Here is a 57,671-nt window from a genome sequence, read left to right as displayed (position 1 = left end):
ACCTACGCCTCCTTCATGAATATTTTTTCAAATAAATCATAAAAAAACCGTCCTTAAGGACGGTTTTTCTTATTGAACACCTTTCATTAAACGCTGAATTTTTGGCGAAATCATTAGCACAATTACACCTAAAATGACCGACACTCCGCCCAATGCAGCAAAATAAACAACTTGCGAAATGTTTTCATAGTATTGAACAAGCTGAGCATTGATTGCCTGCGCCGCTGCGCTTGTTAGGAACCATAAACTCATCGTCTGAGCAGAAAACGCTGCAGGTGCTAGTTTTGTTGTAGTTGATAGCCCTACTGGTGATAAACAAAGCTCTCCAACTACAACTAAGAAGAAGCTTAGCACTAGCCATAGGGGGCTCGCTAACGTTTCATTTCCATGAATGCTAGCTGGGATAACCATGACAAGGAAAGAAAGCCCTGCAAATAAAAGTCCTAACGAAAACTTCTTTGGTGTAGAAGGCTGTCTGTTTCCTAATTTTACCCAAACCGCTGCAAAAACTGGCGCAAATATAATAATGAATAGCGGATTTAACGATTGGAACCAGCCAACTGGAATTTTAAAACCACCATACGTTAGCTGCGTATGATCTTTTGCATATGTTGCTAAAATTGTTGATCCCTGCTCTTGAATCGCCCAGAACATTACTCCAGAGATAAAAAGAGGAATGTACGCTAATACGCGTGAACGCTCATCAGCTGTTGTCTTGGGGCTCTTATACATAACAACAAAGTAAATAATAGGAATAACAATCGCTAAAATACTTACAAATAAAATAACGCCTTCAACAGTTAAAATGCCCGCTAAAGAAGTCAGTACAATAAAGATTGCCAGTACAACTACAGCAAGTGCAATGGTACCAAAAACTTTTTTGCGTTCTTCTGGTTTTAAAGGGTTTGGAACTTGTCTGCCTGCACGACCTAGGTTTTTGCCTCGTGTAGCCATAAATACGATTAGACCTAAAAGCATTCCTACTGCCGCGATTCCAAAACCTAAGTGGTAGTTATACTTTTCACCTACTGTTGAAACAACTAGCGGCGCGATAAATGCTCCAGCATTTACACCCATATAGAAGATACTAAATCCAGCATCTCGACGGTTATCAGTAGGGCTATACATATCGCCCACAACGCTTGAAACGTTTGGTTTTAATAAACCTGTTCCGATGATAATTAAGAACATTGAAATAAACAGCGCGGTTACACCTGCTGGCAACGCAAGGACTAAATGTCCCAACATAATAAATATACCACCGTAAAACACCGTATTAGACGTACCTAAAATGCGGTCTGCAATCCAACCACCAATAATTCCAGACATATAAACAAGGGAACCATAAATAGAAAAGATCGCTAAAGCGGTTCCTTGTTCCATTCCTAATCCACCGTTTGCAATTGTATCGTACATGTACAATACAAGTAGCGCACGCATTCCATAGTATGAAAAACGCTCCCAGAATTCTGTAAAGAACAAGGTAAATAACCCTTTAGGATGTCCGAAGAATCCTTTTTGAGGAACTGTTTCATACACTTTTTCTCTCTCTACCGACATATTCCTTAACCTCTCTTTCAACCGTAAACCACCATAGACAAAACTGTCAAAAAATTATGATGATATAAAAAAATAGAAACAAGAAAATTTTATTCTTATAAAATGATTCTGTCAATATCAGAATTTTACAATGAGTGCATAAAATACGGTTTTTCATTATAAAATTGTACCTATAAAAAGCTTTAAATCAAGATTTCTTTTCTTGAAATATCTTTTTGAAATTTTTTTTATACAAAACCCTTGATTACAAAGCATCTGATTATCTACTTTTCATACAACCAGATAATATTTTTCTTTTTGGAAATTTTTCTCTATATTAAAAAAGAAACTTTATTATTTTTTCATTATGCTTCCCTCAATCGAAAATATACTTTTTCAGAATAATAAAAACCTCTTTAAAAATATCTGTTTTGTTATAGTAGATACTTATTTTCCCCCTATGTATTACCTTTAATATAAGTCATCCTCATTTTTTTATCTCTTTTTTCACCGTACCTACAATTTTACGTATTCACCGTTTACCATTTGTCCTTTGTGAAGAGGAAACACACCTTCTTCTTTATTGTATACAATCGTTCCTCTATTAATGGTAGTTAAAATAACGCTATTAAATACCGTTCCTTCATATATACTGTGCTTATGTTTGAAAACCATTCCTTCTTTTGTCACTTTTTCAGTTTGATCCAGATCAACGATAACCAAATCCGCATCGGATCCCAGCAGGATGCTTCCTTTTTTAGGGTATAAACCGAATCGTTTAGCTGGATTCGTTGATACAAGCTTTGAAATGTGAGAAAGAGAAATCCCTCTAGTGATGGCTCCCTCACTAATCATTGCTTGCAAAGAGTACTGACCGCCTGATATTCCACCCCAAACTTTAAATAAATCATTCTGATGAGCTGTTTTCAACTCAATTGGACAAGGAGAATGATCCGAAGAAATCATATCTATTTCCTCTGATTGAATACAAGCCCATAATTTTTCTTTTTGACTCCTGCTGCGAAGAGGAGGTGCACACTTAGCCGTTACCCCAATTTCTTCAAAGTCTTCCTCTGTAAAAAGTAAATAATGCGGACAAGTTTCCAGCGTAACGTTCCTTCCATTCTTCTTTGCTTCCGTAATAAGCTGCACTGCTTCATAGCTGCTAATGTGTACGAAATGAAGCGGACATCCCGTTTCTTCACCGTACTCAAGCGCTTGCTTTACTGCGTTTACTTCTGCTACAACCGGTCGCGTTTCTAAATAATCTTTAATAGCAGTTTGCTTTTGCTTCTGTTTAGCCTGTTCAAGCTTTTGTATTAAGTCATTTCTTTCAGCATGCAGGGCAAGCACTTTATTTAGTTTTGCAATCTTTTTCATTCCTTCGTATAATGTGAGGTCATCTGAGAAATCAAATTCAGAACCGGCTTCTGACATAAATGCTTTAAAACCTATTACACCCGAATGAGCCATTTTGGCTAATTCTTCTTTATTACCAGGAACCAACCCTCCCCATAGACCATAATCTACTACTGACTTTTGATCAGCCAGCTTTTTCTTTTCCCACAGCGCTGCTTCTGTTACGGTAGGAGGAACGCCGTTTAAAGGCATATCAAAATATGTAGTGCAGCCTCCTGCGGCCATAGATGCTGAACCGTAATCAAACCCTTCCCAATGGTCTCGGCTCGGTTCATCAAAATGCACGTGAATATCAATCATTCCAGGCAGAACATATTTGCCTTTAGCATTTACGTATTTTTTTGCTGGTATGCTAACACCTTGCGCTATTTCTACAATCTTTCCTTTTTTAATCCCTATATCCGCCTTTACTATGTCGTCTTCTAATACGACCGAACCATCCCGAATAATTAAATCGTACATGTTATCAAACTCCCCTTTATTTAACTACTCCATCTTCTTATTAAACGAAGCAGTCTGCTATTGTTCTATCATGCACTGTTTCCTTCAAAAAGTCTTTCTCCTTGTAAAGAAACCTGACATATAGACTAGATACTACGCTAGTAAATATAACTGAATTATCTGATTTTTACATTCGCCATTTTGTCTAAACTTTTCTTTTTCATTTGGTCACTTTCACTAACTAAAAAGAGATTGAGACATAACCAAATCAACAGCTAGAAGCAACTATATACATGAAATCTACGTTCACCCTAAACATAAAAAAACCAAACAAGTTTGATTCCTCATCAGGAATCAAACTCGTTCGGATCTTCCTTCAGCTAATTTTGTCACAGCCTCTTTTAACTCTTTTTCACTTTTTGTGACATTGGCAACCTTACTGTAAATGTACTTCCTTTTTCTTGTTCACTTTCTACGTCAATTTTCCCTTTATGTGTTTCTACGATCCATTTAGCGATTGCTAAGCCTAGCCCATGACCTCCCATTTGACGAGATCGCGATTTGTCAGCACGATAAAAGCGGTCAAAGATTCGATCCTTTTCATCTGGATGGATCCCAACGCCCGTATCACGTACTTTTAATATACATTCACTTCCATGCTGAACTACTTGAATGTTGACATTTCCATGAGGAGTCGTATATTTAATCGCATTATCTAACAAAATGTAAATCAGCTGAGTTAGACGCTCTTGATCTCCAGTTACCACTAATTTTTCCGGTGTATCCAGCTGCAAATCAATATGTTTAGAAATCGCTAGGGTTTCAACGGATTCCATTACCTTTTGCACCGCATCTGTAATATCAAAGGGCATCATTGCTTTTTCTACTTTATTAGAGTCTGAGCGTGCAAGCGTAAGCAAATCACTGACGAGACTCGTCATCCGCTTTACTTCAGCTTTCATATTATTGATTAATTTTTTAGAAAAAGGATCTTCTGTTACTTCCTCCTGCATTTCTAAAGCGTTGATAGAAGAAAGCATAACGCTAAGCGGCGTTCTTAACTCATGGGATGCATCCGCCACAAACTCTTTTTGCTTTTGAAAAGCTGTTTCAATTGGAACCATAGCCCGTTTTGACATTAAGCGGCTGATATAAATGGCTACTCCTACAAACAGTACGGTAAGGCTTAACATAATAATAAGGAGCCACTTTAACAGCTGATAAAGAAATGAAACGTCTTTTCCAATATAAAGCATCCCTAAAAATTGACCTTTATAAAAAATAGGTTCACCCGCCATCATCAAATCAATATCTATTTTGCCTTCCCCGTTTTGCCCTTTTACTCCTTCAATATGTTCGAAACTAGGGCGTGGGGCTTTTATTCGTTCTTTCCGCACTTCATTCTCAATAGGGATCCAGCCATCAATTAAATTTAATAAGTTAGAGCGAAGCCGCTCGCTCGCTTCGTTTCCCATAATAAGGTCCCCTTCAGGACTGATTACATAATAAAAAAACTGATCTTCACCGGCTACGACAATGTTTTTGTACTCTTCTTTTGACTGTTGATTCGAGCTGTTTATCGCTTGTTTAATTAAGATGCTTTGGACAATTCGGGACTCTTGCTTTAGCATGCTATTTAAGTTTTGCTGCTGACTGTTGGATACAACCACATATACCAATGCATAAACAATAAACACGAATAATAGCAAAAACAGCATTAGTAATGCGCTATATCGGAATGTTAAACGATTTTGCGTCTGGCTGAATAAATCTTGCTTTACTTTTTGTTTTACTTTCTGTTTAGCTCTTGTAAGGAGTTTAGCTTTCAATTTTGTAGCCTACTCCGCGAATGCTTTGAATAAGATCCTGTTTGTTAAATTTCTCTAGTTTTTTTCGCAAAAGTTTAACCGTCGCATCAATCGTTTTAATGGAAACATCTGATTCATATCCCCATACCCGGTCTAAAATAATATCTCGAGAAAGAACCTGTCCTTTGTTTTTCACTAAAAAATCTAGGAGTTGAAATTCACGAGGACTTAATTGAATAAACTCCTCGTCAAACTGTACGGTTTGACTTGCTCTTTTTAATATCATGCTGGCAATCTCTACTTCTTCTTCTAAAATCGGTGCATAATTACGACGAGACAAAGCACGAAGCCTTGCAAGCAGCTCGTCAATTTCAAATGGCTTAATAACGTAATCATCCGCTCCTGCATCTAAGCCTTGTATACGATCTTGAACCGCATCTTTTGCTGTTAACATAAGAATAGCTCCGGCGTATCCTTCTTTTCTTAGACGTTTACATACATCAATTCCGTCGCCATTGGGCATCATCCAGTCAAGAATTAACACATCATAATGCGCTTCAGATGCATAATCATATGCATCATTCCCTTCCGTCACCCATTCGACGTTATAGCCTCCTTTTTTCTTTAGCATATAACTAACTAATTCACCTAGCTGCAAATCATCTTCTGCTAGCAGTACATTCATTCCGCGTAACTCCTTCCTTCGATACATTTCGCTGCATCCTTTTGTTTACTTTATTATACAAAAAGAATCAGCAGAAACAAGCTGCCTCTACTGATCTCTTTTCACTTTAAATTCCCTTAGCTATACTCAGCACGGGCGCAAACCGCTGTCCAGCAGTTCGCGCCTTTTGTACTCTTTATGAATGCCTAACGATTTGATTTGAATATGAAGGATTTGATCCATTAACAGTTTCTGTGACCTTTACAACACGCCGACATATCTCAGCTCGTACACCTCTGTGCTTCAATTGTTCGACGATTTTTTCTAACTTACTATAAGACGCTGTTTGTTTCATATCCATCCCCTCATTTCGTTAAGGTATTATTTATGAATCAAGTTTGTTTGTAATATCATATTTTTTCTTTAGCTTTTGTAACCATGTTGGATACTCTGTTTGGTATTTTTGATCAAGCAGCGTTTGCTTGATTTTTGCTTTACTATTTTCATATGTTGCTTTTTGCGCTTCTTTTTTGCCTGTTACTTTAATAATGTGATAACCGTATTCTGTTTTAACTGGATCACTTACTTCATTTACCTTCATTGAAAATGCTTTGTTGGCAAAAGCTTCGACCATATCACCTTTTTTGAAATATCCAAGGTCTCCGCCATTTGATTTAGAAGCTGTATCTGTTGAGTATTCTTTTGCTAACTTCGCAAAATCTTCTCCTTTATCAAGCTTTGCCTTTACTTCTTTCGCTGTTTTTTCATCTGCTACTAAGATATGACTAGCTTTCACCTGTGCTTCTGTAGCTAGTGAATCTTTATTTTGATCAAAATACGATTTCATTTCACTATCTTTAATATTAATAGTCGACTCGACCATTTTTTTTGCCTCAATATTCGTCTTTAAATCTTTTTTCAGCTCTGACAATTTTACACCGCTAGATGCTAATGCTTGATTTAATGCATCTTCTCCCCCGTACTGACTTTTAAGGTTTTCTAATTCAGCATTAATTTCTTTATCGGTTACTTTAATATTTTGTTTAGCTGCTTCTTTTGAAATAACTTTTTGTTCAATCAGTGAATCAAGGACACTTGATCCTCCTTGAGCAAGAAGAGCATCGTACAGCTGATCTTTTGTGATTTTTTCATCACCAACGGTAGCAACCACCTTTGATTTATTCATTGCTACGGCACCAATAGCTACTGCAGCAATAATCACAACGGCTGCAATAATCATAATTATTTTGTTTTTAGACATCGTTAAACTCCTTTTCCATTTCTCATTACTTACCTAAACTTAAACTTTTGCGCCTTGGTAACGGTTTAAGCTCAATTAAAGGTCTTGCAATAGTAGATACGTATTTACTCGACAACAACCACGCCACTCCACAAGCTCCAATTAGAAGAATACTGTATCCTTGTACACTTTCTATCCAGTCTCCAAAAGAAGATAGGCGGATATATTTAATCAGAAACCCATGTAGCACATATACATAAAAGGTTTGAGCACCTCGAGATGTAAAGGACATCGTTTGTGTAGGGATCAAAGCTAGAAAGGAAATCGTCATTGCTAAGCTGATGCTATAAAATAGCATACGAATGGTCATTCCCTCTAATTGATTTACACCTAAAGAGGCATAAGATTTTGAACCAAATAACCACTCTTTCTCAAAATCCGGTGCTATATACTGGATCCATAGAGCAATAATCAGCAAAGTGCCTCCAGCTACTTTTTTGCAAGAAACAGACGTCAACTTTTTAAAATGTTCTTTTTTCATATAAAATCCTGCTAAGAAGAAGGGAAAGAACACAAAGGTTCTAGAAAGGCTTAACGTTGTTTCCAGCGGTTCACATAAGCCAATCATAATTCCTAAAACTGCCGCAACGGCTAAAGGATATTTGATTTTTGTAAAAATGAACAACATGGCGTTCCAACAAAATAAACTCAATAAAAACCATAGCGACCAAGCTGGCTGAAACACTGAAACTTCAAATGTGGATTCATCATACAGTTTATAGTCGTATACCGCATAGATAAGTTGAAAAATAATATAAGGAAGTAATACTTTCTTCGCCATCTTCCACATATATCCTTTTTTTCGGTATCCCTTTGCAAAATAGCCGCTTATTAAAATAAATGCTGGCATATGAAAAGTATAAATAAATATGTAGAGTGTTCGTAACCACTGTTCATCATTAATGAAGGGAGTTAACAAATGGCCAAACACTACCAGTACAATTAAGATAAATTTCACGTTATCAAAATACGCATCCCGCTTAGCCATTTGACTTCCTCCTTTCTTTTACGTTCTATGGATTTGTACAACGTGCTGCTGCGAATATCTTTTCTTTACATCCCTTACTATACATAGTGAAAATGAAAAAACAGTGAAAACTTTTCTTTTTTCTATTTTTAAATAAGGCGCCTCTAAATAAGTTTGACAAATGGCGCCTCTTTCTCTACTATATAGATACGCACCCTATCCAATTCAATTTCGCTTGTTGCGGGACACTTAACCAGTACGGATGGATAGGGTGTTTTTGTATGCAAAAAAAGCAGAAGACCTAGGTCTTCTGCTTTTTATTTTGCTATAGGCTGACTTTCGTTTTTTTTGTTTCCTTTTTTATTTTTCAAATAATAAAACAAGTAACAAAAAAGGACAAATGGGATACCGCAGTATAATGCGATACGCTGACTCTCATCAAAAGCCAGTCCTACACAAGCAGCAAAGCATAAAACAAACGCTAAAATAGGTACAATAGGATATAAAGGAGCTTTGTAAACAAGCTTCGATACATCATTTCCTTCTTTAATATAGCGTCTTCTGAACATAAAGTGAGAAGCCGCAATAGCCATCCATACAGCTACAACCGCAAATCCAGAAATAGAAACTAATACTAAGTAAACAGTTGTTGGTGCAACTACGCTTGACAGCAAGGACAGACATGCCACTCCCATGCTGATAAGTAACGAATTAAATGGAACTCCTTTAGACGTTACTTTCCCTAACCAAGTGCTGACCATTTTTTGATCGGATAATGACCAGAGCATTCTCGAACATGCGTATAATCCTGCATTAGCGTTTGATAATAAAGCTGTTAAAATAACCAAGTTCATAATATCTGCTGCGTAAGGAATACCTATTTGATCGAATACCGTTACAAAAGGACTTTCTAACACTCCTGCTTGTTTCCATGAAATCAATCCAGATAGTACAAACATGGCGCCAATAAAAAAGAAGAACGTACGCCAAATGATATTTTTAATTGCGCGAGGTATATTCTTTTCCGGATCCTCTGTTTCTCCTGCTGTAATACCAATTAATTCTGTTCCCGAAAAAGCAAAGCTAACGGAAACCATCGTAATTAATACAGGCATAAGTCCATTTGGAAATAAACCGCCCTCCCCTGTAAAATGAGAAAGCATCGGCGCTTTTTCATGACCGCTAAGAGGAATGAATCCAAACATCGCTGCTGCGCCCAAAATAATAAATACAATAATCGTTAATACTTTAATACTTGAAAACCAAAATTCTGTTTCGCCGAAAAAACGTACAGATGTTGCATTTAAACCAAATAATAAAAGGGCAAACAGCGCGCTCCATATCCAAACCGAAACGTCAGGAAACCATCTTTGCATAAGCAATCCAGACGCTGTAAACTCCGAACCGACAGATACCACCCAAGTCAGCCAGTAGAGCCAGCCAACCGCAAAACCAGTTCCCGGCCCGATAAACTTTGTAGCGTATACTTGAAATGATCCTGACACAGGCATTGCTACGCTTAGTTCCCCTAGACATATCATGACTAAATACATAATTAATCCACCGATTAAATAAGCAAGGAGCGTTCCCCCAGGACCTGCTGCACTAATTGTATAGCCTGAATTAAGAAACAACCCCGTACCGATCACACCACCAAGGGAAATCATAAATAAATGACGGCTTTTCATTTTTCTTTGTAACTGATTTATAGATGTTGTATTCTCACCCATTATGTATCTCCTTTTTTATAGTAAACCCATCAAAAAACTTGGTTTATTTACATATTCTCTACAGTCTCTTCTCTGCAGGAGTAGGATCTATTTCTTCGATATGTACGAATTTTGTATATTGTATACAATATACACTTCTTAAATCTTTTTACGATTATATCATTTTTCAGATTTTTTACAACAATGAATAGTAAAAAATATTTCAATAATTCTATTTTTTATATCCTAACTAAGATTAAATGAAGTGATATGATATGATTATTTTTACACCTGTACGTTCTTTCACGCTATTTTTATACTTTTTCATCACCATGACATGAAGAGAAAGAACGGCTGATGCGATATTTATTTTAGGGGGGAAACAATGAACAAGGGGCCTATGATTTATCATTCATTAAAAGATCATGTATATAACTACATAGCAAGTCAAATTCAAGACGGTACACTGCTGCCTAACGACAAAATAAATGAAGCCAGTATTTGTTCTCAGCTGAATGTCAGCCGAACGCCTGTGAGAGAAGCGCTTATTAAACTGGCTTCAGACAATCTATTAGAATACAGACCGCGCAGAGGGTTTACTGTAAAGGAAATTGACACACCAAAAAAACTAGAAGTATTTGAAATCGTCGGTGCTTTAGATGGTCTTGCAGCTGCGCTGTCGATTGATCACTTAACGGAAGAAGATTTTACGAAGATGGATGAGCTTATTAAAAAAATCGATGTTTCGATTGAATTAGAAAATTATCAGGATTATCAAAAATATCAAACGTATTTTCATCGAGTCTATTTGAACCGATGCGGTAATGTGACCTTAAAAAAACAGCTTATATCTTTACAAGATGGATTCATCAGACAAACGTACTTTAGCAATGACAATAAAGAGCTATACGCCATTTTACATGTGATGAATGAACATCACCGCTATATTCTGAAACTTCTGAAGCAGAAAAAAAAGGCGGATGTTCAGCTTTACCTTCAAAATGTCCACTGGAACATTGAATATCCAGAAATGATTTGATCAAAGAGCTCGAGACATAACTAAATCAATTCAATCAACAGCTAGAAGCAACGAAATACATGAAACTTACGTTTATCATACCAATAAAAAAAATCCGAACGAAGTTGATTCTTCATTAAGAATCTCAATTCATTGTTCGGATTTTTCTTTAACTAAAATACTTTTGTCCCAGCCTCTTTTATTTTGCTATAGCAGAACGCTGTTTTTCTTCTTTTACGTACCAAATGAATTTCCCTGTATATCCGTAAATAATCGCCAAAATAATAGAGACAAAACTGAGCCACATAAACGGCAGATAAGCGAATGTAGAAATTCCAAGCGTTGTAGCTAGAAATACACCGTTATCCGTCCATGGAACCATTCCAGAAGTTAAGGTTCCTCCTACTTCTGAGTTACGGGCAAGCACCAGACGCTGTATTCTTAACTTATCATAACTTTTCTCCATAATTTTCGGTGTTAAAATTAATGAAACATACATCGCACAACCAAATATATTCCCTAATAACCCAACGAAAATAGTAGAAGCCGTAACGTTTCCTGAATTGACAAGAATTTTTTCAAATTTAGATAGCAGGACTTCTAAGACGCCGAGCTCATCTAATAACCCGCCAAATCCTAGTCCAAAAATAATGACAATAATAGAACCGACCATGCTTAAAATTCCGCCACGATTTAAAAGCTCACTTAAAAATGTGTTGTCGGTATTAATTTTAAACCCTTCATAAGCTGTATTAAATGCGCTAGCCACATCCATATGTTGAAAGACAACTGCCCATATAATTCCTAATAATGAACCAATCGCAATTGCTGGAAGAGAAGGTTTCTTTAATGCTAAAAGGACAATGACAGCCAAAGCCGGAATCAGCATCCACCCGCTGATATGGAATGTATCCAACAGCGAAGATTTTAATTCTTCTACCCGTCCAGCATCAAAATCTTTTCCCCCATACATAAATCCTGTTACCGTAAATAATACTGCCGTAATGAGGTAAGCAGGAATATCCAACACTAACATTGCTTTTACGTGATCAATAACATTCACTCGAGCCATTGACGCAGATAAAATGGTACTGTCAGAAAGAGGAGAAAGCTTGTCTCCAAAATAAGCTCCTGAGATCACGGCTCCAGCTACTAAAGGAAGCGGCATACCTAGGCCTTGTCCGATTCCCATCATCGCGATTCCGGCTGTACCAACCGTTCCCCAAGATGTTCCTGTTGAAATCGAGGTAATAGAGCAAATGATAAGTGTAGCAAGTAAAAAGAATGTTGGATTAATAAACTCTAATCCAAAATAAATAAGAGAAGGAACAACTCCTCCGGCAATCCATGTTCCAATTAACGTACCGACGGCTAATAAAATTAAAATAGCTTCTAAGCCGTTTGATATTCCTCTTGTAATGGCCCCTTGCAGGTGATTATACGTATACCCAAGTCGTACTCCTAGCGCCATAACAATAAACCATGAAATAAATAAAGCGAGCTGAATAGGTAAATCAAAAACAGTTGCAAATGAAATAACAACAGCTAAAAATAAAGCAAGCACAATCATTATTTCCCACATAGATGGTAAACGGGTTGTGTTCAAACTAGCTCCTCCTAAACTGGTATGTAGATTCTGGAATGTGGTATCGTTTAAGAGCAAAACGTCCTTATTTTTTAATTGTTCCTCTTACTGCTCCAACGTATGTATTTCTATGAGTGCTTAAACAATAAACTGCATCTTTTTAAGAACATAAAATAAGGATACTCGCATAAACAATAAGCCATTTTTCTTTTATCCAGTGGTCATAATACCATAAGAGTATGCTTTCTTACAAGACTCGTTATAAAGCGCTTTCTGTTTGTTTATACATTTTAATATATAAATATATTTTCATTTATTTTATTCAACGAAAAGAGGAAAGTAACATGAAAGAATATGCAACGTTTGCGGGAGGGTGCTTTTGGTGCATGGTCGCTCCTTTTGATCATCTTACAGGAATCCTCAGTATCCGCTCGGGCTACGCTAGAGATGAACAAATCAGTTCTGAAGCTTCTGCTCTTGTAAAAAAGGAAAACGAGTACGTAGAGGCCGTGCAAATTGTATGGGATTCTTCTCACATTACGTTTGAAGAGCTGCTTAACCTGTATTGGCAGCAAATTGACCCTACGGATTCCGCCGGACAGTTTTCAGACCGCGGACCGTCGTATCGAGCCATTATTTTTTACCATAACGAAAAGCAAAAAGAAGCGGCTCTCGATTCTAAAAGAAAGCTCGTCCAAAGCGGACGTTTTAAGAACCCTATCGTCACATCTATTTTACCTTTTTCTTCTTTTTACGAAGCAGAAGAGCAGCAGCAGGATTATTATCGAAAAAACGCATTTCACTATAAATTATACAAAGAAGGCTCGGGTCGAACTGATTTTTTGACACAGCATTGGCCAAAGGACCGCTCCTATCTAAAAAAGGTCCTAACGCCCATGCAATATTTTGTTACGCAGGAAAACGGAACCGAACCTCCTTTTACGAATTTATATTGGAATAACAAAAAACAAGGAATTTACGTTGACCTTCTAACGGGAGAAGCACTGTTCAAAACATCAGATCAGCTTCCTTCTCATACAGGCTGGCCCATTTTTAAGCGCCCTATCTTATACGGAAACATAAAAAGAGTGCCGGCGCAGCATTCAACAGCGCTAAAAAGCAAAGAAGGAAATAACTATCTGGGTCTACTTTTAACAGAAGAAAACAGCGAATACTATCAAGTAAATTCCGCGGCTCTGCGCTTTATTCCAAAAGAGAAGCTTAAAGAAGAAGGGTATGAAGACTTTTTAATTTTGTTTTGATACTTATACTTTTTTAAAAGGATAAAAATAAGCCGTGACTTGATTGGCATAGTGCACAATTAAATTGCGATTGTCCGCCGGACGTAAAAAAGCCTGAGTAATAGAATCATCTCTTATTTCACACTCCCCTTTTTGCAGCTCCCAAGGATCATGATAAAGGTCTCCTCTGTAGACATTTCCTTGATGAGTGGTAAATAAGCAGTAGCGCTCTGTAAGCCAATGAGCTAATTCTCCTTCTCTACTGCGATAGGACGGAGAAATACCTCTATATGTAAGCTTTACTCGCTCTTTTTGTGAGTCTCTATGCGTTCGAACTGACTGAAAAGAAATATGGTTCTGAGTTTTGTTGAATGTCATAGCAGCGTGGTAATAAGGCAAATGAAAAAACTGACGAGCAATCCATACCCCTAGTGGATTGCTTGCGTCTAAACTAAAAAAATAAACGCCTTTTTCCCCTTTATATGTAACATATGTACGCACATTCAGCTCATATAGCTGTGAAAAGATAGGAACTGCGGGCGTTCCTTTAAATCGAATGTCTGTCATCGTAAAAGGCACAAGTGCAATCCATCCTTGACCATCATAGGTGTCAGGCTCTAGCTGACTAGGCAATAAAGAAGCCAAAAATGCCGGATCTACAGGCCAATGAATAAACAGTAAATCTTTCCACGTTTGTTTCATTATCCAATTATTTTTCACTTCTTGGTCCCTCCTTTTTCTAGATGTTCTTTCCCATTAATTCAGCAGCTGCCGATTTCCCTGACAAATATGCGCTCTCTAACCGTGAGTGATTTGTTTCGTCTTCCCTTCTTAAAAAAGCATCTCCTGCCACCAGTAGCGACGGCATAATTTTAGCAAAGGGCTGATGAAGAACTTGTTTAACCTCTGCATAGCGCCATTTCTTTAACTGAATGCTTTTAATATGATTTGCACCTATCCATTCTTTTATTTCATTTTTTATCGCCCGCAGCAGCTCATGTTCATGTTCATCAAAATGTTTTTCTGACCAGTCTTTATTCATATATATGCTAAGAACGGGCGTCTTTGATATTCCTTTTTGCTCATGATTAACGATTCTTTGGATTGTGCTAGAAGGATTCGTGATTTGACCATGATCACCATACATCATCTCTGTGTAAAGCTCCACGATAGCAACCAAGCTGGGATTAAATTTCAGTGTATTAAGAATTGATTGGTCCGTTTGCAGCTTACTATTATTAAGTACCTCAACAACCTGAGGAGATGGAGCTGTAAGAATGATATCAGTCGCTTCAAAAATCTCATTTTCTTCTGTATACAGCTGATACCTTCCGTTTTGAAAATCAATGGCTTGAACTTTTCGATTCACGTATACGCGTAGATCTTCAGCTAAATATTTAGCTAGCGCATTCATCCCATTCATACTTTGATACCGAGGGTGATGGTCACCAAACCACTTCTTAACCTTTCTATCAGCTATCCATTTATTTACGTCTTGTTGAAATTCATCGGATCTCACTGTAAAAAATTGAGCTCCGTGATCTGCTTTTCCCTCTCCTACTCTTCGGGTAGCCATTCGTCCCCCTACACTTTTACCCTTATCAAGAAGAAAGACCTCTATTCCTTCTTTTTGTAATTCAGCCGCTGCTGTAAGGCCCGTCATTCCAGCACCTACTATTCCTACTCGTCTCATTTTTTCCTCCTTATTTAACGCATTTACTTACAGTATAAAAAAAAGCGGAATGATTGAGCTAATTTAAACTGTCTTTTTCATTTAACTGCTTTTCTGCTTGTCTCAAAAAAATAGTCTACGATTCCATTCAGCTGAGTATACTTGTTGTATACAAATATATCTTTACCTGCTAGCACGTCTACAGATAGGAGGACTGTCACATGATGCTCTATGATATTAAGCACAAAGTATATTACGAAGTATTTAATACAGCTCGCCCTAAAATGAAGGACGCTCACCAAGGACGAAGCTGGGGATATGTTTATAAAAATCTCAATGGACAACCTACAAAGTTTTGGATTGATTTTACGCACGGACGTTTTATGTACTTTCAAGTTGAAGACAAGTGGTATCGCGTGCAATATTTGCAGTCCAATGATAAGAAAAAAACAGCGGATGTCTTTAAAGGCGCTCTCATTGACTTGATTTTAGATGGAATGGATCTCAAGTTAGTACGAGGAAACTTTGAAAAGAGAAGACTCTTAGCTTTATAACACATAGAAAAACAGCCGTAAAAGCAGTCCTACTTTTACGGCTGTTTAACTGTACGAGGAGTAATCAATATTTCAACCCTCCTATTTTTCGCTTGTCCCTCTGCTGTATTGTTAGATGTTACCGGTTTGAACTCTCCAAATCCTTTTGCACTGAACATGCTTGGATTAAGCTTATCGTTTTTTAAGATAACTTTCATAAAGTTAACTGCTCTCATCACACTTAACTCCCAGTTGGATTCAAAACCAGCGTTGCGAATAGGTACGTTATCCGTGTGACCGCTAATAATAATATTACGAGGAGGATCAATCACCAAAAGCTCTGAAATATCATTTGCGATTTTTGTATCTTCACTCCGAACTTGTGCTCTTCCTGAATCAAACAATACATTGTCTCGAATGGAAATTAAGAGACCTTCCTCGGTTAACGAAGTCTGTAATTGATTTGTTAAGTTTTTCTTTTGAATATACGCATTAATTTTAGATTGAATTTGCTGAAGCTCTTCTTGATCAGCTTCTCGAATGGTTTGCTCCTTTTGTTCGCTCGTTAACGATTGTGAAGAAGCAGGAGACTGATTAGGGGCTGTCTCCACTTCATTTGTTTTTTCCGTACTTTTAGCTGCAGGGGTATTTGAAGGCTGAACCGCTTCTTCAGATTCCTGCAGAGATTGAAATTCCATCACGCCCGTTCCTCCAACGAACGCTTCATTAAATGCGCGAGAAAGGTTCTTAAATTTCTGCGCATCCACTGAGCTCATTGCAAACAATACAATGAATAAAGCAAGTAAAAGTGTAAGCAAATCTGAGTAAGGAAGCAGCCAGCTTTCGTCAACATGGTCCTCTTCATGCTTTCGTTTTCTGCGTCTACTCATTTATGCCCACTTCACTTTCTTGAAGAAGCTTTTTACGTTCCGCTGTTGGCAAATAAGAAGCCAGCTTTTGCTCAATTACTTTTGGTGTTTCTCCTTCTAGGAGTGAAAGCACTCCTTCGATCATCATATACTTTACCTTTACTTCATGTTTCGATTTACGCTTTAGTTTATTTGCAAACGGATGCCATAGTACATACCCAGTAAAAATACCAAGAAGCGTAGCAACAAACGCCGCGCTGATCGCATGTCCTAGCGTATCTGTATCTTCCATGTTCCCAAGCGCAGCAATTAACCCTATAACAGCTCCAAGTACACCCAGAGTTGGAGCATATGTACCTGCTAAAGCGAAAATACTTGCACCCGTTTGATGTCTTTCTTCCATAGCATCAATTTCTTCAGACAACACGTCTCGTATATAATCCGCACTTTGACCATCAATAGCTAAATTCAAACCATTTTTTAAGAAAGGGTCATCTACATCAATAATTTGGGCTTCAAGTGATAGTAACCCTTCTTTTCGAACAACTTGTCCCCATTCAGAAAACATGGATACTAAATCAACGGGCTGCAGCATTTTTTGTTCTTTAAACAGGACACCAAACAATTTTGGGACTCTTTTGATTTCATTTGAAGGAAATGCAATCACTACTGCTCCGACGGTTCCGACAATAATAATTAAAATAGCAGCCGGATTTCCTAACACAGATGGATTAACCCCTTTGAAAAACATACCTACAATAAGAGAGGCTATTCCTAAAATCAGTCCAATAAAAGATGTTTTATCCATATGTAATTCTCCTATCCTTAACTTCCTGTTCTTTCTTTTTGTGTATTTTATCCTCATCTTTTATTTCGACTATTTCATAGAATTTTTAAGCCTTTTATGAATCATATTTACAATTACAGCTTTTCTCTATTATAAAAACACTTTTTTCAACTTTTCATACAGAATATCTGAAGGTCCAGCTATAATCGCTACAATTTGATTTTCCACATAAATAGCAGCCGTCATCTTATTATCAATATCAGCTAAAATGGCAAATCCGACGTTAATGTTCAACTTTATTCACCTCTGTCACGTTCTTGTTTATTCAACATATAAAAAGAACAGTCTTACCATTTATTTTTCCGTGTCTTATTGACATTTGTAAATTTTATATTAAGATTGTGTAAACGAGTTGACAAAATGGAGGTGATATCATGCTACTAGAAAAATACTGTAAAGACACTGATTTATTGATTATCCAGTTTACAATCGAACTAACAAAAGACATTCACGCTAAAATCTCCGCACGTACTTTATTTTATGAAGAACAGGTGATACGTTATGCTGAAAAAAGAATACGTTCTTTCTTACATCCTCTTTCCCTTAAACATACGCTAAAATTTGTCTATCAATCTGAAATACTACAAACCATTCTATTCAAATTAAAACCAACTTTTGAGCAGCAGCATGTATTGCGCTGTATTTCATCTTAAAAAGGAGTTCCCTTTAGCGGAAACTCCTTTTTGATTTGATTCTACGATATAGACGATATGCTTTTCTAATAACGTTTAACAGCGGGTACGGCAAGCGGATATGGTACTTATCAATAAACGGATAAAAGGTGTAATAAGCTTTTACAAGGTCTGTCCATTTTTTATCAAAACCTTCTTTATAAAAGTCAGAGATATCCACCACATACCCTCTTCCGTCTTTCATCATGACATTTTTACCATGCACATCATACGGGTTTAAACCCTGGCTTGTTGCATAGTCCAAAGCTGCGTTCACATCTTTTATGACTTGTTCTGGAATCTTTATTCCCCGCTGGACGGCATCATACAAGGTAACGCCTGTAAGTCTTTTTAAAATCAAGTACGTCTTTCCCTCATGAAAAAGTTGAGAATAAGCTGGGTGAACGCCCAGCTTTCTATACACTTGCGCTTCTTTCTTTACACCATAAATTTCTCTTCCGTATACTTTCACGACAAATTCAGGATAATTTTCGTGCATAAACACACCGGCATAGTTTCCTTTACCAATAAGTACCCACTCTTTTGTTTTGTTCGTAACTTCAACTGGATCATAGTCACTTTCACTTTGAATCGTAACTTGCGTTAGTAATGATGTTTCAACTAGCGACACCAACTGTTTAATTGTTTTATCCATAGTCCCCTCTAAAAATCCTTCAGTAATCTCTATCAAATATTACCCTATGATAAATCTCAATGCAGGATGTGTCAATAAATTGACAGCCTGATATAAAGAGGAAAAGTATTCCCGTTCATTCAAGACTGCGCGTGAACTTTGTGAACATTCACCTTCAGTTCTTCTTTCATATTCAGCATTACGCCCGCCATCGGAGCAATAGATTCGGGCTTAGTCAGCTGAAATAAAAAGCGCTTTGTCATTTCTGACAGAAAAATGGTGACTATTTCAGTGATATAGTCCATGCCCCTTTCCGCTTGATGCTCAATCCCAAGTGGCATATACATATAGCTTGGGACATCAATGGACCCTCCTTTTTCAAAACGGTCAGGTAAAAATTCACTTGGCTCTAAAAAATAATCTTCATGGCGATGCATCATATAAGGGCTAATTAACATAATCTCCCCTTTTTTAATACTGTAGCCATCTATTTGTATATCTTCACGTGCTTGACGCCCAAATAGCCAAAGAGGCGGATACAACCTCATGCTTTCAGCAATTATTTTGCGCATATAGGTTAGATTTTTGGTTGAAAGTGATTCGCCGCTAGCATAGGCTTGAATTTCTTTATGCAGCTGAAGGTGCTCCCTAGTATTTTGAGATAGTAAATGAATAGACCAGCTGCATACGTGCGTAATCATTTCATACATCGAAAGGAATATAGAATTTAGCTGTTCGTATATTTCTCTTTCATCGCTGTCTTCTCCGTAAGAATTCAATATATACTGCAGTAAATCATTTCCTGCGGTTTTGTTTTGAACACGCATTTGAACGCGTTCAAAAAGGAGTTGTTCTAGCTGCTCATCTGAGTCAGGCTGGTGCAAAGGTAGACGAATATAAATTTTGCCTAACTTTTCTTTTTTTCTCATAAGCGCTTGAACATAGTGAATTTTATCTTTCTCCTCAATCGAAATGCCAAATACAAGTTGAAGGAGTACAGCTATGACTATCTGTCTTATGTCTTTTACTATTGTTCGAAGCTGCCCTTCTTCCCACGTTTCCGTATGCTTTTCAATTATTTTTGCGATTGCTTCCTTATTAAAAGTTAGATGTTGTTTTAGTTGTGAGGGTTGAATGGGGCTCATATATAATGCTTCATCTGTCCATAACATTTCTTCGCCTAGCAGCGTTTTAAACATATGCGTTAGTTTAATTTTTTGAAACGCCTTGCTGTTTGTAATGACTACATCTTTAATAAGTTGAGGGTCTCTCGTTACATAAAAGCGTTTGTGCGCAACTCTAAATGTTGCAATTTCTCCATACTGAGTCAAGTTTTCCAAAAAACCCAGGGGGTTCTCTCTAAACTTTTGCAGGTGACCGGTAAGCTTATACGACGAGGGGCCCTGTATAACCGGCAATGTTATCACTCCTTTTCTAAAAATGCGGGACTTAAACAAATAAAAGAGTAGTCCACTAAAGACTACTCTTTTTCACACAAAGATATGCTATTGATTTTCACAAAAATTCTTACTTATTATTCCATATTAATCCATACGCTTTTCACTTCAGTGTAGTTATCAAGCGCATAACTTCCCATTTCACGACCAATTCCCGACTGTTTATAGCCTCCAAACGGGCTTGCTGCATCAAATACGTTGTAGCAGTTCACCCAAACTGTACCTGCTTTAATACCATGAGCAATATAGTGTGCTTTCTTTAAATCCTGTGTCCAGACGCCCGCTGCTAGACCATATGCTGTATCATTTGCTTTGGCAATTAAATCATCGAGATCGTCAAACGGCATAGCAGCTACAACCGGACCGAAGATTTCTTCACGAGCAATCGTCATTGAATGATCGACATCTGCAAAGATAGTCGGTTCTACGAAATAGCCTTGATCAAATGGAATGTTTCCTCCTGCGAGTACTTCCGCTCCTTCTTCAATTCCTTTATCAATATAGGTTTTCACTCGTTTTTGCTGCTGCGCAGATACAAGCGGACCCATTGTCGTCTCATCTGCTAATCCATTTCCTTGTTTAATAGATTTCGTTTGAGAAACTAAATCAGCTACGACATTATCATATAAGCTTTTTTGGACATACAGACGACTCCCAGCACAACATACTTGTCCTTGATTAAACATAATACCTGAAAGCGCACCAGGAACTGCTTTTGTTAAGTCTGCATCCGGGAGGATAATGTTTGGTGATTTACCTCCAAGCTCTAACGTCACACGTTTTAAGGAGTCGCTAGCTTGCTTCATAATTGCTTTTCCGACAGCAGTAGACCCTGTAAAAGCAATTTTATCGACAAGATCATGATGAACGAGCGGTTCACCTGCTGTTTTCCCGTAGCCTGGCACAATGTTTAGCACGCCTTTTGGGAACCCTGCTTCATCGGCTAGTCGAGCCAAGTAAAGTGCAGAAAGCGGCGTTTGCTCTGCTGGTTTAAGCACAATTGTACATCCAGTTGCCAAAGCAGCTCCGAGCTTCCAAGCGGCCATTAAAAGCGGGAAGTTCCACGGAATAATTTGGCCAACAACTCCTACTGGTTCATATCTTGTATAGTTAAAATACGCTCCTTGCACAGGAATAGTTTGTCCAACCATTTTAGTTGACCACCCAGCAAAGTAGCGGAAATGTTCAATTGCTAATGGAATGTCTGCATTTGATGTTTCACGAATTGGTTTTCCGTTATCAAGCGTTTCAAGCTGCGCAAGCTCCAATTGATGTGTTTCCATTAAATCAGCTAATTTATAAATAAGTCGACTTCTTTCAGCTGCTGACATCTTTGTCCAAGGTCCATGATCAAAGGCTTCTCTAGCCGCTCTGACGGCACGATCAATATCCTCTGGATTTGCTTCAGCTACATCTGCCAACTTTTCACCCGTTGCTGGATTTACTGTTTCAAACGTTTTTCCTGAAACAGAGTCTACCCATTCGCCGTTAATGTATAGCTGTTTAACTCCTTTTAAAAACTCCACTACTTTCGGACTCATTTCAACTTTTTTCGCTCCAAGATTTTGCATCAAATACATACCTCCCCACGAATTTTGAAAACGCTAACAATGAATATTTTACCATGTTATTCAGTAAAATCAACAATTTCGCACACAATATTCTGAATTTTTCTACACGTATTCTAGTTATCTAAAATTTATCTTACTAGCACAAATGTGGAAAGAGGCGAAACGTTTACTGTATTTCCTTTCACCGTATGGAGCGTTTTTGTTCCTGCCTGTTCGCCGTCAACAAGTAATCTCCACGTTCTGTTAGAAGGTAGATGAACCGTTTGAGCTTGTTTATTTGCATTATGAATCACCATTATTTCGTTTGCTTTATCTTTATTGGCTTTAGCATTTAACGTATAGCCTACTACGTTTGCTGGTGCATCAACAAAGCGTAAATTTTGATGAATAGCCTGTGCACTCGTCATTCTAAATGAGGAATATTGCTTTCGAAGCGCAATAAGTCCCTTCATGTAATCTACTTCTTGGCTGAAAGCTGCTCGACGCTTCCAATCTAACTGATTGACAGAATCGGGTGACTGATAGCTATTATGATCTCCGCCTTTTGTTCTCATAAACTCTTGACCTGCATGTATAAAGTTCATTCCTTGAGATGTTAAAATAATAGAAGAAGCAAGCTTATGCATCTGCTTTCTCGTTTGCTCGGTGTCAGCAGGGTTCGTCAGCTGAAGCTTATCCCATAACGTATGGTTATCGTGTGCTTCTACATACGTCACAACTTGATCCGGGTCTTCATACGTGGCAGTTGAACGATCATAATCAATTCCCGCTGCTATACTTTGCTGTATGAGCTTTTCTTGACCCTGTTTTCCATTAACAAATCCGTTTTCACGATCAAAAAACACGCTGCCTTTAAGACCATCTCGCATACCATCGTTGAAGTGAGCGATGCGCTTCATATCCTGAGCGTTTTTCTGATTAGCTTTTAGCTTAGCATCAAGCTCGGTTCCTAGATCCCAGCCCTCTCCTAAGACGATAATGGAAGGGTCAATTTCATCTAACTTCTTTCTCACTTCATTCATTGTCTTTGTATCGTGAATCCCCATTAAATCAAATCGAAACCCATCAATGTGGTACTCTTTTGCCCAATAAGCAACAGAATCTACAATAAACTTCCGAACCATCTCCCGTTCAGACGCCGTGTCGTTTCCAACACCTGTTCCGTTTGATAAAGTTCCATCTTCTTTATAACGGAAGTAGTAGCCTGGAACTAGTTTATCAAAGCTATGCTCACTCACTGCATACACATGATTATAGACAACGTCCATTACCATACGAAGTTGCTTGTCATGAAGCGTTTGAATCATTTGTTTAAGCTCAATAATTCTCGTCTTAGGATTATATGGGTTTGTTGAATAGGAACCTTCTGGGACGTTGTAATTTTTTGGATCATATCCCCAGTTAAACTGCGGCTCGTTTAATTTTGTTTCATCCACCGTACGATAATCGTAAATAGGCAGGAACTGAATGTGCGTCACACCTAAATCTTTAATATGACTGAGTCCTGTTTTTACTCCATTTGGTCCTTTCGTATTCCACTCCGCTACGCCTAAATATTTTCCTTTATTTTTGATACCGCTCTCTTTTTGAGACGATAAATCTCGTACGTGAAGTTCATAGATAATCGCATCTTCTGGATTTTTAAATTTCGGCTTATTTGCACTCCACTTTCTCGGATTTGTCTTAGCCAAATCTACGACAACTCCGCGATCTCCATTCACCGTTGTTGCTCGTACATATGGATCAACCGCTTCGCTCCAGCTGTTCCCAATTTTTACTTTGTACGTATAAATTAGTTCATCTTGATTTCCTTTTAACTCCGCTTTCCAGGTTCCTTTTTCACTTTTAGCCATAGAAATTTCTTTTACAGCTTTGGAGTTCCATGACGAATAAGTCACTAGCTTTGCTTCGCTTGCGGTTGGAGCCCATACGCGAAAATTTGTTTGTTTCTTAGAATACGTGTTTCCTAAATCGTTTCCGCTATATGCATACTTTTCGTCAAATTCTTTCGTGCGAACGACATTTCCATTAACTACATCAGCTGAGCCGTAGCCTTTTTGCTTAACTTTATACGTTTTTGTAACGTCCAAAGGCTGTTTTGTTATGATTTTAACTTTAGTAGTAGCAGCGTCTGCTCCCTCTTTATAAGGTATCACTTTCTCAATTTGAGCTCCGTCAATTTCAATGTCTCCTAAGCTCTTAGAAGAGTCAAACGGCACGTTTGTTTCTAAGGTGATTTGATTAAATGTATCCATCGTCGCTTTCGTGATTTTCCGAGTGATATCTACTCCAGCTCTATCATAGTAAATCCGATTTTGTCCTTGAACAATCCATACTTCTACATTCCCATCTTTACCAACCTTGGTAATAAAGCGGTCTCCTCCGTCTTTATTTTCCCAATCGCTGTCACTAGTAGAATGGCGTACAATAAAACCAATTTTGTCAAATAAATTACCACTTCCACTGTTAATCGTGTAAGTCGCTCTCTTCCCAAAATTCGTGTCTTCTGTAAATTCGATTTGCTTGCCTTCTTTTTCATCACCTGGCCATGTCCAAATGTTCGACCCGCTGTAATCTCCGTCGTACCGATGATAATTTAAGGTAACGTTTACTTTATCAAACTTTGGTAAATCTCGGTATTCACCGTCAGGAGGAGACATATATGTATGTTCATCTCCACTTTTCACCCATACTTCTCCTTCACCGTTCTCCACTGAAACGAAGCGGTCTCCTCCATCTTTTTCCCACGACTCTGTTCGAACAATAAAACCTACTTTGTCATAAGTACCGGGTAATTCAACTTCCGCTACTTTTCCAAATTGATCTTCCCCTGTAAATGTGTAAGGCTTCCCTTCTCCTCCTTCAGGAAAAATCCATAACCCCCATTCCTTTGTATCATTTGGAGCAGGCTGATAGTGAATCGTGATTTTTGTTGAGTCTGCTGCAGATGCAAACGATTGCATAAATGGGCTAAAAAAAGAGCTTACTAGTAAGAGTAAAGCCGTCAGTACCATTGCATATTTAGTCCAACTACATTTCAATGAAAACCCTCCCATAAAATAAAATACGTACACATTTTTCACTATAACCTTTTTTGAAAGCGTTATCATAAGTATTTTTTCCTATTTTATGTGGATAAAGAAAAAAAATCCATAGTTAACAATGTTAACTATGGATGAAGTATCTCTTTTACACTTCTGCTGTTTCAGGTGAGATGGTTTGATCGTTGTATACGTTTGTATCTAGCTCTTTTGTTAATTTACTAGTGACGACTCCGGCTGTCATGCTTCCACTTACATTAAGCGCCGTACGCCCCATATCAATCAATGGCTCTACTGAAATTAATAAGCCTGCTAGCGCTACGGGCAAATTCATAGAAGATAATACAAGTAAAGCCGCAAATGTCGCTCCTCCGCCAACGCCTGCTACGCCAAACGAACTAATTGCTACAATAGCAATCAACGTGAAAATAAATGAAGGCGTTAAAGGATCAATACCTACCGTTGGCGCAATCATAACGGCTAACATAGCTGGATATATTCCAGCGCATCCGTTTTGACCAATTGTAAGACCAAATGAACCTGCGAAATTCGCAATTCCTTCTGGAACCCCTAACTGTCTTGTTTGTGTATTAACATTCAAAGGTAATGCTCCAGCACTTGTACGGGAAGTAAAGGCAAAAGCCAATACAGGAAATACTTTCTTAACATATGTGATCGGATTTACACCGATAATTGTTAGAATAACTAAGTGAACAATAAACATAGCTGCCAATGCGACATACGATGCTACAACAAACTTTGCCAGTTTAACAATTGCATCAATATCACTCGTTGCTACTGTTTTGGTCATAATTGCAAGTACCCCATAAGGAGTTAAACGAAGAATTAGCGTCACTACACGCATTACAATTGCATAAAGCGTATCAATAATTTTTGAAAATAACGCCGCTTCCTCAGCCTTTTTACGCTTCACACCTAAATACGCAATTCCAACAAATGCCGCAAAGATGACAACGCCAATCGTGGAAGTTGAACGTGCGCCTGTTAAATCAAGAAACGGGTTAGCAGGTAATAATTCTACTACTTGCTGCGGGATTGTTTTTGCTTCTAAACTAGATAAATTGTTTTCTAAGTCCTCTCCGCGCTGAAGTTCCGCTTCCCCTTTTGTGATTTGGACAGATTCTAAATTAAAGCTCGTTGTTGTGAAAATACCAATTGCAGCTGCTACCGCTGTTGTGACAAGCAAAATCCCAATAATTAAACTACTAATCTTTCCAATATTGCTCGTCAATTTTAAGCGAGTGAATGCCGCTACAATCGATACAAATACAAGCGGCATAACAATCATTTGAAGAAACTTAACATATCCGCTTCCTACAATGCTAAACCAATCGGCGGTCATCATCGTTACTTCATGAGTCGGACCATACACCCACTGAAGAGCAAAGCCAAAAATAATCCCCAGTCCAAGCGCTGTAAACACACGCTTTGAAAATGATACATGTTTTTTCTGCATCATAAACAGCCCCGCAAGCAATGCGAGCATAATGAGGATGTTTATGATGACTAATAAGTTATTCATAGATGTTCCCCCTGTAATTTTTCCCATAAATTATGTCTCTATTACTTATAATATAACAATACCAATAAGTCAACTAGGTTTTATGTTTTTTCCTGAAGACAGTTTTTTTGAATAATTTTGACAAAACAAAAAAGCTAAGGATTTTCCTTAGCTTTCTATTTTACGCTTGTATGTACTTCAGTGGTCTTTTGCTCCGTTACCAGAGATAGTCTTTCTTTCATCACACCGGATGTACTACAATTCATATATAAGATTACATTTCATATAATTCATTTAGCCATTTTACAAACAAATGTCTGGGTAATTCTAGTTCGTGAAGCTCGACATATTGAATATCAGACAGCGTCGTCCCTCTAGCCATATAAAAGTACCACTGCCAGCCAATATCTTTAGCAATGGCATAGGATTTAGCTAGATCTTGTCTATTATCTGTCTGCTGCATATCATTCATCCACTGCGTTTCATCCGCTTCATACTCATAATAATGGAGAGTATATTTATCACACCAATACGTAAGATCCTGATGGGAAAACGGATTTTCTCCGTCACATACTTGAAGCAATAGCATTCTTAAATTTTCCGGTGTATACGGTAATATAATTTTTTGATCTGCACGTCTCATTTTGCTACCTTCCTGACATGTTCGTTTCTTTTATTACATCATGTACGGCTGCGTTTAGCAATAAGAAATGGATGACGTTTTCATTACTTTTCGTTTACAACATTTCATTTGCTTGCAAAAACCGCCGTATCTTTGACATACAGAGGCAGTCGGATTTTAACAATCGTCCCTTTGTTCTGCTCACTCTCAATCTGCATGGTACCGTGATGATCATGAATAATTTTGGAGCTGATTGTTAATCCAAGCCCCATTCCTTTTTCTTTTAAAGTAAAAAACGGTTCTCCTATATGTTCTAGACGGTCTTTAGAAATTCCTACTCCTTCATCTCTAACTTCTATAAAAATATGGTTATCCTGCGCTGTTTTGATTGTAATGTAAATATTTCCAGGCCTATCCATAGCTTCAATTGCGTTTTTAAAAACATTAAGTAATACTTGAATAAGGTGATTTTTATTTCCATACACACTAGCGTTATTTGTTTGTTCATCGTATAAGAAGTCAATGTTTTTCAATAAAGCTTCATGGGAAGTTAAACTCATTACATACTTAACCGCTTCGGTAAGAGAAAACACGCGAAAATGTTCACTTTCAGGTTTTGACAAAAGAAGCATTTCACTGACAATACCATTAATTCGTTCCAGCTCATCAAGCATGATGTTAGCATACCCTATTGCGGATCGGTCTGTTTCTTTCATGAGCTGAACAAACCCTTTAATACTCGTAAGCGGATTTCTAATTTCATGGGCAATTCCGGCAGCTAATTCGCCTACTACAGAAAGCTTTTCCTTTTTTATGAGAAGCGCTTCTGCAAGCTTTTGCTGAGTGATATCTCGTCCAATCGTGATAAGAGCTTTTCTTGAGCCATCATCAAAAAACACAGGTACTTTAATAACATCAAATGTTTTGACCTCGCCGTTTGGTATTTCAAATGCTTCTTCCGTGCGTACCTTTTCCTTTTTTATCCAAGCTTCTTCATCCGATGAAATACAGTGTAAGAAAGCGGCTTGAAAGAAAGGCACAAGTTCCCCAAGTTCTGCATCGGTTTTACCCCTGTAATCAATACCCTTTAAATGATAAAGTTCTCTTCCAAAATCATTCACCGCCACCCATTTGCCAGCCCCATCTTTAAAACAAATAAAATCTGGCATTGAATTTATTAATGTAGCAAGCTGATATTGTTCATCAGACACCTGGGTATGAACCGAACGCTTATAAAGTAAATAAAACGTGCCAGCCGTTACGCCCACTAGTAAACTATCTTTTATCAAACTGCTAAGAGCATATGCTCCTTTAAAAAATGCCATGGTTTGAAAGACGATGTACACCCCTACAAGCAGAAGACCCGCTACCGCCGCTGCTTTTCGTATACCCTCCCTATTTTTTATCAATATTTCCCACCAGCCTTTGTTTTTTACGTTAACACTCTCTATGTCTCATCAATTAAGTTCTGAACATTCTTCTTACTTTTAAACTAGTTTACCTTATTTTTTTATTCTTATCTAATACCTTTTTTCATTACTTTTGACACAGTTTCTTTTATCCTCCTTTATTTTTTTCCGCATTTTCATTTATTTGAATTATTTTCTCTATCAAAATAGGAATTTAGATACGGAATACTCTGGAACATTTAGGTAGTAATGCTCTTTTTTGTATTTTCTTAATATTGTAAATTCGAATAGTACCAACTACATCGATAAATTTAGGGGGATTTTAATGAAAAAAACCGTGATTTCTTTGGCTGTAGCAACAAGTTTGACTTTATCTTTTACAAGTGTACAAGCTTCTACTTCTGCAAATGCTTCTCACCATCAAAGTTCTGAACAAAAAGTATTAAAAAAAGTCAATACTGAGAAAATTTATCAAGACATTGCGTATCTCTCAAAAAAACCTCGTGTGGCAGGAACTGAAGCTGAACGCGAAGCTGCTACATTTGTTCAAAAGCGTTTGTCTAAACTAGGCTATGAGAGCGCAGTAGAGCCTTTTACCTTTACCGGTTACACACCAGCAGCTAGTTTTTCACTAAGCGTAAACGGTACCAGCTACTCTCCCACAACTTTTACTTATAGCACCAATGGAAATGTCACAGCTGAAATTGTAGATGGAGGGCTGGGTACAAAAGATAATTTAGCAAACAAAGATGTGACAGGTAAAATTGTATTAGTTCAGCGAGGCACTATTACTTTTGGTGAAAAAGTATTAAATGCTGCTGAAAAAGGGGCTGCAGCCGTCATTATTTTTAATAATGCAGACGGTGAGCTAAACGGAACGCTTGGCGGCGCTAATGATAACTACATTCCGTCTCTTGCTGTTACCAAAGAAGAAGGTGAAAAGATTCTTACTTCTATTCAAAAAGGCGAAAAGCCTTCAGGTACAGTAAAAATTGAAGGAGCTGTCGTAAGTGAGCGAACATCTTATAATGTAACCGCTACTAAACCTTCTACTTTTAAGAAAAAAGGAACAAATGATATTATTGTAGTAGGTGCTCATCATGATTCTGTGGCCGGAGCGCCTGGGGCAAATGACGATGCTTCTGGAACAGCAATGGTGCTTGAATTAGCTCGCGTATTTAAAACTCTTCCTACTGATACAGAACTGCGATTTGTTACATTCGGAGCCGAAGAAGTAGGCTTACTAGGATCCGAGCATTATGTTAGTGAGCTATCTGAAGATGAGAAAAATCGTATTGTTGGAATGTTTAATTTAGACATGGTGGGAAGTCGAGATGCGGGAGATTTGGTAATGAATACAGCTGATGGAACACCAAATCTTGTCACAGAATTAGCTCAAGCTTCAAGTACAAGATTAAATGGAGCACCTACGCCATTCCAAGCTGGCGGCCGCAGTGATCACGTTCCTTTTGCAGAGGCAGGAATACCGGCTGCTCTATTTATTCACAGTCCGTCTGAACCTTGGTATCATACGCCTGAAGATACCCTTGATAAAATCAGCAAAGAAAAACTTCAAGATGTGGCTGAGATTGTTGGAACAGCTATTTACGATCGTTCCCGTCCCGATCAACAAGGTTCTTCCGTTAAAAAGAAAGCAACATTTAAAGCTCCTCATCTTTATCACGAGCAAGATGTCAAATAAGAATCTATCCCTGTTATTCATACATGACCAAAAAAGAGATGTTTATGCATCTCTTTTTTTGATAAGCAGATTTCTCAAGGTTTTAAATTCATTATGCTACAATTATTATAAAGGAACCTCACTTATTGCTTACATAAAAATTTTGACCAAATGAGGTGTATTTTTTGGATTTTACGGTAGACCATTCAATTTTTTTATTATCTATTCTCCTTGTCATAGGGGTACTCACTGCCAAGTTCTCTACTCGCCTTGGCGTCCCTTCGCTTGTACTCTTTATTATTGTAGGAATGGTTGTTAGCCACTACATCTACTTTGACAATGCTCTTTTAACACAAGGATTCGGAATATTAGCGCTTATCATTATTCTTTTTGATGGAGGCGTGCAGACCAAATGGAAAGATGTCAAACGCGTTGTTCGCCCTTCCGTTTCATTAGCTACTTTCGGAGTCCTCATTACGACAGTTTTAACGGGTGTACTTGCCAAATATATTTTGGGCGTTACTTGGCTTGAAGGCTTTTTATTTGGGGCAATCGTTGGCTCTACAGATGCTGCAGCCGTGTTCTCTGTACTAGGGACACAGAATATCCGCCAAAAACTAAACTCCACGCTAGAAGCAGAATCTGGTTCCAATGATCCGATGGCCATCTTCTTAACCGTTTCTATTATTGAATTAATTCAACATCCGGACTCTCCTATCCTCTCATTAATCCTTAATTTCTTTTGGCAAATGGGAATCGGGCTGGTACTTGGTTTAGTACTCGGAAAAGCATCCGTTTGGATTATTAATCGAATTAATTTAGATTCTTCAGGTCTTTACCCTGTGCTTACATTGTCGTTGGCCGCCTTAACCTATGGAATTTCCACATTTGTAGAAGCAAGCGGTCTACTTGCTGTATACGTAATGGCAGTGGTAGTAGGAAATGCAGATCTAACTTATCGTCACACAATTGTCCGCTTTAACGAAGGTTTTGCATGGATGATGCAAATTTTAATGTTTATTTTACTCGGCCTTCTTGTCTTTCCTAATCAACTGTTAGATATCATTTGGCAGGGTATACTGTTATCTCTTTTACTTATGTTTGTCGCTCGTCCACTCGGCGTATTTCTTTCGATGATGTTTGCTAAATACTCATCCAAAGAAAAACTGTTTATTTCTTGGGCCGGTTTAAAAGGAGCTGTTCCAATTGTATTGGCTACTTATCCTATGATGGCAGGTTTGGAGAACAGCACGCTGATTTTTAACGTCGTTTTCTTTGTTGTCTTAACTTCCGCTCTTCTTCAAGGAGCAACAATCGCTCCTTTAGCCAAATTTCTAAACCTTTCTCAAGGTGAAAAAGAGACGGTTCCTCACAGTCTCGAGCTTGTTTCGATGGGCAAAACCAAAAATGAAATGATTGAGTTGAAGCTCGTGGAACATGCAGATATATCAGGAAAATCGCTTGAAGAACTTCACCTCCCTGAAGACATTTTAGTGACTGCTGTTATTCGAGATGATAAATTACTTACACCTAGAGGAAGTACACAAATTTTTGCAGGTGATACATTATATATTCTTATTTCGAAGAAAAAACGAGATGAAGTAAAAGCATTTTTCCAAAAAAATACGTCTGATGGGGACGAAAGAGAAGGAAAAACCAGTTAAAAAATTGGTTAAAGTCTTTACGAGAAAAACAGCACCCGATTATTGAACGGAGTGCTGTTTTTGCTGCTGCATCAAATAAAGAGATTTATAATTGGGGTGATGTTTTAAAAGTTCTGAGACCGTTACAAATTTATACCCCTCTTCCTTTAACTTCGGTAAAATTTGTTTTAATGCTTCAATGGTTTGGGTTCGATCTCCTCCCGTATCATGAAACAATACAATATCTCCTGACCTGGCATGGTTAAGCACTTGACTTACAATTTTACCTACGCCTGGATTTCTCCAATCAAATGTATCTTGATGCCAAGACCAAAGAATAATGGTATACTGCTGATTTTTAGCAGCTTTTACTACCCGATCGTCATAATAGCCAGTAGGTGGGCGAAACAGGTAAGGTTTTATTCCTGTAATAGCTTGTATACGTTCATCCGCTTTTTCAATTTCTTGTTCAATTCTCTCTACTTCCTGGCCCCTTACTTTCAAATGGCTATATGTATGATTAGCAAGTTCATGACCTTCACGAACTTCTCTTTGAGCAAGCTTGGGAAAAGACGTTATTCGATCGCCCACTACAAAAAAAGTTGCTTTGGCACCGTACTTTTGCAATAAATTCAAAATGGTCGGCGTATATTTAGGATCTGGTCCATCATCAAATGTAAGCGCAATCAACTTTTCGTCTTTCATGGGAACTTCCCACACGATATCTCCTTTTTTTTCATAATAAAATCTGCTCTTCTTTGCAGCATCCGCCTGAATACCATAGAAATTAATGGAAACAATAATAATAATTGACAAGCACCATTTCACTCAATGACCTCCTTTTTTGTCTAGGTGTGATTCATGCGTATTGTCAATAAACGCTTTGATACCAACTGCAAATAATCGTTCATCACCCAAACACACGCGCTGTTGACGGCGATTAGCTGCAGAAGTTGATTTACGGTTTTTCATAGTCTTCTCTCCATTACTAATTGATTGTGTTTTTAGCTTTACCAAAAAGTCAAAAATAAACCTACGGGTTCTAACATGGCGAAAACATTTTTTTATAGTAACTACACGCTGTCTAGCGTTTTGAATAGGAGATATATACATGCGAAAATTTTATTTAGCTTTTCTGTTAATGATAAGCACAACCATGGTTATACTGCCTTCTGTTAAAGCAGTCAGTGAAAGCAACGAGAAACATCAGCAACTCACCGTAAGCGAACAAGGATATTCTCTTTCATTGCCCGGTGAATATACGCTTCAAAAAGAAGAGGATGGAAAAGATATTCTTTTTTCAACCAAGACTCCCTATACGTGGATGCGAATTGAAGTCCTTTCCGGGAAAGAAAGTACAAGTAAATCATATCTTGATCGTTCAAAAGAATTGTTTGATGACCAGTTTGGAAAATCGTTAAAAATTTCTTCTACATCCCTATTTATTCAACCTGTTGTGTTTGCATCTACATCAGGGAGTAAAAAAGAAACGGCAAAGCTGTATGTACTGAGAGAAACAAAGGGGCACCCTGCTTTAAAAATCACGATGGTTACAGCTAAAAATTCTGATGATGAAAAAAAGTTAATTTCAATTGTTAACTCAGTAAAAATGCATGAATGAAAATAGATAAGGAAGCCAGCTATGAAAAAAAAGATATTTCTTGTTTGCTTTATATGTTTGATGAGTGGCTGCTCAACTGCTTTTCGTGAAGAGCTTATTAACACACAAGAAGAAATTCCAAAAGAACGCCTGCCACAGCAAAAGTTCACCTATCCTTACAAAGGAAGCAGCAGAACAGATGCGGGTTATCTTAAAAGAAGCACCAATCAAAACTATACGCTTTACGTACTAGAAGGATACGAGTTTACAGAAGAAGAGCCACGAAGAGATGTCATTTACAACAAAAAAAATGATGCTTTGTGGATGCGGATTGAAGTGTTTCCACCAAATAAAAGTGTAAAGGAGATCAATAAAGAAACAAAAGAAATTTTAAGAGCTGGCTTTTCAGAAGTGGCTTCCCTTGATACACACCTCATTCATCATAACTTAGAGATAGCAGCTGCGTACAAAGCATCAGATGATAAAAGTAACGCATACGGTTTTCTCGTTCGAAAGCAAAATCAACACCCTACTTTCCGGTTAACGATCTTTGCTCCTAAATCTGAAAGAGATTTAACTCCATTTTTAGAAATGGCGAGAACGCTTCAAAATGCATAAAACAGAGAAAAAGTCGGTTTACAAAGTGTGTAAACCGACTTTTTCTTTATTTCATATCTAATAGTTTAGTTTTTAAATCTTTTTCCATTTGATACAGCTCTGATTCTGCCTCGGTACGCTTCGTACGTCCTTCTTCTTGTATCTTTAGCACTTCTTCTAACGTGGTAATCAAATCGGACTGCGTTTTTTTCAATGTTTCGATATCGACAATCCCCGCCTCGTTTTCACGAGCTACTTCAATCGTGTTCTGCTTGAGCAGCTCTGAATTTTTAGTAAGCAAGTCGTTTGTTGTCTTAGATACTTGCTTTTGGGCTTCCATTGCTTTCTTTTGGCGTAATAAAGTGGTTGCGATTACTACTTGATTTTTCCAAAGTGGAATAGCTGTTAAAATAGAGCTTTGAATTTTTTCCACAAGAGTCTGATTGACTTCTTGAATTAATCGAATCTGCGGTGCACTTTGAATGGCAATTTGACGGCTCAGTTTTAAATCATGCACTCGTTTTTCTAGCCTATTGATAAATTGATTTAAATCATTGACCTCCTGAGCCATCAAGTAGTCATTTTTTTGAGATGCTGTTTGCTGAAGCTGGGGCAGCGTTTCATTCTGCAGCGCCACTAACTTGTATTCGGCCGCTGCAATGTAGACGTTAAGCGCCTCGTAAAACTGTTTATTTTTATCATATAAGCTATCTAGCATCGTAATGTCTCGATACAGCATTTGTTTTGAGCGCTCTAACTTATCTGCAATTTTATCAATTTCAACATTAATGCTTTGATATTTTGTTAATAAATTTTGAATAGGCCTAGAGACTCCTGAAAATAATCGACCGATGACTCCTTTTTTCTTTGCAGAAAAATCATCGGGATTCACTTGGCGAATCTTACTCATTAAATCTCCTATAACGTCTCCTACTGGTCCCGTATCTTTCGTTTGTACATGCTGTAGTACAGATTGAGAAAACTGAGATAGTTCTGACTGAGCTGCTACCCCGTACTGTAAGATAGCCTGCTGATTTTTATAATCAATTTGATTTGCGATTTTCTGTGCTTTTTCCTGATATTCCGGCGTCAAATCATCGTATGTGTTTCTTTTTGCAGCGCGAGAGTCCGATTGTATCTGCGGGGTAGGCGACGCAAAAGGATCATCAAGCAGCGCATCTAACGATTGATTTTGATTATATTCTTTCATCATAAAATCCCATCCTTTGCATTTACGTTACTTTGTGCGATTAGTAGCTGTCGGTATATACGGCTGCTCTTCTTCAAATGCTTGTTTTAGCACTTTAAGCTCTACATCTAATGTCAGCTTATCTTGTGAAAGGGCATTTGTTAATAAATGCTCATACTTCCCTGATAACCCGCGCAGCATGTCTTCCGCTTCATGAAGACTTTCTTTTACTTCTATGCTTTTCGTTGGTTTTGATAATAAAAACATATACCTTTCAATGACGGTAACCGTTGATTGTAAGTAGTTCGTAAAAAAGGGCTGAACATCTTTATATCGTGCGGGCTCTTTTTCTACCATTTCAATGATGCTTTTACCTACTTTGTATAGTTTAGAAAGTTCTGTCCACATATGAACAGACCGAATTTTAAAACGATAGCTTCCAATGGTTCTTAATTGCTTTTTTGCCTCTTTTACTTGATGACGAACGTATGCAATTTCTTCTCTATACGGATTTTGATAATGACGTCGAGCACTGCTCATAATAAAAAACAGGCTCATCACAACCATTACTCCTATACTAATGCCAAGGGATTGAATCATCGTGGTACTAAATCCAAAATAGCTGACCGGAACGGCTACTGCTCCTGTTGCCCAAATGGCAAGAATCTTTTTTATGATTCGAACGACTTTCATCGCTTTCACTCCTATCTTAAATGTGACCGAACTTTTAAACGTATACATATTATACCATTGTCTTCCCGTGTCTTAAAACGATTACTATTATAATTTATATACGGATAAAACCTTTAAAGGTTTCATAAACCAAAAAAACAGGCAGCTATTAAAAGCTGCCTGTTTTTTATTGATCTTCGCGCTTGTTGTAATCATACTTCGAGCGTTCAATTGGTTTGAACCCTTCTGGTGTATGAAAGCGGAGTAAATCTCCGTAAACAAGTTTATCTGATAGTTCTAGCTTTTTCTTAACTAGTTCATCATACTTATCATACTGTTTCGCTTCCTTATCTGAAAGCTGCTTGCCCGTTGCGTTGTCATACACTTTCTGATCAACTTTTGTTACCTTAGGTGTAACAAAGTCACCGTTACGGAAAGGTACAACTTGCTGATGTTCTTTTGATAATAAGTCTGTACCAAAGTCAATATAGTCTTTTGTATCAAGACCTAATAAATGCATCACTGTTGGACGAACATCTACGTCTCCGCCATACGTATGATTTACGCCGCCTTTAAGGCCTGGTGAAGTAATAAATAATGGTACGCGCTGCAGCTGAGCTTGTTCAAAATCATTGATGTTTTTACCCATTACTTTGCCCATTGCACGCTTATGGTTTTCAGAAATACCGTAATGGTCACCGTACATCACAACCATCGTATTGTCTGCTAAACCAGAGGCCTGTAAATCCTCAAAGAATTGCTTAATTGATTCATCTAAATAACGAGCCGTTTGGAAGTATTGGTCAACTGACTTATCTCCCGTATTGTGAGGTCCAATCGTTTGGTCTTCCTTATCTAGCGGATAAGGGAAGTGGTTTGATAACGTAATGAACTTCGCGCTAAATGGCTGCTTTAAGCCTTTTAGGTACGGCATTGATTCTTTAAAGAATGGTTTATCTTTTAAACCATAGTTCAGCGTATCTTCGTCTGACATATTGTAATAAGCTGAATCAAAGAATTTTTCTACACCCATTGATTTATACATTTCATCACGGTTCCAGAACGATTTTCCATTTCCGTGGAACACAGATGTTGTATAGCCTTGCTGATCTAGAATACCAGATAGCGACTGATAGGTGTTATTTGCTTTTGTTGTAAATACAGAACCTTGAGGTAAGCCGAATAATGAGTTCTCCATCATGAATTCAGCATCTGACGTTTTACCTTGCCCTGTTTGATGGAAGAAGTTATCGAAATACATTGTGTTCTGATCTTTTAATAGTGAATTTAAGAATGGTGTTACTTCTTCACCATTTAACTTGTAACCAATCATAAATGACTGAAGTGACTCTAATGAAATATAGATGACGTTTTTGCCTTTTGCTTGACCGAAATATTCTTTGTTCGGCTCAGCATATGTTGCTTTTGCATAGTTCTCTACCTCAGCCACATCACTGCTATCTGCTAGCGCGCGCTGTGCTGAAGATTTCGAGCTCTGGATGATGTCATAGATCGTATAGTTATACGTTCCTAAATATTTTACTAAATAGTTGCGGTCAAATGTTCTTGTTAATAGTTGAGGGCGATCCATTTCCGCTAGTGCGATGTTGGCACTTAAGAATAAAATCCCTGATAAAAATACACCTGTCACAGTACGTCGACTAATTGTTGCTGGTAAGTCAACTTTTTTCCATAGTACTAAAACTAAAAGAATAAAGAAATCTGTGAAGTATAAAATATCAGTTGGGCTAATTAAAGCCATGGCACTGCCACCTAATTGACCAAAATTGTTTGACTGAGTCAATACAGGAACAGTAATAAAATCATTAAAGAAGCGATAGTATACTACATTTGCGTACAGGATGAATGAAAGTAAAAAATTCATTCCAAGCAGTGCTCGTACTTTTCCCCGCCCTTTAAATAGTAGTGCAATGGCAAAAAAGAAAATTGCCGAACCAATTGGGTTTATGAAAAGTAAAAACTTTTGCATAAAATTATCTAGCCCTAAGTTAAATTCGATACGATAAACGGTATACGTTTTAATCCAAAACAACAAAACTGCAATTAGAAATAACGGCAGCTGTTTCGAAAAAATATTTTTACCGTTTGTCATGAGCTGTTTCATATTCCCACCTCTGTCTCTATTGAAATTTAAGCTCACTTTTATTTTTATAGTAAATGTAAAAAGAAATCTCCCTTACAAAAAATGTAAGAGAGCTAATCTGTTCTTTCACATTTTAACTCTTTAAAAAAAATTGTCAACACCGCTACGTATAATTTTCACCAAACGTGAGAAAATAACTACTTTCTTATTCCCAGCTATATAGGCTTTCAAACACAAATGTTTCCTATGCTTTTTTTCTTCTCACTATTTAATACGGACAGCTTCTCTTTAAGTTTCACTATTTTATATTTATTTTTTATTTTGTCCACTATACATATAAATTTAACACTTGCCTTAGTTTTCCTTCTCCTTTACAAGAGAATGCATAAAAGCACTTGTGAATATTTGTTATACCAATACCTCTTATTTTCTTTTCTTTCTACAGTAAACCACATATTTTGAGTTATTTCTTTCTTTAAATTTGAAAAAAATGTGTCAGTTTGCATCGAAAATTTTTATTTTTTTACCTTTTTGTTTATAATATAAATTATAAATATTATTTGAAATTTCAGATCTCTTTAACGTCTGATCTAGAAAGTGCATTTTTTATATAAAATTGGAATGAGTATGGGCTATGCATGCTTGTATACCTAAAAGTTTAAACGTCTTACATTTTTATAAAGGAGAAAAAATGAAAGAGTGTATTGTTTTCATTACAAATATTATTAATGTATTGCACGACGGATTAATTTATATTTTTTATTTACTAGGATTTTCTCTTTCAGATAAAGAACTTCACTTCTGGATTATTGGTATTATTGGACTGCTCACGTTTTTAAGCGTTTATATGATCTTTAAATTATTGTCAAAGTGGAAATTTAGTATTACAGCTATTTCTTTTATCTATACCCTTACCGTTATGCTTGTCTTAGTTTTTGCCATTGAAATTCAGCAAGGAATTACCACCCGGGGCAATATGGAATTTGATGATGCCATAGCAGGTTTATGGGGATTTTTAGTCTTTTTTAGTATTTATATCGCCTTTGCTTCTTTTTTTCTTTTATCCAAGAGGTTGTTGTCTTCGAATAAGGAGAAAAAAATAAAAACCGAGGCCCCTACTCGTAGCCAAAGGCACGTGAATTAATTTCATTTGAGTTTCAAAACGACTTGATGAATTCGTATTCGATTATATCGTTGAACCAAAATAAACGGTACGTTTGCGACAATCGCATAAATAACCATCCAAACACCTATAGAAGGAGAGTTCCATATAAAAAAAAGAATAGAAGGAAGTATGCTGATCCAGTGAGTTAACTCTGCTCGATTTGTTTCAATTAAAAAAAGCTGTGCATATTCCTTCGTTCTACTCTCCCATTTCTTTTTATAAAATCCTCGTTTAAATAGCTTTCCTGCATCAGGAAGCCACGTTTTCCATCGGTGCACCCCGAATTTTTTATATATCCCAACTGTTTCCCAGCTTTGAACCTTAAACAGCGCAAGGTCCTTCTTTAAATAAAAGGTAGAAATTTTTGTGCATCTGTAGGCGATCAACATGTGAATCACAAACCATGCCATGATATTAATTAAGAGCTGAGCACCTGTCATTTTATCACTTTCTTCTTTTTTTCTTCTTCTATAGATATGCTGCGTTCTTTCCATTTAACTTGCTTTCTCACCGCCGTTTGGACGAAAGACCATACGAATAGACCCAGAAAAAACAGTACATGAATAGGAAATAAGCACAAAGAAAAAAAAGTAAACGAACCTATTTTTCTTAAGCTATTAAATAAGAGGCTTACATAGCAAACATAGCTGCTAATTGCCAAGCCTGCATGTTGATTCCATAGAGTAGGTAAAAAAAGGATATAATTAATCATGCTAGTAAGCCACAAGCTTACTAGAAATAAATAAATGGCTTCCGTTTTCCCCGCACCTGAAGCAAAACTTTTACTCCACCCTCTTATAAGGCCTTTCATACCATTTGGATACATGCGCATGGAAAGAGCTCCCTGTCCGCTCATACACGTAATAAATTCACCTTGTTTGTTCATTTTCTCAACTAGCGCCATATTTTCAACCACTTCTTTTTTTATCCCTTCGTGGCCTCCGCTTTGAAAGTAGGAGGCTGCGCTGCAAAGCAAGCACTGCCCGAAACCGACAGAAGGACTTTTCCAATTTTTAAAGGGATGAAACGCGCCAATCGATGCAAACGTAACATAGTGAAATAAAGCAGAAAACATTTCATAAGGCCTCTTAACAAGGTGATAAGGATGAACCGATAGCACACCCCCTTGCTGTTGATAATAGAAAAACACTTTTTCAATTCCGTCGTTCTCTACTGTAATATCAGCATCTAAAAACAAAAGCACCGAGCCTTTTGCTTCTCGTGCTCCATTCCAGCATGCCCATGACTTTCCTAGCCACCCAGCTGGAAGTGCGCCCGGTTGCACTACTTTTACGCCAAATGCTTTGGCTACCCTCTCAGTATTATCTGTTGAGTTGTCATCTACAACAATCACTTCAAAGTCAGCGTTCCGTAACTGGAGTGACTGCAATAAAAAGGTAAGGTTTCTTTCTTCATTTCTAGCTGGAATAATAATGGACAAACATGACATATCGTTTCTTCCTATTTTTACACGTTTAAATGTAGGGATAGTGATGACAAGCGTAGCTGTCAAGACAAGAGCAACCAGTAAAAAAGACATCCTTTTCTCCTTTCCTTCACGTATGAAAATTAGCGAACTGGACAAAATAAAAAGTTGTAGACCTATTTTTATTTTGCGTGAAGTCATTTTATACACATTGTTGACAACTCGCTTTTGTTTTATAAGGAGGAAAAATATGGAAAAGAAAGTAATTGTTGTAGGCGCAGGTTTAGGTGGTCTGTCAGCTGCTATTCGTCTGTCAGCTGATGGATATGATGTAACAGTCGTTGAAAAAAGCAAGCGAATTGGCGGTAAGTTAAATATTCGCAGCGGCAAAGGATTTTCTTTCGATACGGGACCTTCTATTTTAACAATGCCGTGGGTGCTAGAGCAGCTGTTTGACAGTGCAGGCCGCAATATCCACGACTACTTAACAATAGAACGAATTGAGCCTCAGTGGAGAACTTTTTTCCAAGATGGAACACAAATTGATTTGACCAGTGACCTTCCTCGCATGCTTCAGCAGCTTCAAGAACTTGCTCCAGAAGACATTGAAGGTTTTTTTGACTATTTATCTTATGCAAATAAAATGTATGAATCGAACTTAAAAAGTTTTTATAAAAAAAGTTTATCTGGACTTCACGATTTACGAACGATGCACACGGTAAAAGAACTGCTTCAAATGGATCCAATGAGATCTATGGATGCTACTACACGCAAATATTTTTCAAACAAACATTTGCGTCAATTGTTTAATTTTTTAATTATGTACATCGGTTCTTCTCCTTATCATGCACCAGCTGTATTAACACAGCTTGCTCATGTTCAGCTAGGATTAGGTATTTATTACGTAAAAGGCGGAATGTACAAAATTGCTGAAGCGATGGATAAGCTCCTTCAAGAACTCGGCGTCACTGTACATCTAAATACGCCGGTAAAAGAAATCACAACAAGCGGAGCAAAGGCAACTGGAATTGCACTAGAAAATGGCGAGAATCTATCAGCAGATATTGTGCTATCTAATCTAGAAGCAATTCCAACTTACCGCTATTTATTAAAAAATCATGCGCAAGCAGCTAAGCAAACTCAGCAGCTTGCAAAATTTGAACCTACTGTTTCTGGCCTTGTTCTTTTATTAGGGGTTAACAAACAGTACAAGCAGCTTCAACATCATAATTTCTTCTTCTCAAAGGATCAGAAAGAAGAGTTTGATACAATCTTTAACAAAGGTCAAGTAGCCATGGATCCGACAATTTACATTGGCGTATCGTCTAAATCAGACCCTACGCAAGCTCCTGAAGGAAAAGAAAACCTGTTCGTTCTTACTCATGTACCTCCTTTAAAAGAAGGAGACGACTGGGCTGCATTAAAAGACCGCTACCGTGATGTCGTATTGAAAAAGCTTGAGGCAATGGGATTAGAAGACTTACGTTCAAGCATTGAGTTTGAATATACGTTTACTCCTAACGATATCCAGGAGCTTTACGGTTCTAACGGCGGGTCCATTTATGGCATAGCAACTGACCGTAAGAAAAATGGAGGTTTTAAAATTCCGGCAAGAAGTCAGCTTCTTTCTAACCTTTATTTTGTAGGCGGCTCTACACACCCTGGAGGCGGCGTGCCAATGGTGACATTATCTGGTCAGCTTACAGCGGACGCAATTAATGAAGATTTTCAGATTCCTCGTATGCAAAAAGATATTGGATAATGAAAAAGTGCAGGAAATTCCTGCACTTTTGTTAAAAGTTCATTTTTGACTGTCCACCGTCCACGTTTAACGTCGCACCAACTATCCATGAAGCTTTAGAAGATGCTAAAAAGGCAACGGCGTTTGCCACTTCTTCCGGCTCTCCAAAGCGCCCTGCTGGTATTTCGTTTTCAACAAATTGTTTAATCTTTTCCGGATTTTCATCCATTCTTTTTTTCCAATTACCCGTTTCATGCAAAATGCTTCCCGGCGCTACTCCATTTACACGAATTCCTTTAGAAATCATTTCATCTGCAAACGACTTTGTAAAGCTGATAAGTGCTGATTTTGCGTTATTGTACGTGACTTTCCCTCCACTTTCTCTTCCGAAAATAGACGTAACATTAACGATTGCCGCATCTTTTGTCATACGCGTCGCTGCTAGCTTGCTCAAGTGGACAGCTGAAAAGTAGTTAAGCTCCATTGCTTCTTTGAAAAGGGATAAATCTGTTTCCATGGCGGTGCTTCCATTACTTCCTCCAGCGTTATTAATTAAAATATCAATGCTTCCGAAATCGTTAATGAACTTCTCAATTAATGCAACTCTGTCTGATTCGTTTGTTAGGTCTGCTGTATATGTACGCACGTTTTCTAATTCTGACTGTGCATCCTGTAACGCTTCCTCTCCTCTTGCCGCAATTCCAACGTTTGCTCCTTCTTGAATAAACAAAGCAGCAATAGCCTTCCCAATTCCTTTTGACCCGCCGGTAATAAGTACATTTTTACTTTGCAACTGTAAATCCACACGTATCCCTCCACGTTAAATGATAATTACTATACTTTCTATCATAGCTCACTGCATGTCAAAATTAAAATCATATACTGTTTTACCTTTTTACTCCTTTTAAATCACCGCGTTTTATGGATACATTCTTTGAATTTATTGTCAGAAGCCTTAGCAAAAACAAGCCACGGCGTGATATAATGCTTTTTGGTGTAAATGTTTTCAAATTGGGGGTTTTTTAATGCAACAAACGTTTTCAACGTCTCAAAAAGTTAAGCAGTTCGTTTTTATTTTATTTCCGATATTGGTCACCCAGTTTGGAATGTTTTCAATGACTTTTTTTGATACGATGATGTCAGGAAGGGTAAGTGCAGATGACTTGGCAGGGGTAGCAATTGGTTCAAGCTTATGGGTACCTGTTTTTACAGGGCTAAGCGGAATTTTAATGTCTATTACGCCAATTGTTGCACAGCTTGTCGGAGCTAATCAAAAGAAAAAAGTTCCGTTCTCCGTCATTCAAGGGCTTTATGTCTCCATTTTAATGGCCGTTGTTATTATTTTAATCGGCTTTTTTGTTGTTGATCCTATTTTAAAAGGGATGAATTTAGAAGCAAACGTAATGCGCATTGCCAAACAGTATTTAATTGCTTTATCTTTTGGTATTATTCCGCTTTTTATTTATACGGTTTTACGAAACTTTATTGATGCTTTAGGGCAAACTCGTACGTCTATGCTTATCACCATTTTAGGGCTTCCGGTTAATGTAGCTTTAAACTATGTATTAATCTTCGGTAAGCTGGGCTTCCCCCACTTGGGTGGAGTAGGCTCTGGTTATGCAACTGCCGTTACGTATTGGTGCATACTCATTGTATCCATTGTAATTATTCATAAAAAAGAACCTTTTTCTAACTTCGATTTATTTAAAAGATTTCATCGTATCTCTTTTCCTACTTGGAAAGAAATATTAAAAATTGGTTTACCTATCGGTTTTTCGGTCTTTTTCGAAACAAGTATTTTTTCAGCCGTCACGCTGTTTATGAGCTCATATAATACCATTACGATCGCTTCTCACCAAGCAGCTATTAATTTTGCCTCATTTCTCTATATGATTCCGCTGAGTATTTCTATGGCTTTAACGATTGTTGTGGGATTTGAAGCAGGTGCTAAGCGGCATCAAGATGCACGAAGCTATAGCAGGATCGGTGTAACTATCGCTGTTGGCATGGCTTTTGTTTGCGCAGGTCTTTTATTTACTCTGCGAGAATCAGTAGCTTCTTTGTATACAAAAGATGCAGAGGTACTCGCATTAACTTCTCATTTTTTGATTTATGCAATTTTCTTTCAGCTTTCTGATGCTCTTCAAGCTCCTATTCAAGGCGCTCTACGAGGATATAAGGATGTAAATGTTACCTTTTTAATGTCCTTGGTATCTTATTGGGTAATTGGTCTACCTTTAGGCATTGTTTTAGCAAAATACACCGATTTGCAGGCGTTGGGCTATTGGATTGGACTAATTGCGGGGCTTGCTGCAGGAGCAACAGGACTTGCGTATCGTTTGATAAAAATACAAAAAAAGCAGCTGCTAGAGGAGAATAAATCTTCTCGAACGGCTTAATCAAAAAAAGAACGTTCTCAAAAGAACGTTCTTTTTTAGTTTAAAAATGGATTGATACTCTTCCTTATACTAAGGCCTAAAACTTCTTATTTATTTAAGGTACGCTCTAACTCTTGTAAAAGCTGTTCCGCACCTTTTTTACTTAACACAACGTTTCCATTCCCAAAGGTTAAGTTTTCACGCGTAATTTCCCCAGTTACTAAGCAAGCACCATACGGGCTATACTTTTGTAAAATAATAATATCTTCATCAACATATATTTCTACTGGATCACCTGTGTTGATATTTAAAATGCGGCGCAATTCAATAGGAATTACTACGCGACCCAATTCATCTACTTTTCTTACAATTCCTGTAGACTTCATAAAATCCATTCCTTTCATAGTAAACAAATAATATCTTCTCGATACAAATCTAGTCAAATTCGTCAGAGTTGCTAAAACCAAAATGCTTGAATGATGGTCTGATAACGGTTTATAAGTTCTTAAAATATGGCAAATAACGTATTAAATAGATTTATATACACTTTGTATCATATCAATTCGTACACTATTTATGAATAGTGCATAATCTTTAAAATCGAATTCATCCATATATGTTAAAAGTGTGTATTTTATCCATAATATAACTATATATCCATCTTTTACACTACTTTGTACCCATTTTATAACTTTTATTCCGACATAAGACGACAAAATCAGCTATAGAAAAAACGTGTCTTTTCTAACTAAAGACACGTTCATTTGGACCCGAAGTTGTCACGAATAGCTTTTTGAATCATAGCTTCACACCGCTCCAGCTCTACTTTTAATTGTTTTTTATATAATTTAGCTTTCTCTTCTCCCTCATTTGTAAATGTATAATAAACCACTTCTTGAAGCTTCATTCCTTCTTTTTTACGCTTCACCTGTTTGAGGACACCGTCTTCAATCAAGTCATGAAGAGCTTTGTATACCTCAGAATGATTAGGTTTGAACCCAAAAGGGCGAAATTCATCTCTCAACACATCTAATAACCGAAGGCCATACAGACGCTCTTGCTCCGTCATTGTAATCATATATAATTTTAAGAAAGCACGTTGTTTTAATAGAAAACCACTGGATGTACGCTTTTCTCTCATCTCAACTTCCTCCTTCACATACTTGCTTTCATTCAGGATAATAGAAAGCTCTATACGTAATTATACTTTTTTTATTCTACATAATCCTTCTTTTTCACTCAAAATCTCTTTTTTTTCTCACATTTTTTCACTTATTTACGTGTTTTTCTCATTTTTTGTAAGCAGGCATTGAATTTTCTTTTTTTCATATATATAGAAGGAATTTACGTGAATATAAGGAGGGTTTCCTTTGAGTAAAAAATATGAAGAGATTGATTGGGGTTCGATTCAGCATAAGGTAGAAGATATGCTTGGAAATCACTTTTGGAGCGATTTAAATCACATCTTGCCCAAGCGATTTCCAAACGTCGACTTATATGAAACTGATAAAGAAGGCATTATTGTCGTTGAGGTTCCTGGACTGCATTCAACTAACGACATTCAAATCAAGTTGGACGCAAATATATTAACAGTTGAAGGAAACGTTCCTTATGCTTATGAAGCATCTAAACAAAAGTTAAAGCTCAACGAGCGCCATACAGGCGTATTTTCTCGCACGGTCAAACTTCCTTTTCACTACACAGACGAACCAGTTCGCGCTAAGTACAAAAATGGATTATTGGAAATTCGACTGAATAAGATAGAAAATGATCAAACCATTGCTATACAATTTGAAGATGATTAACTGCACGTAACAAAAACCCTTCTGTTAGCAGAAGGGTTTTTGTTAGAGCGCTGAACTTAACACAATGTTTCCTTTTGGCGTCTTATTATTCGCGTTCGGTTCTAAAGTAATTGCCATAACATCCCACTTTTCAGTCTGTTCTTTTTGGCTCATCGTATAGACCACTGTCCCGTTTCCATTTTTATCTGTTACAAAAGCACCTGCCGGATGAGGCTTATCACCTTTTATGAGCCACACCTGATAGACTTCATTCCCCTTTACGTTTTTCAAGTTATTCGCTTGAATAACCACATTTAGATTTCCACCCTTTTTCGTAAGAGATGCTGTTGCTTCGCCAGAAACGTTCGGCTCTGCCTGCAGCTTCATTGTTTTTTCAGATGTAAGAGGTTCGTTTTGAGGAGCAACCGAAACATTTGGCTCTTGTTTGCCTTTGTCTCCATCTTTCAACAGAAAGTAGCTGTTTCCTGCAAGAGATAAAAGAAGTGCCGCAGCTAATCCAATAATGATGGACTTTTTATTTGATTTCTTAGACGCAGCATGTTGTTTTTCATTTTTTAAAGCGATTGGTTCCCTCTTTGTCTCGCCTTGTTCTTCTTCGAATACATTCGCAAGTATTCGCTGTTTCATTTCTGGCGGAGGAGATTGTTCTGGTGTCAAATACGTTAGATCTCCAAGAACTTCCTCTAGCTCTCTTAGTTCTTCTTGACAGCTTTGACAGTTTTTTAAGTGCATTTCAAACTCTTTTTTCTCATGGGAAGTCAACTGATCATTATAGTAATCAATTAGTTTATTGCACATACTCATGAATCAGCTCTCCCTTCTGCATCAGTACCTAAATATGTTTTTAATTTCCGCAACGCTAATCGCACCCTACCCTTTACTGTTCCTAATGGGATTTGCTGCTCTTCTGCTACTTTTTGCTGCGTTAATCCCTTAAAATAAACGGATTGAATAATCTTTTTTTGGTCTTCAGACAATTTTGATACAGCGTGCCGTACTCTCTGCTGTTCTTCTTTCCACTGAAGCTGCTCGTCAATCTGAGGATAATCATCTTCAATAAAATCAAAAATTTCTTCTGAGAAAATAGGATCGTTTTTTCTTTTTCTTACAATATCAATCGCGGTGTTTCTTGTAATCGTAAACAGCCATGATGAAAACTTCCCTTTTTCATCGCTGTAAACTCCCTTTCCTCTCCACAGCTTAATAAACACTTCTTGAACAGCTTCTTCAGCAATATCAGAGCTATTTGTTAACCGGTATATAAACGAATAAAGAATTCGCTCATACTTGTCATACAGCAGTTCAAGGGCTTTTTTGTCTCGTTCTTTTATTCTATTGTATAAGACAACGTCGTTTTGCTCTTTCATACCCTTCTCCTTTAACTCTTATGAGTCCTTATTATATAATCGAATTACCTTTGAATTTGGATCACTTTCATATCTTTTAAACGTACCTTTATTTTTCAAAAATGACAAGTAATTATACTTTTTGTATGGAATAGGAGCGAAATCGTCCGATGAAACATTTAATTCTTTTTGATGGTATATGTAATTTATGTAATAGCAGTGTTCAATATATTATTAAACATGATGAACAAGCTTTGTTTTCTTTCGCTTCTCTTCAATCAGATTTCGGAAAGCAGCAGCTAGCCTCTCACGGCTTACTTCCTGAGCAATTAGACAGCATTGTATATATTCATGGAAACCAAAGATATGTAAAGTCAACGGCTGCTTTAAAAATCGCCAAGCGCTTAGATGGACCCGTTAAATTTTTATATGCTTTCATTATCATTCCTGCACCTATTCGAGATATAGTATACAACTGGATCGCTCGTAACCGATATAAGTGGTTTGGCAAACAGCAGCACTGCATGCTCCCAACTTCTGATATGAAAAAGCGGTTTGTTGATGACTAAAAAAGTTTGGGGCATAGAGAAAAAACAGTTCCAAAGAGGAATATATGTGTGTTAAGGAAGTCTATTCATTAAAAAATCCGAACTGATTCAACATTCCAATGAAAGAATGCTGAACTATAGTTCGGATTTTTCAGCTAACATATGGTTGTACGAGCTTTTTTAGCTTCCACCCATTGCTTTTTTATTCGTTGCTTCAATTGCCTGCTTTATTATTAGGGAAAAGTCTTGTTCTTTCATCACTTTTAACCCTTCGGCAGTAGCGCCGCCTGGAGTTGTTACTTGCTCTCTTAAAGACGCAGGATCTTTGGTTTCATGCAGCATTTGTACAGAGCCATACATCATTTGAATAACTAAATCTTTGGCTGTTTTTTCGTCCACACCGTAAGCAGTAGTTGCATCAATTAACGATTCTGCAAAATAATATAAAAACGCCGGTGCACTGCCAGTTACAGCCGTTAGCTCATGTACTTCTTTCTCTGAACACTCATGCGCTTTACCAATTCCTTTTAAAATCATTTGAAGCACTTCTTTATGCTCTTTTGTGGCAGAAGTTCCAAGTGTATATAGTGACATCGATTGTCTAATCATAGCAGCTGTATTTGGCATAATCCAAGCGACAGGCGTATCCTGCGGAAGATGACTTTCTAAGTAACTCGGACCAATCCCTGCCGCTAACGTTACGACAAATTGTTGATTTAAATGAGTCGAAAGTTCCTTGAGCACGGAAGGATGGGCCTCGGGAGGCATCGCTAAAATAATAACATCCGAATTGTCAACTTCTTGGCACCAATTTTGCGTCGTGTGTACGCCGTACGTTGTTTCAACACGCTGTAACCGCTCAATATCTCCGTTGTTTGACATCACCACTGCCTCAATACTGTCAGCGCTGCTCGTAACCAAACCAGCCGCTACAGCTTCAGCCATTCGTCCTGCTCCAATAAATAAAATTCGCTGTTTTTTCATCTGTTACTCCCAGTTATATGTCCAGAATTCTTCTCTAGTTAATAAACGTTCCATTTGCGGATAGTCAGATAAGCGATCGAAGTCAATTGCGTTCATCATTCCTTCTGTTTGAGAACGATGGGCTTTTAACGCTTCAATTTTTTTATCTTTCATCGCTGTTACATCAAAAATAACATCTGGTTCTCCAATATGTTCAATACGATCTTTCGAAAACGCATGACACCAAACAACCGGACGCTTTTCTTTTGGCATACGTTTTACCGCTTGAATTGTAGCTGCACCCGTAGCATTATGATCAGGGTGTACCGCAAAGCCAGGGTAATGTGTTAAAATGTGAGTCGGCTTTACATCGTTAATGATTTCTTCAATTTTATCTGCAAAAACATCAATATCAAGAAATTCCAGCGTTTTATCACGAAGCCCTAGCATACGCAAGTCTTGAATATCTAAAACGTTCGCTAAATCTAAAAGTTCTTTTTTTCGGATTTGAGGTAAAGTTTCACGGTTAGCAAACAGCGGTCTACCCATATTTCGTCCCATTTCACCTAGCGTAACACAGGCATATGTAACGGGCGTTCCTTTTTGTCTAGCTTGCGTGATCATTCCTGCTGCTCCATATGCTTCATCGTCAGGATGCGGAAATACAATTAATAATCTTTCTTCCATATTCTATTCTCCTCTCTTTTCTCTTATGAAAACGGATGTTCACTTAATTGAAGGGCAACTGCTAAACGACCTTCAAAGTCATGCCCAGCTAGAAGAAGTCGGCCTTCTTCATCAATTTCCCAATCTGTTAATCCCTCTGCATAAATCCATCCTAAATCAATTTGAAGACCTACACGATAAGGACCTTCTCCAGTTATCTTTCCGTTTGAAATAGTGACTTTACCATTGCGAATAAAAGCCCCAACTGTCATTACTTTTTCATTTACGTGTGAAGCATATGCACCGTTTGTCGTTTCAAGGTGTACATATACGTCTTTATTTAAAAATGTTTGTATTTTTTTTTGGACTGTTTCTTTATGAATTGGTTGCACGCTTGTTACTCCTTTCTCATGTTCATAAATTGTATTGTACTAAAAATCATGAGCGAATCCTAATGTTTAGTTCTAGACTTTGAATTTCTTTATTCCATCGTTCATAATCATACATAAATGTTAATTCTTCCCAATTTAACATACTGATTTCTTGAATGTCTATAATAATCTCAGCAAGTTCACGACTAAGCATACCTAGTTCTTTTCCTTCGGTCAGCTTTTTTTTGTAACGATTAAAAGCTGGATCTAATTGTTCAATTTGTGCATAAATTTCATGGATAGAGCCATATTGTTGAATAAGAGGCAGTGCGGCTTTTTCTCCTACACCAGGAACACCCGGAATATTGTCCGATTTGTCACCAAGCAATGCTTTTACGTCCACCCATTGACGAGGATGAATATTATATTCTTCTTGAAAGTGCTTGAAGCCATAAACAAGATCGCCAACCTGCTTTTTAGCAATAATTTGCGAAATATGTTGATCTAGGAGCTGAAGCAAGTCTCGGTCATTGCTATAGATGTACCCTGGACTTTGCTTTTCCTTACTCCACTTGCTTACAAGTGCTCCAATTAAATCATCTGCTTCATAAGAAGACAATGACATTTGATAAATGCCTACTGTGTCAAAAAATTGTTTTAACGTTTCATACTGCTGAATCAGCGGCTCAGGCAGCTCTGCTCTTGTTTGCTTATATAGGGCGTATGTATCTTTACGTTTTGTATCCTCACGCTTAACATCCCAAGCGACGAAAATATGGCTTGGCTCATATTGGTGAATCAATGCATTCATTTTTTGAATCGTTACTCTGAGGGCATTCGTAAATTGGCCCTTACTATTTCTTGTCAACGCTGCTTCATCTCTGCCATAAGAAGTAGCAAAATAACAGCGGCTTAATAAATTAAATCCATCAATTACTAATAGTGTTTCGTTCACATAGTCACGTCCTTTGAAAACTTTGCTCCTTTAGCTTTTAGAGCAAACATACTATAGCACTTGTTCTTTGCACGCGTCAATGAAGCGCACAAAGCTCAAAACACGCCCATTTTTTTCTCTCAATGTAAATGTAGTATAAAGATGTTAAATTGTTGTTATGATTTATTCGTTTGGCTTTTAGAACTTTTGACTATCCTATAAAATGAGGATGAAAGATCAATCCTACAAATGAAGGTGAAAAAAGTGAATAAAAACACGATGATTAAAACATTAAAAGTTATATCTGTTGTGTCGCTTCTCGCTTTGTTATTTATCATTGCTTATGATCGTTCCATGTCTACATCCATGATTATTTTGTTCAGTTCGCTCATTTTCTTTGTATTTGTACTTAGCGACTTTTTTTTCGATCGCAAGCCGTGGGGATTAAAAGGCCTTCAATTATATATATCACTGATGTTATTCATCATTGCCATTTTTGAAATGCATCAAGTTGTCAGTTCACTTTGCGTTATTTCCATTATGGCTCTACCAAAAGTTATTGACGAATTAGCTTAAGTGTGAATGATAAATGATAAAATCCATGATCACAATGATCATGGATTTTATTACGTTTTGAGTAATTTTTCAGAGATGCGAAGAGCTTCTTCTATGCCAAATTTACGCACTAAACTGATGGCTTCCTTTATTTCTCGTTTTTTCAAATCATGGGTCGGATTTAAATTTAACAACACTTGAATAACAACTAAATCCCGCATCGTAAACATCATATTCTTTTTCATATCCCGCTGAAATGTATACTGCTCTTTTAAGAGCCGGTCACTTATTGCTAACACTTTCGACTCGGGAAGATGTAGCTGCGCTCCTGCTTCTTGACAAGACCACAACTTTTTCACTCGATCTTCAGCATTCATATTTGCGACTCGTGCATATGTAATATCACTGTTTTCTTGACGAATCTCTATCTCTTTTAACGTTGGCTTTAGCACCGTTTTTCGCTTGGAGACTTTTTTCTTATCAACTCCTGTATCTCCGAGGACCCTGCCGTGAACGGTGTAAATGTCGTATTCATTTTCTCTTTTTACATCTTGTTTATTGTATTTTGGAAAATAACCATTTACAAGCATCGTTCTCAGCATATCTAATTCTTTTTTTAATCCATGCACTTCAATATATCCAACAGCACAAATTTCTTTGTGGAATTTTTTTGTGTTGCTAACGCCTTTTCCTGCAACGTGAGCTCTTACTCTTTCTAATAGAGAGCCCGTCGTTGCTCCGATATACAAAAGCCTGCCCGGTTTATCAAAGAAAAAATAAATGCCGGGAGCGGAAGGAATTTGTCCTATTTCTGCTGTACTTAGCAGCTTCTGCAGTACCTGCATGACTGCTAAATCAATTTTCGCTGTCATTATTTTTGATAACCTTTTAACATTTCTTCATACACTTTTAGATGCGTATACACAGTTTGAAGAAGCGGTACGTGTATAGACGATTTTTCAGCTAATGTCAGCAAATATCCTTGAAGGTGGTCTCCTTCAATTTGAAAACTTTTTTCCATATCACGCTGCATCGATGACTTCATGTCATACGTCATTTTGTCCATCGTATTCATATGCTGTTCAATAATCCCTTCAGCTAATGGTGCATCGTATGCCATCATAATATTTTCAACTTCTTTAAAAAGCTCTTGTACGAATTGACGCCCTCCTTTTGCCGCTAGCACTGGGCCAACAGGTGCGCGCATAAGAGTGGTCATGCCTGACATAACCGTAATAAATAAATACTTATGCCACATATCCTGTTCAATATATGAACTTTTTACAAACGAAGCTTTTGTACCACTGAACGCTTGCTCAATCAGTTGTAATCTTTCTGTTTCCTTCTGCTTAAATTCACCGAATACAAGTCTGTGAGCAGGACTCGTCTGGACGACCTCTCCATCTTTGTTTAAAGTTGTTTCAATAAAGCACAGTCCTCCAATGACTTTTTCTTCCCCAAATGCTTCTTGTAAAGGACCCACGTGAGCCATACCATTTAACAAAGGTACGACAACTGTCTGATTCCCTACAAAAGGACGCACATCCTCAATTGCTTGTTTAAGATGATAAGCCTTAGTTGTGAACAAAATAACATCATAAGGCTCTTTCACCTCAGATTTTGTAATAGCTTGTACAGGTGAAGTGAAGTCACCGTGTATACTCTTGATAACAAGTCCATTTTGTTCCAGCTCTTTTTTTCTGCGATCTCTGACAAGAAAAGTCACATCCTCTCCTTTTTCCACGAGCCTGCCTCCAAAGTAACCTCCAACGCCGCCTGCGCCTAAAACTAATATTCGCATAACTTTTGCTCCCCTTTTTCTTTTTCTTTTATTGTAGCACAGCTAGTTTGAAATTTTATAATATTCTTATTTCATTGTATTTTGAGTTTTTTACAAAAGATAGCCATAGTGCTTTTAAAGTTGTTATAATGAATACAAAAAAAGCATAAAAATTTACGCTTAAACATTTATCCCCTCTTGGATATACTATTTACCAATCCGCAATCGGAAAAGTTTCGATTTAAACAATGTTATTTACATAGGAGAGACTGAAATGAAAACAGAAATCTACATTTTATCTGGATTTTTAGGCAGCGGAAAAACAACGTTGCTTAAACAGCTGCTTCAGCAAGAAAAAGATCGTAATCGCAACATTGCTGTTGTGATGAATGAGCTTGGCCAAGTTTCGATTGACTCAAATGAAGTAGAAAAAGACACGCCGTTAAAAGAATTGCTAAACGGCTGCGTGTGCTGTACTATTCAAGGTCAATTTGAAACTCAGCTTCATTCACTTCTACAGGAGAACACATTGGATGCTATCTATATAGAGACAACCGGAGTTGCACATCCCATTGAAGTGTTGGATGCCTGTATGTCTCCTCTTTTTGCGCATCAAGTCACGATTAAAAGTATTATCACCACACTCGATGCAACAAGGTGGAAAGAACGTGGGTCCTTAAGCATTCAACTTCAAAAACTTCTTCAAGAACAAGTAAAACATGGGGATGTAATTTTATTAAATAAAACGGACATGCTGTCTGAGGCAGAAAAGTCTTCCCTGCTTTTTGAGGTTCAATCAATTAACGCTCGTGCAATAACATTATTAACGACATTTTCCCGCGTGAAGCTTGACCTGATTCAAAGAGCTCAGCTGTCTCAAAAACAGCCGCACCATAAGGCTCATGTTGAAGATCATCTTCATTTGAAAACATTTGTATATGAGTTTACAAAAAACGTGGATCTTGAATTATTTGAAAATTGGCTGCGCCAAATGCCAGATACCATCTATCGTATTAAAGGCTATATGCGCTTTACTCATTCGGATGATACGTATTCGTTTCAATATTCATACGGCATGCCTCTATATATGAAAGAAATAATGAAGCTGCCCACCACTCTTGTCTTTATAGGGGAAAACCTCGACCACACTAAGATGAAACAAGAATTATTTAATCTTGAACAGCAGTCCAATTAAAAATCCCGCCTAGAGCGGGATTTTTTTATTACTTATAAACAGGCATTTTGTACTCTGCGCAAAATTTCATATGCACGATTTCCGGCTAACTCTGTCAACTCTTCAAATTTTTCATCTCTTTTCAAATCAAGTTCAATAATTTCTTTTGCCAGCTCAATAATCTCTTCTTTTTTCAATTGTTGCACAGCCATTTAAAACGCCCTTTCCTTTTAGAATTTATGTATATTCTCACATTTATTTTCTATTCATCATTTTGAAAGCAAGTGATTAACCACAAGGCTTTATCCTGTATGGTTAACCACTTGGGATCGAGTTAATCATTAGTTTATAGGACTCTTTTCCCTATTTCATTATTTATGTCATTTTTTCTCACATAATAATTCAATAATATAACATATATATGTTAGAATATATTACATGTTATAATTTTTTGTATTTTTTTCCTTTATAATAATAACATACTACTACGTACTCAGGGGTGAGGGAGATTGTCTACGAATGAAGCGTCATATCGAGATAAAAAAGTCATGTCTATTGGGATTGTAAAAGAATTAACCGGTTTATCAGAAAGACAAATTCGCTACTACGAGAAAAGAAGCCTGCTCTTTCCGGACCGAACCAATACGGGTATCCGGAAATATTCGTTTTCAGACGTCGAACGATTAATGGATATTGCCGATCGCATAGAAGAAGGAGTTCAAACGAGTGAAATACGCACAGAATTGGCCAAAAAAGATGAAGCGAGAAAAATGAAAGAAGTAAAAAACCAAATGCTTCAAGGGCAGTTGAACGCTCATTTCAAGCGGAAGCTATAAAGTATACATACGGTGACTTTCCCGTCTCCGTTTTTATTTCTTTACGGCAAACAAAAAAGCGCATATCTAAAGATATCCGCTTTTTTGTCCGTTAAGCTGAGCGCCCTTTAAAGAATTTCGGCTGATGAGAACTCATGAACTTCGTTTTAGATAAAATGAACATAACCGATCCGCCCCAAATGAACAAAAAGGCAATCATCTCTACGCTAGAAAACGGTTCATGATACACGAATACCCCTAATAAAAGCGTCATGGTAGGAGCAATGTACTGTAAAAAACCGACCATCGATAGCGGAATAAGAGGGGCCCCCTTAGCGAAATATAGTAGTGGCATAGCTGTAGCAACACCGCCTCCAATTAAAAGAGCACTCAGATCAAGCGACTGAAGAGAAAAACTTGAAGATCCTTTCACTAAAAGAAAAATAAAATAAATAACCGCAATAGGTGCAACCATCATCGTTTCAATCGTTAATCCTACTTTTGCTTCTAATTGAATAGTCTTTTTTACAAGTCCGTACAAACCAAAGCTAAACGCTAAGCTTAATGATACCCATGGGATATGCCCGTATGTAACTGTCATAACGATAACACCTATAGCAGCTAATCCAACAGAAGCACCCTGCCAAAAATTAAGCTTCTCTTTTAAAACGACTATACCAAGTAAAATACTAACGAGCGGGTTGATGTAGTAACCTAAACTTGTTTCAATAATATGATTATGGTTAACCGCCCAAATGTAAACGAACCAGTTGATGCTGATCAGCACTGAAGCCACAAATAAAATGACCGCTTGTTTCGTATTACGAAATAATAAACCAAGCGTCTTCTTTAAAGCACTCATTTGCTTTGTCACAAGCAAAAGTAAAAGCATAAAAACAAATGACCATATGACACGGTGAGCGAGTATTTCATTCGCATTCACCTCGCCAAGAAGCTTCCAGTAAAGCGGAAAAAGCCCCCACATAACGTAAGCGCTGGCTGTATAAACAATACCTGCTCGCTTAGAATCTTGATTCATTTCTCAACCTCTTTTCTTTATCTCTCTGTCTCTTATCATTATAGATGCATTTACCTCTTTTTTATAGTTTTATTTCGCCTATCGAAATAGCTCATAAAAAAACGATCGCTTTTAGCTCGACCGTTTTTTATACCTTATTTTTTAGGCTGTTTGAATACTTTGGCACTGCGAATATACTCTACATCTTGTACATTTTCTCGCGCGTTAGCGATTCGAGCCGCAGCAAAGAAGTAATCGGATAAACGATTTAAATACTGAAGCACCGCCGCATTAATTTTATACTCACGCTGCACGCCAACAACAAGCCGTTCTGCGCGGCGTGTAATCGTCCGGCAAATGTGAAGCGTTGTCGCTGCAGGTGTGCCTCCAGGTAAAATAAAACGCTCAATGGTCGGCGCTTCTGACATATAGACATCAATGCGCTTTTCAAGTACTGATATCATGTCGTTTGTTACTTTGTACGGATGATCATCTTTTGCAAATGCTAAATCACTTCCACAGTCAAATAGCTCATGTTGAATCGTAATTAGCTCTTCTTTTACATCTTTTAATGTTGTTTCATCCAGCTGATAAATCGCTTGACCTACAAAGCCATTTAGCTCATCAATCGTACCGTATGCTTCCACTCGAATATCATCTTTATTTACTCGTCCTCCAATTAAGCTTGTCTGCCCTTTGTCCCCTGTTTTTGTGTAAATGTTCATTGTATTTCCTCCTTCAATCGATTAGCAATTCCGTACCAAATGTGATCTACTTTCCGGGCATGTGCCGCTAAATGCTGATACGCATACCCGCATTCATCTCTCCACTGCCGCTCTGTTGGATCTAAAGGAACAATCCCTTTGCCGACTTCAGTTCCAATCACTATTAACTTTTCCCATACACCGCTGTCTCTCCACTTCTGTATTAACTTTTTAACAACAAGGTGCGGAGACTCCAA

59 protein-coding genes (2 of these 59 running past the window's edge) are annotated in these 57,671 nt (G+C 37.5%); 17 read left to right on the top strand and 42 right to left on the bottom strand.

The annotated features are described in order from the left end of the window. On the top strand, positions 1-42 hold the 3' portion of the coding sequence (locus tag OK414_RS10485; RefSeq protein ID WP_013056760.1) for a hypothetical protein. It extends 363 nt beyond the left edge of the window; only the last 42 of its 405 coding nucleotides appear in the window; its start codon lies off the left edge, out of view; it ends in the stop codon at positions 40-42. A 27-nt stretch (positions 43-69) separates the two neighbouring features. Here OK414_RS10485 and OK414_RS10480 read toward each other — a convergent pair whose 3' ends face one another. The 7 genes from OK414_RS10480 to OK414_RS10450 all read right to left on the bottom strand — a co-directional run bounded on the left by OK414_RS10480 (position 70) and on the right by OK414_RS10450 (position 9,868). Continuing rightward, positions 70-1,560 carry a peptide MFS transporter gene (locus tag OK414_RS10480; RefSeq protein ID WP_016763874.1) on the bottom strand — a complete coding sequence of 497 codons (1,491 nt, stop codon included), beginning with the start codon at positions 1,558-1,560 and terminating at the stop codon, positions 70-72. 495 nt (positions 1,561-2,055) lie between these two features. Continuing rightward, positions 2,056-3,420 (bottom strand): allantoinase, encoded by a 1,365-nt coding sequence (locus OK414_RS10475; RefSeq protein WP_216875087.1) that lies wholly within the window; start codon positions 3,418-3,420, stop codon positions 2,056-2,058. A gap of 380 nt (positions 3,421-3,800) precedes the next feature. After that, positions 3,801-5,228, bottom strand: coding sequence for a sensor histidine kinase (locus OK414_RS10470; RefSeq protein WP_025752077.1), 1,428 nt, complete (start codon positions 5,226-5,228; stop codon positions 3,801-3,803). Further along, positions 5,218-5,892 carry a response regulator transcription factor gene (locus OK414_RS10465; protein ID WP_013056756.1) on the bottom strand — a complete coding sequence of 225 codons (675 nt, stop codon included), beginning with the start codon at positions 5,890-5,892 and terminating at the stop codon, positions 5,218-5,220. Before OK414_RS10465 ends, OK414_RS10470 begins: the two co-directional genes overlap by 11 nt. 364 nt (positions 5,893-6,256) lie before the next feature. Further along, the gene (locus OK414_RS10460; protein WP_128820786.1) at positions 6,257-7,132 is read right to left on the bottom strand and encodes a peptidylprolyl isomerase; all 876 of its coding nucleotides are present in this window, start codon (positions 7,130-7,132) and stop codon (positions 6,257-6,259) included. A 25-nt stretch (positions 7,133-7,157) separates the two neighbouring features. Further along, positions 7,158-8,159 carry an acyltransferase family protein gene (locus OK414_RS10455; protein ID WP_251530803.1) on the bottom strand — a complete coding sequence of 334 codons (1,002 nt, stop codon included), beginning with the start codon at positions 8,157-8,159 and terminating at the stop codon, positions 7,158-7,160. A gap of 296 nt (positions 8,160-8,455) precedes the next feature. Beyond that, the gene (locus OK414_RS10450) at positions 8,456-9,868 is read right to left on the bottom strand and encodes an amino acid permease (protein ID WP_205662786.1); all 1,413 of its coding nucleotides are present in this window, start codon (positions 9,866-9,868) and stop codon (positions 8,456-8,458) included. A 364-nt stretch (positions 9,869-10,232) separates the two neighbouring features. Between OK414_RS10450 and OK414_RS10445 the strand changes: the two genes are divergently transcribed. Continuing rightward, a complete protein-coding gene (locus OK414_RS10445) occupies positions 10,233-10,886 on the top strand; it encodes a GntR family transcriptional regulator (protein WP_205662785.1) in 654 nt (217 codons plus the stop codon). A 178-nt stretch (positions 10,887-11,064) separates the two neighbouring features. Here the strand turns inward: OK414_RS10445 and nhaC are convergent, their stop codons facing one another. After that, positions 11,065-12,471: a Na+/H+ antiporter NhaC gene (nhaC, locus tag OK414_RS10440; protein ID WP_016763867.1), complete on the bottom strand. Its 1,407-nt coding sequence runs from the start codon at positions 12,469-12,471 to the stop codon at positions 11,065-11,067. Between the two features lie 323 nt (positions 12,472-12,794). Here nhaC and msrA point away from each other — a divergent pair, with 323 nt between their 5' ends. Next, complete coding sequence (gene msrA, locus OK414_RS10435; RefSeq protein ID WP_016763866.1) at positions 12,795-13,712, top strand: peptide-methionine (S)-S-oxide reductase MsrA; 918 nt, start codon at positions 12,795-12,797, stop codon at positions 13,710-13,712. Positions 13,713-13,715: 3 nt separating this feature from the next. Here the strand turns inward: msrA and OK414_RS10430 are convergent, their stop codons facing one another. Together OK414_RS10430 and OK414_RS10425 are read right to left on the bottom strand one after the other, a co-directional pair. After that, positions 13,716-14,411: a YqjF family protein gene (locus OK414_RS10430; protein ID WP_016763865.1), complete on the bottom strand. Its 696-nt coding sequence runs from the start codon at positions 14,409-14,411 to the stop codon at positions 13,716-13,718. A 19-nt stretch (positions 14,412-14,430) separates the two neighbouring features. Next, complete coding sequence (locus OK414_RS10425) at positions 14,431-15,384, bottom strand: NAD(P)/FAD-dependent oxidoreductase (RefSeq protein ID WP_263045578.1); 954 nt, start codon at positions 15,382-15,384, stop codon at positions 14,431-14,433. Between the two features lie 200 nt (positions 15,385-15,584). Between OK414_RS10425 and OK414_RS10420 the strand changes: the two genes are divergently transcribed. Then, positions 15,585-15,917: a hypothetical protein gene (locus OK414_RS10420; protein ID WP_013056747.1), complete on the top strand. Its 333-nt coding sequence runs from the start codon at positions 15,585-15,587 to the stop codon at positions 15,915-15,917. Positions 15,918-15,952: 35 nt separating this feature from the next. On the opposite strand, the gene motB is transcribed toward OK414_RS10420, so the two are convergent. The 3 genes from motB to OK414_RS10405 form a co-directional block, all read right to left on the bottom strand. Continuing rightward, complete coding sequence (gene motB, locus OK414_RS10415) at positions 15,953-16,786, bottom strand: flagellar motor protein MotB (protein ID WP_205662782.1); 834 nt, start codon at positions 16,784-16,786, stop codon at positions 15,953-15,955. After that, positions 16,779-17,573, bottom strand: coding sequence for a flagellar motor stator protein MotA (gene motA, locus OK414_RS10410; RefSeq protein ID WP_013056745.1), 795 nt, complete (start codon positions 17,571-17,573; stop codon positions 16,779-16,781). Before motA ends, motB begins: the two co-directional genes overlap by 8 nt. Positions 17,574-17,702: 129 nt before the next feature. After that, positions 17,703-17,846, bottom strand: coding sequence for a hypothetical protein (locus tag OK414_RS10405; RefSeq protein WP_014460421.1), 144 nt, complete (start codon positions 17,844-17,846; stop codon positions 17,703-17,705). 140 nt (positions 17,847-17,986) lie between these two features. Here OK414_RS10405 and OK414_RS10400 point away from each other — a divergent pair, with 140 nt between their 5' ends. Beyond that, the gene (locus OK414_RS10400; protein WP_013082883.1) at positions 17,987-18,265 is read left to right on the top strand and encodes a hypothetical protein; all 279 of its coding nucleotides are present in this window, start codon (positions 17,987-17,989) and stop codon (positions 18,263-18,265) included. A gap of 13 nt (positions 18,266-18,278) precedes the next feature. Here the strand turns inward: OK414_RS10400 and OK414_RS10395 are convergent, their stop codons facing one another. The 7 genes from OK414_RS10395 to OK414_RS10365 all read right to left on the bottom strand — a co-directional run bounded on the left by OK414_RS10395 (position 18,279) and on the right by OK414_RS10365 (position 28,539). Beyond that, positions 18,279-18,938, bottom strand: coding sequence for a serine/threonine protein kinase (locus OK414_RS10395; RefSeq protein ID WP_016763860.1), 660 nt, complete (start codon positions 18,936-18,938; stop codon positions 18,279-18,281). A 119-nt stretch (positions 18,939-19,057) separates the two neighbouring features. After that, a complete protein-coding gene (locus OK414_RS10390; protein ID WP_080743223.1) occupies positions 19,058-20,344 on the bottom strand; it encodes a cytochrome P450 in 1,287 nt (428 codons plus the stop codon). 107 nt (positions 20,345-20,451) lie between these two features. Next, a complete protein-coding gene (locus OK414_RS10385) occupies positions 20,452-21,945 on the bottom strand; it encodes an aldehyde dehydrogenase family protein (RefSeq protein ID WP_013082880.1) in 1,494 nt (497 codons plus the stop codon). A 128-nt stretch (positions 21,946-22,073) separates the two neighbouring features. Then, positions 22,074-25,055, bottom strand: coding sequence for a type I pullulanase (pulA, locus tag OK414_RS10380; protein ID WP_263045577.1), 2,982 nt, complete (start codon positions 25,053-25,055; stop codon positions 22,074-22,076). A gap of 79 nt (positions 25,056-25,134) precedes the next feature. Continuing rightward, on the bottom strand, positions 25,135-26,529 hold the full coding sequence (locus tag OK414_RS10375) for an L-cystine transporter (RefSeq protein ID WP_034652681.1): 1,395 nt from the start codon (positions 26,527-26,529) through the stop codon (positions 25,135-25,137). A 253-nt stretch (positions 26,530-26,782) separates the two neighbouring features. Then, positions 26,783-27,151 (bottom strand): hypothetical protein, encoded by a 369-nt coding sequence (locus tag OK414_RS10370; RefSeq protein WP_013082877.1) that lies wholly within the window; start codon positions 27,149-27,151, stop codon positions 26,783-26,785. A 104-nt stretch (positions 27,152-27,255) separates the two neighbouring features. Next, positions 27,256-28,539: an ATP-binding protein gene (locus tag OK414_RS10365; RefSeq protein ID WP_263045576.1), complete on the bottom strand. Its 1,284-nt coding sequence runs from the start codon at positions 28,537-28,539 to the stop codon at positions 27,256-27,258. A gap of 325 nt (positions 28,540-28,864) precedes the next feature. Between OK414_RS10365 and OK414_RS10360 the strand changes: the two genes are divergently transcribed. Continuing rightward, positions 28,865-30,241 carry a M28 family peptidase gene (locus tag OK414_RS10360; RefSeq protein ID WP_263045575.1) on the top strand — a complete coding sequence of 459 codons (1,377 nt, stop codon included), beginning with the start codon at positions 28,865-28,867 and terminating at the stop codon, positions 30,239-30,241. A 164-nt stretch (positions 30,242-30,405) separates the two neighbouring features. After that, entirely contained in the window at positions 30,406-31,884 is a 1,479-nt protein-coding gene (locus OK414_RS10355) for a potassium/proton antiporter (RefSeq protein WP_034652687.1), read from the top strand. A 39-nt stretch (positions 31,885-31,923) separates the two neighbouring features. On the opposite strand, the gene OK414_RS10350 is transcribed toward OK414_RS10355, so the two are convergent. After that, entirely contained in the window at positions 31,924-32,691 is a 768-nt protein-coding gene (locus tag OK414_RS10350) for a polysaccharide deacetylase family protein (RefSeq protein ID WP_013056735.1), read from the bottom strand. Continuing rightward, entirely contained in the window at positions 32,692-32,835 is a 144-nt protein-coding gene (locus tag OK414_RS10345) for a hypothetical protein (protein ID WP_013056734.1), read from the bottom strand. A gap of 139 nt (positions 32,836-32,974) precedes the next feature. On the opposite strand from OK414_RS10345, the gene OK414_RS10340 reads away from it, so the two are divergent. Both OK414_RS10340 and OK414_RS10335 read left to right on the top strand, forming a co-directional pair. After that, positions 32,975-33,484, top strand: coding sequence for a hypothetical protein (locus OK414_RS10340; protein ID WP_034652689.1), 510 nt, complete (start codon positions 32,975-32,977; stop codon positions 33,482-33,484). A gap of 21 nt (positions 33,485-33,505) precedes the next feature. Continuing rightward, a complete protein-coding gene (locus OK414_RS10335) occupies positions 33,506-34,081 on the top strand; it encodes a hypothetical protein (protein WP_034652690.1) in 576 nt (191 codons plus the stop codon). A gap of 46 nt (positions 34,082-34,127) precedes the next feature. Here the strand turns inward: OK414_RS10335 and OK414_RS10330 are convergent, their stop codons facing one another. From OK414_RS10330 to OK414_RS10320, 3 genes are all read right to left on the bottom strand, one after another. Beyond that, complete coding sequence (locus OK414_RS10330) at positions 34,128-35,273, bottom strand: toxic anion resistance protein (protein WP_047933188.1); 1,146 nt, start codon at positions 35,271-35,273, stop codon at positions 34,128-34,130. Between the two features lie 24 nt (positions 35,274-35,297). Beyond that, entirely contained in the window at positions 35,298-35,942 is a 645-nt protein-coding gene (locus OK414_RS10325) for a 5-bromo-4-chloroindolyl phosphate hydrolysis family protein (RefSeq protein ID WP_013082869.1), read from the bottom strand. A 166-nt stretch (positions 35,943-36,108) separates the two neighbouring features. Beyond that, on the bottom strand, positions 36,109-38,046 hold the full coding sequence (locus tag OK414_RS10320) for an LTA synthase family protein (RefSeq protein ID WP_013056729.1): 1,938 nt from the start codon (positions 38,044-38,046) through the stop codon (positions 36,109-36,111). Between the two features lie 670 nt (positions 38,047-38,716). Between OK414_RS10320 and OK414_RS10315 the strand changes: the two genes are divergently transcribed. Then, positions 38,717-39,169 carry a hypothetical protein gene (locus tag OK414_RS10315; protein WP_013082868.1) on the top strand — a complete coding sequence of 151 codons (453 nt, stop codon included), beginning with the start codon at positions 38,717-38,719 and terminating at the stop codon, positions 39,167-39,169. Positions 39,170-39,171: 2 nt separating this feature from the next. On the opposite strand, the gene OK414_RS10310 is transcribed toward OK414_RS10315, so the two are convergent. Continuing rightward, a complete protein-coding gene (locus tag OK414_RS10310; RefSeq protein WP_234943509.1) occupies positions 39,172-39,684 on the bottom strand; it encodes a glycosyl-4,4'-diaponeurosporenoate acyltransferase in 513 nt (170 codons plus the stop codon). Then, positions 39,627-40,730, bottom strand: a complete 1,104-nt coding sequence (locus tag OK414_RS10305) for a glycosyltransferase (protein WP_034652695.1) — start codon at positions 40,728-40,730, stop codon at positions 39,627-39,629. Before OK414_RS10305 ends, OK414_RS10310 begins: the two co-directional genes overlap by 58 nt. Positions 40,731-40,866: 136 nt before the next feature. On the opposite strand from OK414_RS10305, the gene OK414_RS10300 reads away from it, so the two are divergent. After that, entirely contained in the window at positions 40,867-42,378 is a 1,512-nt protein-coding gene (locus tag OK414_RS10300; RefSeq protein WP_095379564.1) for a phytoene desaturase family protein, read from the top strand. A 31-nt stretch (positions 42,379-42,409) separates the two neighbouring features. Here OK414_RS10300 and OK414_RS10295 read toward each other — a convergent pair whose 3' ends face one another. Then, positions 42,410-43,162 carry an SDR family NAD(P)-dependent oxidoreductase gene (locus OK414_RS10295; RefSeq protein ID WP_013082864.1) on the bottom strand — a complete coding sequence of 251 codons (753 nt, stop codon included), beginning with the start codon at positions 43,160-43,162 and terminating at the stop codon, positions 42,410-42,412. A 220-nt stretch (positions 43,163-43,382) separates the two neighbouring features. On the opposite strand from OK414_RS10295, the gene OK414_RS10290 reads away from it, so the two are divergent. Beyond that, positions 43,383-44,756, top strand: a complete 1,374-nt coding sequence (locus tag OK414_RS10290) for an MATE family efflux transporter (protein WP_263045574.1) — start codon at positions 43,383-43,385, stop codon at positions 44,754-44,756. An 86-nt stretch (positions 44,757-44,842) separates the two neighbouring features. Here the strand turns inward: OK414_RS10290 and OK414_RS10285 are convergent, their stop codons facing one another. Further along, complete coding sequence (locus OK414_RS10285; RefSeq protein ID WP_025752053.1) at positions 44,843-45,121, bottom strand: AbrB/MazE/SpoVT family DNA-binding domain-containing protein; 279 nt, start codon at positions 45,119-45,121, stop codon at positions 44,843-44,845. A 374-nt stretch (positions 45,122-45,495) separates the two neighbouring features. Further along, positions 45,496-45,876 (bottom strand): helix-turn-helix transcriptional regulator, encoded by a 381-nt coding sequence (locus OK414_RS10280; RefSeq protein WP_013056721.1) that lies wholly within the window; start codon positions 45,874-45,876, stop codon positions 45,496-45,498. A gap of 229 nt (positions 45,877-46,105) precedes the next feature. Here OK414_RS10280 and OK414_RS10275 point away from each other — a divergent pair, with 229 nt between their 5' ends. Next, entirely contained in the window at positions 46,106-46,540 is a 435-nt protein-coding gene (locus tag OK414_RS10275) for an Hsp20/alpha crystallin family protein (protein WP_013082862.1), read from the top strand. Positions 46,541-46,582: 42 nt separating this feature from the next. Here OK414_RS10275 and OK414_RS10270 read toward each other — a convergent pair whose 3' ends face one another. Continuing rightward, entirely contained in the window at positions 46,583-47,344 is a 762-nt protein-coding gene (locus tag OK414_RS10270) for an anti-sigma factor (RefSeq protein WP_016763846.1), read from the bottom strand. Continuing rightward, positions 47,341-47,907 (bottom strand): RNA polymerase sigma factor, encoded by a 567-nt coding sequence (locus OK414_RS10265; RefSeq protein WP_016763845.1) that lies wholly within the window; start codon positions 47,905-47,907, stop codon positions 47,341-47,343. Before OK414_RS10265 ends, OK414_RS10270 begins: the two co-directional genes overlap by 4 nt. 149 nt (positions 47,908-48,056) lie before the next feature. Between OK414_RS10265 and OK414_RS10260 the strand changes: the two genes are divergently transcribed. Beyond that, positions 48,057-48,455, top strand: a complete 399-nt coding sequence (locus tag OK414_RS10260; RefSeq protein ID WP_013082859.1) for a thiol-disulfide oxidoreductase DCC family protein — start codon at positions 48,057-48,059, stop codon at positions 48,453-48,455. 159 nt (positions 48,456-48,614) lie between these two features. Here OK414_RS10260 and proC read toward each other — a convergent pair whose 3' ends face one another. From proC to OK414_RS10240, 4 genes are read right to left on the bottom strand one after another with little or no spacing between them, the layout of a single operon-like run. Beyond that, a complete protein-coding gene (gene proC, locus OK414_RS10255) occupies positions 48,615-49,418 on the bottom strand; it encodes a pyrroline-5-carboxylate reductase (protein ID WP_034652707.1) in 804 nt (267 codons plus the stop codon). 3 nt (positions 49,419-49,421) lie between these two features. Continuing rightward, on the bottom strand, positions 49,422-50,084 hold the full coding sequence (gene bshB2 / locus OK414_RS10250; protein ID WP_013056715.1) for a bacillithiol biosynthesis deacetylase BshB2: 663 nt from the start codon (positions 50,082-50,084) through the stop codon (positions 49,422-49,424). Between the two features lie 23 nt (positions 50,085-50,107). Continuing rightward, positions 50,108-50,455: a YojF family protein gene (locus tag OK414_RS10245; protein ID WP_013056714.1), complete on the bottom strand. Its 348-nt coding sequence runs from the start codon at positions 50,453-50,455 to the stop codon at positions 50,108-50,110. A 46-nt stretch (positions 50,456-50,501) separates the two neighbouring features. Then, positions 50,502-51,389, bottom strand: a complete 888-nt coding sequence (locus OK414_RS10240) for a 5'-3' exonuclease (RefSeq protein WP_263045573.1) — start codon at positions 51,387-51,389, stop codon at positions 50,502-50,504. Positions 51,390-51,632: 243 nt separating this feature from the next. Here OK414_RS10240 and OK414_RS10235 point away from each other — a divergent pair, with 243 nt between their 5' ends. Next, the gene (locus OK414_RS10235; protein ID WP_016763842.1) at positions 51,633-51,944 is read left to right on the top strand and encodes a hypothetical protein; all 312 of its coding nucleotides are present in this window, start codon (positions 51,633-51,635) and stop codon (positions 51,942-51,944) included. 50 nt (positions 51,945-51,994) lie between these two features. Here the strand turns inward: OK414_RS10235 and OK414_RS10230 are convergent, their stop codons facing one another. Continuing rightward, positions 51,995-52,795 (bottom strand): GIY-YIG nuclease family protein, encoded by an 801-nt coding sequence (locus tag OK414_RS10230; protein ID WP_016763841.1) that lies wholly within the window; start codon positions 52,793-52,795, stop codon positions 51,995-51,997. Beyond that, the gene (gene panE / locus OK414_RS10225; RefSeq protein ID WP_034652712.1) at positions 52,795-53,724 is read right to left on the bottom strand and encodes a 2-dehydropantoate 2-reductase; all 930 of its coding nucleotides are present in this window, start codon (positions 53,722-53,724) and stop codon (positions 52,795-52,797) included. Before panE ends, OK414_RS10230 begins: the two co-directional genes overlap by 1 nt. A gap of 253 nt (positions 53,725-53,977) precedes the next feature. Between panE and OK414_RS10220 the strand changes: the two genes are divergently transcribed. After that, positions 53,978-54,898, top strand: coding sequence for a CobW family GTP-binding protein (locus tag OK414_RS10220; protein WP_263045572.1), 921 nt, complete (start codon positions 53,978-53,980; stop codon positions 54,896-54,898). A 32-nt stretch (positions 54,899-54,930) separates the two neighbouring features. Here OK414_RS10220 and OK414_RS10215 read toward each other — a convergent pair whose 3' ends face one another. Further along, the gene (locus OK414_RS10215) at positions 54,931-55,089 is read right to left on the bottom strand and encodes a hypothetical protein (protein WP_013056708.1); all 159 of its coding nucleotides are present in this window, start codon (positions 55,087-55,089) and stop codon (positions 54,931-54,933) included. A gap of 297 nt (positions 55,090-55,386) precedes the next feature. Here OK414_RS10215 and OK414_RS10210 point away from each other — a divergent pair, with 297 nt between their 5' ends. Beyond that, on the top strand, positions 55,387-55,713 hold the full coding sequence (locus tag OK414_RS10210; protein WP_013082852.1) for a MerR family transcriptional regulator: 327 nt from the start codon (positions 55,387-55,389) through the stop codon (positions 55,711-55,713). Positions 55,714-55,804: 91 nt separating this feature from the next. Here OK414_RS10210 and rarD read toward each other — a convergent pair whose 3' ends face one another. The 3 genes from rarD to OK414_RS10195 form a co-directional block, all read right to left on the bottom strand. Continuing rightward, on the bottom strand, positions 55,805-56,731 hold the full coding sequence (rarD, locus tag OK414_RS10205) for an EamA family transporter RarD (RefSeq protein WP_013056706.1): 927 nt from the start codon (positions 56,729-56,731) through the stop codon (positions 55,805-55,807). A gap of 134 nt (positions 56,732-56,865) precedes the next feature. Next, positions 56,866-57,435, bottom strand: coding sequence for a cob(I)yrinic acid a,c-diamide adenosyltransferase (locus OK414_RS10200; protein WP_263045571.1), 570 nt, complete (start codon positions 57,433-57,435; stop codon positions 56,866-56,868). Continuing rightward, a protein-coding gene (locus tag OK414_RS10195) for a bifunctional adenosylcobinamide kinase/adenosylcobinamide-phosphate guanylyltransferase (protein WP_263045570.1) crosses the window boundary here: on the bottom strand, positions 57,432-57,671 show its 3' portion. It continues 186 nt past the right edge of the window; only the last 240 of its 426 coding nucleotides appear in the window; its start codon lies off the right edge, out of view — the gene reads right to left on this strand; it ends in the stop codon at positions 57,432-57,434. The genes OK414_RS10200 and OK414_RS10195 overlap by 4 nt, the downstream gene beginning before the upstream one ends.

Source organism: Priestia sp. JV24 (assembly GCF_025910025.1).
Lineage (GTDB): Bacteria > Bacillota > Bacilli > Bacillales > Bacillaceae_H > Priestia > Priestia megaterium.
The sequence above is the reverse complement of the archived record's forward strand: the minus strand, read 5'-3'. Positions and strand labels throughout refer to the sequence as shown.

What these genes read in the sequence shown, in the direction of transcription:
- OK414_RS10340 (WP_034652689.1), top strand. Translation starts at nt 32,975, where the DNA reads ATGCGAAAATTTTATTTAGCTTTTCTGTTAATGATAAGCACAACCATG.
- OK414_RS10290 (WP_263045574.1), top strand. Translation starts at nt 43,383, where the DNA reads ATGCAACAAACGTTTTCAACGTCTCAAAAAGTTAAGCAGTTCGTTTTT.
- OK414_RS10385 (WP_013082880.1), bottom strand. Translation starts at nt 21,945, where the DNA reads ATGCAAAATCTTGGAGCGAAAAAAGTTGAAATGAGTCCGAAAGTAGTG.
- OK414_RS10465 (WP_013056756.1), bottom strand. Translation starts at nt 5,892, where the DNA reads ATGAATGTACTGCTAGCAGAAGATGATTTGCAGCTAGGTGAATTAGTT.
- pulA (WP_263045577.1), bottom strand. Translation starts at nt 25,055, where the DNA reads ATGATAACGCTTTCAAAAAAGGTTATAGTGAAAAATGTGTACGTATTT.
- OK414_RS10375 (WP_034652681.1), bottom strand. Translation starts at nt 26,529, where the DNA reads ATGAATAACTTATTAGTCATCATAAACATCCTCATTATGCTCGCATTG.
- OK414_RS10450 (WP_205662786.1), bottom strand. Translation starts at nt 9,868, where the DNA reads ATGGGTGAGAATACAACATCTATAAATCAGTTACAAAGAAAAATGAAA.
- OK414_RS10300 (WP_095379564.1), top strand. Translation starts at nt 40,867, where the DNA reads ATGGAAAAGAAAGTAATTGTTGTAGGCGCAGGTTTAGGTGGTCTGTCA.
- OK414_RS10460 (WP_128820786.1), bottom strand. Translation starts at nt 7,132, where the DNA reads ATGTCTAAAAACAAAATAATTATGATTATTGCAGCCGTTGTGATTATT.
- OK414_RS10370 (WP_013082877.1), bottom strand. Translation starts at nt 27,151, where the DNA reads ATGAGACGTGCAGATCAAAAAATTATATTACCGTATACACCGGAAAAT.
- OK414_RS10330 (WP_047933188.1), bottom strand. Translation starts at nt 35,273, where the DNA reads ATGATGAAAGAATATAATCAAAATCAATCGTTAGATGCGCTGCTTGAT.
- OK414_RS10280 (WP_013056721.1), bottom strand. Translation starts at nt 45,876, where the DNA reads ATGAGAGAAAAGCGTACATCCAGTGGTTTTCTATTAAAACAACGTGCT.
- OK414_RS10475 (WP_216875087.1), bottom strand. Translation starts at nt 3,420, where the DNA reads ATGTACGATTTAATTATTCGGGATGGTTCGGTCGTATTAGAAGACGAC.
- motB (WP_205662782.1), bottom strand. Translation starts at nt 16,786, where the DNA reads ATGAGTAGACGCAGAAAACGAAAGCATGAAGAGGACCATGTTGACGAA.
- OK414_RS10270 (WP_016763846.1), bottom strand. Translation starts at nt 47,344, where the DNA reads ATGAGTATGTGCAATAAACTAATTGATTACTATAATGATCAGTTGACT.
- proC (WP_034652707.1), bottom strand. Translation starts at nt 49,418, where the DNA reads ATGAAAAAACAGCGAATTTTATTTATTGGAGCAGGACGAATGGCTGAA.
- OK414_RS10305 (WP_034652695.1), bottom strand. Translation starts at nt 40,730, where the DNA reads ATGTCTTTTTTACTGGTTGCTCTTGTCTTGACAGCTACGCTTGTCATC.
- OK414_RS10420 (WP_013056747.1), top strand. Translation starts at nt 15,585, where the DNA reads ATGATGCTCTATGATATTAAGCACAAAGTATATTACGAAGTATTTAAT.
- OK414_RS10220 (WP_263045572.1), top strand. Translation starts at nt 53,978, where the DNA reads ATGAAAACAGAAATCTACATTTTATCTGGATTTTTAGGCAGCGGAAAA.
- OK414_RS10425 (WP_263045578.1), bottom strand. Translation starts at nt 15,384, where the DNA reads ATGAGACGAGTAGGAATAGTAGGTGCTGGAATGACGGGCCTTACAGCA.
- OK414_RS10455 (WP_251530803.1), bottom strand. Translation starts at nt 8,159, where the DNA reads ATGGCTAAGCGGGATGCGTATTTTGATAACGTGAAATTTATCTTAATT.
- OK414_RS10215 (WP_013056708.1), bottom strand. Translation starts at nt 55,089, where the DNA reads ATGGCTGTGCAACAATTGAAAAAAGAAGAGATTATTGAGCTGGCAAAA.
- OK414_RS10320 (WP_013056729.1), bottom strand. Translation starts at nt 38,046, where the DNA reads ATGAAACAGCTCATGACAAACGGTAAAAATATTTTTTCGAAACAGCTG.
- OK414_RS10400 (WP_013082883.1), top strand. Translation starts at nt 17,987, where the DNA reads ATGCTACTAGAAAAATACTGTAAAGACACTGATTTATTGATTATCCAG.
- OK414_RS10445 (WP_205662785.1), top strand. Translation starts at nt 10,233, where the DNA reads ATGAACAAGGGGCCTATGATTTATCATTCATTAAAAGATCATGTATAT.
- OK414_RS10260 (WP_013082859.1), top strand. Translation starts at nt 48,057, where the DNA reads ATGAAACATTTAATTCTTTTTGATGGTATATGTAATTTATGTAATAGC.
- OK414_RS10395 (WP_016763860.1), bottom strand. Translation starts at nt 18,938, where the DNA reads ATGGATAAAACAATTAAACAGTTGGTGTCGCTAGTTGAAACATCATTA.
- OK414_RS10230 (WP_016763841.1), bottom strand. Translation starts at nt 52,795, where the DNA reads ATGACAGCGAAAATTGATTTAGCAGTCATGCAGGTACTGCAGAAGCTG.
- OK414_RS10310 (WP_234943509.1), bottom strand. Translation starts at nt 39,684, where the DNA reads ATGGAAAGAACGCAGCATATCTATAGAAGAAGAAAAAAAGAAGAAAGT.
- motA (WP_013056745.1), bottom strand. Translation starts at nt 17,573, where the DNA reads ATGGATAAAACATCTTTTATTGGACTGATTTTAGGAATAGCCTCTCTT.
- rarD (WP_013056706.1), bottom strand. Translation starts at nt 56,731, where the DNA reads ATGAATCAAGATTCTAAGCGAGCAGGTATTGTTTATACAGCCAGCGCT.
- OK414_RS10360 (WP_263045575.1), top strand. Translation starts at nt 28,865, where the DNA reads ATGAAAAAAACCGTGATTTCTTTGGCTGTAGCAACAAGTTTGACTTTA.
- bshB2 (WP_013056715.1), bottom strand. Translation starts at nt 50,084, where the DNA reads ATGGAAGAAAGATTATTAATTGTATTTCCGCATCCTGACGATGAAGCA.
- OK414_RS10480 (WP_016763874.1), bottom strand. Translation starts at nt 1,560, where the DNA reads ATGTCGGTAGAGAGAGAAAAAGTGTATGAAACAGTTCCTCAAAAAGGA.
- OK414_RS10335 (WP_034652690.1), top strand. Translation starts at nt 33,506, where the DNA reads ATGAAAAAAAAGATATTTCTTGTTTGCTTTATATGTTTGATGAGTGGC.
- panE (WP_034652712.1), bottom strand. Translation starts at nt 53,724, where the DNA reads ATGCGAATATTAGTTTTAGGCGCAGGCGGCGTTGGAGGTTACTTTGGA.
- OK414_RS10285 (WP_025752053.1), bottom strand. Translation starts at nt 45,121, where the DNA reads ATGAAGTCTACAGGAATTGTAAGAAAAGTAGATGAATTGGGTCGCGTA.
- OK414_RS10345 (WP_013056734.1), bottom strand. Translation starts at nt 32,835, where the DNA reads ATGAAAAACCGTAAATCAACTTCTGCAGCTAATCGCCGTCAACAGCGC.
- OK414_RS10315 (WP_013082868.1), top strand. Translation starts at nt 38,717, where the DNA reads ATGAAAGAGTGTATTGTTTTCATTACAAATATTATTAATGTATTGCAC.
- msrA (WP_016763866.1), top strand. Translation starts at nt 12,795, where the DNA reads ATGAAAGAATATGCAACGTTTGCGGGAGGGTGCTTTTGGTGCATGGTC.
- OK414_RS10265 (WP_016763845.1), bottom strand. Translation starts at nt 47,907, where the DNA reads ATGAAAGAGCAAAACGACGTTGTCTTATACAATAGAATAAAAGAACGA.
- OK414_RS10200 (WP_263045571.1), bottom strand. Translation starts at nt 57,435, where the DNA reads ATGAACATTTACACAAAAACAGGGGACAAAGGGCAGACAAGCTTAATT.
- OK414_RS10325 (WP_013082869.1), bottom strand. Translation starts at nt 35,942, where the DNA reads ATGAAAGTCGTTCGAATCATAAAAAAGATTCTTGCCATTTGGGCAACA.